We start from the raw sequence: 57,671 nt of genomic DNA on the forward strand, positions 1-57,671 counted from the left end.
CTGGCCGCGCCGTCGCCTACCTCTGTTTCCAGCCCTTCAGGAAAACGCGGCAGAAATTCGTCGACGTAGGCTCTGCGCACCGCTTGGGCGATTTGTTCTTCCGAGGCATCCGGGGAAGAAAGCGTAATGTTCTCTCTCAGCGTACGTTCCGGCAGGTGGGGATTCTGTCCAACCCAGCTTAAGTTCTGGCGCCACTGCTCGGCGCTCAGCGCTTTTAGCTCCGTACCGTTGACGGTGAGCGAGCCGCGATAAGGGAGAAACCCAAGCAACAGGTTAAGCAGGGAGCTTTTTCCCGCTCCGCTGTGGCCGACGATGGCGACTTTATGGCCTGGCGACAGCGAGAAGCTGAGCGGGCCGGCAAGGGGGTGGCCATCGGGAGACAGGATTTCCAGATTTGTGGCTTGAAGTGTGACGTTGTCACTAATATTCAAGGAGGCCTTCTTCTCAGCCGCCGCTGGCGCAGCGTCGGTTTCTGCGTTTAAAAATGTCTCCAGCGTTTCCGCCGCGCCAATCGCCTGAGCCTTGGCGTGATAGTAGGTACCGAGGTCGCGCAGAGGCTGGAAAAACTCCGGCGCCAATATTAAAACCAGAAAGCCGGCGAAAAGCGTAACGGGCGTGCCATAGTGGCCAAAGTTCAGCTCTCCAAGGTAGGAGAAGCCAAAGTAAACGGCGGCGACGGCGATAGAGACTGACGCGAAAAATTCCAACACGGCGGAAGAGAGAAACGCCAGCTTCAATACGTCCATTGTGCGAGAGCGAAAGTCTTCCGAGGCCTGGCGAATCTGTTCGGTTTCCGCCTCGGCGCGGTGAAATAGGCGTAGAGTATCCAATCCTCTCAGCCTGTCCAAAAAGTTGCCGCTCAGGCGCGCCAGAGCGATAAAGTTGCGCCGGTTGGCCTCGGCCGCGCCCATTCCAACCAGCGCCATAAAGATAGGGATCAGCGGTGCGGTGACGAATAAAATCAGTCCCGCAATCCAGTTGATGGGAAAAACGGCGGCCAGAATTAGCAGCGGCACGGTGACGGCCAGCATCATTTGGGGCTGATATCGAGCGTAGAAATCCTGCATATCGTCAATTTGTTCTAAAATCATCGTCGCCCAGCTGCCGGCCGGTTTTCCCTGAATCCAAGCCGGGCCTAGCGCTTCAAGCCGGTTGAGCACCTGTTGGCGGATAGACTGACGGATAGTCGCTCCGTAGATAAATCCGGCCTGCTCCCGTAGCCAGACCAGTACCGCACGCAGTGCTACGGTGGCAATCAGCAAAAGAAAGTAGGTGGTAAGAGAAGAGCGGGAAACCTGTTCGATAATGAGTTCATGCAGCAGCGTCGCTAAAAGCCACGCCTGGCCGATAATCAGCAGGCCGCTAAGAAGCCCCAACAGCGTCGATACGCGTAACCAGCGGCGGGCAAGTAAACCGTTATTCTTTAACCAGCGCGTGAGTTCGCGCTGCCGTGTTTTTTTCATTTCAGACATAAGAATGGACTGGTTAGCCTTACGATATGCGGCTTAGGATACCACACCGCTGTAAAAGAATAAGGCGACCTGAGGTCGCCTTACTATATTGAGGTAGCTATAAATTCAACACAATAGCTATTATTTGTTATTTATACTCGTCGTCCTTCAACTTGTAGCTGCGTTGGCTGCAAATACTCGGCCCATTTATGGGCCTCGCCCTAAAGGGCCAGCGCTTTACGCTGTTCAAAACGTCATGGACGTTTTGTCCTACAACTCGAATTATTTAGAGTATAGCGTCTCCAGATAGCGCTCTGCGTCAAGCGCCGCCATGCAGCCGCTGCCGGCGGAGGTGATCGCCTGGCGGTAAATGTGGTCAGCGACGTCGCCTGCGGCGAAAATCCCCGGGATGCTGGTTTGCGTCGCGTTGCCGTTTGTGCCTGAATGTATAGACAAATAGCCGTCTTTCATCTCAAGCTGGCCGGCGAAAATAGCGGTATTGGGGCGGTGGCCGATGGCGATAAACACGCCCGTCAGCGTAAGCTCTTCCGTCACCTGCGTTTTGGTATCCTTGAGGCGAACGCCGGTAACGCCCATATCGTCGCCCAGCACTTCATCCAGAGTTCTGTCGGTGTGCAGAATGATGCTGCCGCTGCGCACTTTTTCCATCATGCGGTCGATAAGAATCTTTTCGGCGCGGAAGCTGTCGCGACGGTGAATAAGGTGAACTTCCGCTGCGATATTCGACAGATAAAGCGCTTCCTCAACGGCCGTGTTGCCGCCGCCGACAACCGCGACTTTTTGGTTACGGTAGAAGAAGCCGTCGCAGGTGGCGCAGGCCGATACGCCCCGGCCTTTGAAGCTCTCTTCGGAGGGGAGGCCAAGATATTGCGCGGACGCGCCGGTCGCAACGATCAGCGCGTCGCAGGTATATTCTTCACTATCGCCAAACAGGCGGAAGGGGCGGGCCTGAAAGTCAACTTTATGAATATGATCGATAATGACTTCGGTATTAAATTTCAGCGCATGCTCACGCATACGCTCCATCAGGCCGGGACCGGTTAGGCCTTCAGCATCACCGGGCCAGTTTTCGACTTCGGTCGTCGTGGTCAACTGACCACCCTGTTCGATGCCTGTGATCAGCACCGGCTTGAGGTTTGCCCGCGCGGCATAAACGGCCGCGGTATAGCCTGCGGGGCCGGAACCGAGGATCAGAAGTTGACAATGTTTGGCCATAAACGATTTCCTGTTAACGGATGGGGCTGCAAGAGTAAGGTGATTGTAAGAAAAATACACCATGAAAAAAAGCGCGTAACCCGTTTACATCAATCCTTATGATAGTTATTGCCTATTGAATGATGCTTTTTGGATAAAAAACAACGCAATTATGATTTTTTATAGAGATATGTGCTTTTTTTTACTCTTTTACTTTGACAATACAGCGTGTATTTGCGAAAACATTATCTTGTAATTACGCTAGTAATCGCGTGAATAAAGTCTATGAAGGTGGGTAATCAGGCAAGGTTACAGAGACTTACTCTTTATTTACGTGGATTAACGGCTAATTCAACTTGTTCAGCGGTTCGTTTGGTAGGGTTGCCCTGTCAAAAACAAAAACAGAGAGGACGATAAGTCTTTGCGACAGGCAGGCCTTTTGCTATTGAGGCAGGAACAATAGCAGAAGGCGCAGAGCACTATGCGGGCTATTCTTATCAAGCCTGGCTGAACGGTGGCGCCAACTATCTTTATATGGAGAGAGAGTGGTGTATCAGAAACAAGGAAGATATTGAGAGAAAAAAAATGGTAGACAATAAAAAACGCCCTAGTAAAGATTTAGACCGTATTGACCGCAATATTCTGAATGAATTGCAGATGGATGGCCGTATCTCTAACGTTGAGCTTTCAAAGCGCGTAGGCCTTTCGCCGACGCCTTGTTTAGAGCGCGTTCGCCGTTTGGAAAGACAAAAATTTATTCAGGGCTATACGGCGTTGTTAAACCCCCACTATCTGGACGCTTCACTGCTGGTTTTTGTTGAAATTACGCTAAACCGCGGCGCGGCCGACGTTTTTGAACAGTTCAACACTGCCGTTCAAAAGCTTGAGGAAATTCAGGAGTGCCACCTGGTTTCGGGTGACTTTGACTATCTGTTGAAAACGCGCGTATCCGACATGTCGGCATACAGAAAGCTGCTGGGTGAAACCCTGCTGCGTTTACCGGGAGTTAACGACACGCGTACCTATGTCGTAATGGAAGAAGTAAAGCAGAGTAACCACCTCGTTATTAAAACGCGATAAGTTCACGGAGACAGGTGCAAACCCTGTGGATTTCCGTTACACTCCTGTTTATCCATACAGTTTCAGCGCTGGGGAAATCCTGGCGCTGCCGTTTTTGCGTCACTACGATGACCTGGAGAGCCTTTCTTGAGCCAGGAATATATAGAAGATAAAGAGCCTAAGTTGAAGAAGCTGAGCAGCCGCCAGCGGCTGCTTGAAGCCGGCCTGTTGGTCGTGACGGTATTTGCCGTTTATATGATGGCCGCGCTGGTCAGCTTTAATCCTGCCGATCCCAGCTGGTCGCAGACGGCCTGGCATGAGCCCATCCATAACGTAGCCGGGGAGAGCGGCGCGTGGCTGGCGGACGTTTTCCTGTTTATTTTCGGCATTTTGGCCTATGCCATTCCTCCCTTGATGATTTTTTCCTGCTGGATGCTGTATCGCTTTACGCGCGAACAAAAGAGCGTAGATTTTTTTGCCTTTTCGCTACGCCTTGTTGGCTTTTTGGCGCTTATCTTTTCTTCCTGCGGCCTTTTTTCCATCAGCATTGACGACTGGTACTACTTCGCGTCTGGCGGCGTCGTTGGCAACCTGATTGACAGTGCGCTGCTTCCGCATATGAACAGCATGGGGGCGACGCTGACCCTGCTGGGCATTTGGGCGGTTGGCCTGACGCTATTGACCGGCTGGTCGTGGCTGACGATCGCGGAAAAAATCGGCGGAGTGGTCATGGGCATACTGACGTTTGCCTCCAACAAGACGCGAAAATCTTCCGGTGAGCCGTACGTAAATGAAAACGACGTTGACGAACGGCGGGATGAAAGAACCGTTGTGGTCGCGGGCGATGAAGACGACGTTTTACTTCGAGCCCCTACGCTGGACTTAACCGAAGAAGAAAAAGACGATTCCAACGTTAATAATGAAGTTCAGCAGACGTTCACTTTTGCGCAGGCGAAAGAAACAGAGGATGAAATCGGCGAGGGCGTTCAGCTACAGCCTGGTCGCGTTGACATTTCCATGTTTGACAGCTCGCTGGTTTCTCAAAACGTAGAAGAGCAGCCCGGTGGCGAAGAGGCGGCTGCGCCTTCCTTCACCACGCAAATGCAGCACGCTGAGCAAAGCGACACTAGCGAAGCTCCGCAACCGCATTCGTCGGCATTTTCCTTCGGGCAAACGACGTTTACCAGCGTATCGCCCGTATCTATTGATTCCGAACGTGAACCTGCTGCTGAGCCTTCCGATAATCACGAACAATACGGTTCGTGGCCAGAGCCAGCGCCTGAATGGCCGTCGACAGCCGTAAATAATGCCGCTGATAGCTCGAATGAAGCGCCGAAATATAACTCCACTGCGCCGCAGGATGCCGTATCTGAAGCGTTTAATGCGCTTTCCGTCTCTACCGCAGCGGCGGCAGCCAGCACGACTTCCGCCTCGACGGGAATGCCGTTTACGCCAGTGCCCGTAGGCGGAATGCCTCAGGTGAAGCAGGGCATCGGGCCCGAACTGCCCAGACCCAATCCGGTCCGCATTCCGACTCGCAGAGAGCTGGCTTCCTACGGCATCAAGCTGCCGTCTCAGCGTGAGGCCGAGCTGCGTGAACGAGAAAAGCTGAACGATCTGAAAATTCAGGACGTAGAGCAAAGCGTACAGAATAGCGAAGAAGATCTGGACGCCATGCAGGAAGAGGCGCTGAGAAGAGCCTTCGCCGAGGAGCAGCGTGAGCGCTACGGTGACGATTATCAGATGGACGATGCGCACAGCAGCGCCGGCGATTTCTCTGCACAAAATAGCCCGTTGGCCGGTGTATCCGCCCGCGACGAAGACGATGAACCAATGGAAAGCCGTCCGGTTGAGCCGCTGTTTACTTTGCCTTCGCAGGCTAACTCAACGGATTTTGACGATCTGCCGTTTGGCAATCTGAACGACGTGACTTCACCGGCGTTTAGTTCTGCTCCTGTGGCTCCCGTTCAGGAACAGCCCTCGCACCCGGCGGCGCTCTCTGAACCCGTTACGCCGCGTGCAGAGCCTGAGTATGACAGTCATCCGCAGGCTTCGGTTCAAGCGCCGGCGTTCACAACCCAGACGCCAGCCTTTATGCCGGAACCGGAAGAAGAGTCAGAACCCACGGCTCCGTCGATGGAAGGGCTGATTCATCCTTTCCTGATGCGCAACGAGCGCCCGTTGGAAAAGCCAACCACGCCTTTGCCGTCCCTTGACCTGTTGGCCGCGCCGCCGGCCAACCCGACGCCGATAGATATGGAAGCGCTGGAAGAAACGGCGCGGCTGTTGGAGCGTCGCTTGGCCGACTTCCGCGTCAAAGCGCGCGTGGTTGATATCCTGCCTGGACCAGTCATTACGCGCTTTGAACTGGATTTAGCGCCCGGCGTGAAGGCCGCTCGCATTTCCAGCCTGGCGCGAGACTTGGCGCGCTCCCTGTCGGTAGTCGCCGTGCGCGTTGTGGAAGTTATTCCCGGTAAGCCCTACGTGGGGTTAGAGTTGCCGAACGAGCACCGCCAAACCGTCTATATGCGTGAGGTGCTAAACGGCCCGGAGTTCACCAACGCCGCGTCGCCGTTAACGATAGTTTTAGGTAAGGATATTTCCGGGCAACCGGTGGTGGCGGATCTGGCTAAAATGCCCCATTTACTGGTGGCCGGTACGACCGGTTCAGGTAAGTCGGTCGGCGTCAACGCCATGATCTTAAGCATGCTGTTTAAGTCCAAGCCGGAAGAAGTTCGGTTTATCATGATCGACCCTAAAATGCTTGAGCTGTCGGTCTATGAAGGCATTCCACATCTGTTGACCGAAGTTGTCACCGACATGAAGGATGCGGCAAACGCGCTGAACTGGTGCGTCGGAGAGATGGAGCGTCGCTATAAGCTGATGTCTGCGCTCGGGGTAAGAAACCTGGCGGGTTATAACGAGCGCCTGGCTGAGGCGGAAGCGCTGGGCCGCCCGGTTCCCGATCCGTTCTGGAAGCCGACGGACAGCATGGACATGACGCATCCGGTACTGGAAAAACTGCCCTATATCGTCGTGATGGTAGATGAATTTGCCGATTTGATGATGGCGGTGGGTAAGAAAGTCGAAGAGCTGATTGCTCGACTGGCGCAAAAAGCGCGCGCGGCGGGGATCCACTTGGTTCTGGCAACGCAGCGTCCGTCCGTTGACGTCATTACCGGCCTGATTAAGGCCAACATTCCGACTCGAATGGCGTTTACCGTTTCCAGCAAGATTGACTCGCGTACGATCCTCGATCAGGGCGGTGCGGAATCGCTGCTCGGCATGGGCGACATGCTTTATCTGCCGCCGAACTCTTCTATGCCGATGCGCGTGCACGGCGCCTTCGTTCGGGATCAGGAAGTACACGCCGTGGTTCAGGATTGGAAGGCCCGCGGGCGTCCTCAGTATATTGAGAACATCACCGCATCCTCTGACGAAAGCGGCGATGGTTTGGGCTTTGACGGCGAAGAGGAGCTGGATCCGCTGTTCGATCAGGCGGTGGCTTTTGTTATCGAGAAGAAGAAGCCGTCCATTTCCGGCATTCAGCGCCAGTTCCGCATTGGTTATAACCGGGCGGCGAGAATTATCGACCAGATGGAAGCTCAGGGCATCGTTAGCCCGCCGGGGCACAGCGGCAACCGCGAGGTGCTCGCACGCTCTCAGTTTGAGTAAACGACGACGGGCCGCCTATGCGGCCCGAACTCTATAAGTGAAAAGATAGGTAAAAGATTATCGTTCAAGCGCTTTAGCGCGATAGTCTGTCGAAATGCACGATTTAGGTCGCATGTCTTCTAAACGAAACGCTATGCACGCGGTGAATTAAAGAGTTACATGAGAGTGGAGTGATAGTCACGATGAAGAAGTCTCTTATTGTCGCAGGCCTGTTGTTGACCGTGGCTTCATCCGCCGCATTGGCTGATGCTCGCTCCGATCTGCAAGGGCGCTTGAATAAGCTAAACAGCTTTCAGGCGCGCTTTACCCAGACGGTGAAAGACGCCGGCGGCGCTTCAATCCAACAGGGCGAAGGCGATCTGTGGGTCAAGCGGCCGAACCTGTTTCGTTGGCATATGACTTCACCGGATGAAAGCATTCTGGTGTCCGACGGTAAAACGCTGTGGTTTTACAACCCCTTCGTTGAGCAGGTTACCGCCACCTGGCTCAATAGCGTGACGGGCGATACGCCCTTCATGCTGATTACGCGCAACAGTAAGACCGACTGGGATAAATACGACGTCGCTCAAAAGGGCGACGAGTTTGAGCTGACGCCGAAGGCGAAGAAGGGCAACCTGAAAGCGTTTTCCATCAACGTTACCAGCGACGGCGCGATTAAGAGCTTCAGCGCCGTTGAGCAAGACGGGCAGCGCAGCACCTATCAGTTGAAGGGGCAGCAGGTCGGTTCCGTTGACGCATCCAAGTTTACTTTTACTCCGCCTAAGGGCGTCACTCTGGACGACCAGCGTCGGTGAGGTCAGCGTGAGCAACCTGTCTCTCGATTTTTCACAAAACGAATTTCAGCCGCTGGCCGCGCGCATGCGGCCTCGCTCGCTTGAAGAGTACGTCGGCCAGCGCCATCTGCTGTCGTCCGGCAAGCCTTTGCCGCGCGCGATTGCCGCCGGTCAGCTTCACTCCATGATCTTATGGGGGCCGCCGGGCACGGGGAAAACGACGCTGGCGGAAATTATTGGTCGCTACGCTAGCGCTGACATCGAACGCATTTCGGCGGTGACTTCCGGTATTAAAGAGATCCGGGAAGCGATAGAAAGAGCGCGTATTAATCGTGACGCCGGCAGAAGAACTATCCTGTTCGTTGACGAAGTCCACCGTTTTAACAAAAGCCAACAGGACGCGTTTTTACCCCATATTGAGGACGGAACGATCTTCTTTATCGGTGCGACCACCGAAAACCCGTCGTTTGAGCTTAATTCGGCACTGCTGTCCCGCGCGCGGGTCTATTTGCTTAAGTCGCTGGACGCTGAAGATATCGAGCAGGTGCTGCTGCAGGCCATGAACGATGAAGAGCGCGGCTACGGTAAGCAGAACGTTCAGCTGCCTGATGAAACGCGCCGCCTGCTGGCCGAACTGGTGAATGGCGATGCGCGTCGCGCGTTGAACATTTTGGAAATGATGGCCGATATGGCGGAAATATCGTCGGACGGCCAGCGCGTTTTGACGACGGAGCTGTTAAAAGAAGTCTCCGGCGAGCGCAGCGCCCGTTTTGACAATCAGGGCGATCGCTATTACGACCTTATTTCCGCGCTGCATAAGTCGGTGCGGGGCTCTGCGCCCGACGCGGCGCTTTACTGGTATGCCCGCATTCTTACCGCCGGCGGCGATCCGCTCTACGTTGCTCGCAGGCTGCTGGCGATCGCTTCTGAAGACGTGGGCAATGCGGATCCCCGCGGCATGCAGGTGGCAATCTCTGCCTGGGACTGCTTTACGCGCGTTGGTGCCGCTGAGGGCGAACGAGCGATTGCACAGGCGATAGTATATCTGGCCTGCGCGCCTAAGAGTAACGCGGTGTACACGGCCTTTAAGGCGGCAGTGAAAGACGCACGAGAAAGGCCGGACTACGACGTCCCCGTTCATTTACGCAACGCGCCGACTAAACTTATGAAAGAAATAGGCTTTGGCGCCGAGTATCGCTACGCTCATGATGAACCTAACGCCTACGCGGCCGGAGAGAGCTACTTCCCGCCGGAAATGGATGGGCACCGCTACTATTTTCCAGAGCCGCGAGGTTTGGAAACCAAGATTGCTGAAAAGCTGAACTGGTTGGCTGAGCAGGATCAAAATAGCGCAACAAAACGCTACCGTTAGCCGATAGGTTGCGGTAAGGTACAAGCTGTAAAAGGTTTATCAGCGCCCCTCAGAGGCGCTGATATCGTTATTAATATTCAAAAACTGATAGGCACGGGATTAGCATGCTGGATCCGAATTTATTACGTAATGAGCTGGATGCAACCGCAGAAAAACTGGCTCGCAGAGGTTATAAGCTGGACGTGGATACGTTACGCCGACAGGAAGAGCGTCGTAAAGTACTGCAGGTCGAAACAGAAACGCTGCAAGCTGAACGTAATTCCCGATCCAAATCCATTGGCGAAGCAAAAGCGCGCGGTGAGGATATTGAGCCTCTGCGTCGTGAAGTGAACCTGTTGGGGGAAAAGCTGAACGCAGCAAAGGCCGAACTGGACAAGCTGCAGGCTGAAATTCATGATTCGGTGTCTGTCATTCCCAATATCCCCGATGAGTCAGTACCTTTCGGTAAAGACGACGGCGACAACCTCGAGGTTAGCCGCTGGGGCGAGCCGCGTAAGTTTGATTTCCCCGTTCGCGATCACGTTGACTTAGGTGAGATGAGCGGCGGTTTGGACTTTGCCGCTGCGGTGAAGCTGACCGGCGCCCGTTTTGTGGTCATGAAAGGGCAGATTGCCCGCATGCATCGCGCACTGGCCCATTTTATGCTCGATCTGCACACCACGCAGCATGGCTACACCGAAGCCTATGTTCCTTATCTGGTTAATCAGGCGACGCTGTTTGGCACAGGGCAACTGCCGAAGTTTGGTGAAGACCTGTTCCACACCAAGCCGCTGGCTGAAGAAGCTGAAACCAGCAACTACGGTCTGATCCCTACAGCGGAAGTGCCGGTCACTAACCTGGTGCGCGACGAAATTCTGGACGAAGACAGCCTGCCGCTGAAAATGACCGCCCACACGCCGTGCTTCCGCTCTGAAGCCGGTTCTTACGGGCGCGACACTCGCGGCCTTATCCGCATGCACCAGTTCGATAAGGTCGAGCTGGTTCAGATCGTTCGCCCTGAAGATTCAATGAACGCGCTTGAAGAGCTGACGGGGCACGCGGAGAAAGTGCTGCAGCTGCTTGGCCTGCCTTATAGAAAAGTGCTTCTGTGTACCGGTGATATGGGCTTTGGTTCACGCAAGACTTACGATCTGGAAGTTTGGGTTCCTGCGCAGAATACTTACCGTGAAATCTCCTCTTGTTCAAACATGTGGGATTTTCAGGCTCGCCGCATGCAGGCCCGCTTCCGCGCCAAGGGCGATAAGAAAACTCAGTTAGTGCACACGCTGAACGGTTCCGGCTTAGCCGTAGGCCGTACGCTGGTTGCCGTGCTTGAGAACTATCAGCAGGCCGATGGCCGTATTGAAGTTCCTGCCGTTCTGCGCCCTTATATGGGCGGTTTGGAATATATTGGTTAACTGATATTCCATTTCGGGTAAATAGACAGCGCCCGGTAAGCGAAAATTCCGCTTATCGGGCGTTTTTTATTGTTTATACCAATGGAATGCGACAACATTTTTCACTGTTATTACTCCTTTTAAAAATCTTTCCTTAATTTATTAAAATGAAACGTAACAAATTGGCCTTTGTTTGCGATTCCTTATCTCCACTGCGTTAAGAATGTATGCGTTCGTTTTCTTAAAATAACGAATCGGGTTTATATTATTTGGTAATGATTATTGTTAACAATAATAAAGTGGTGAAAATGAAACAATTTATTGATTTAAATATAAAAAATAGAGGTTTATTTTATTTAAGCAGGCCATATTTCTTAACCTTTCTTTAAATAGCATTTTTTTGACTAAACGCAAGTTCCTTTTTAACCCTAAAGTAGTATAAAAAGTCAGGCAGGGATAAAAAGTATGATGGATATATTACTCCTTCCAAAAATAAATATTTCCTTAGCTGTTAGCCTTTATCGGTTGGATATTCCACAACGTTGAATATTCCTTTCTTATTACCGATCGTTTCGGAAAGCAGTAGTTTAACCCGGTGACGTTTTATCGCGGTATTCACATTTTCGGCGCTATTTCCCGTAAGCAAAGAAAAACACTGTGAAAAAACGGCCTGATATCTAGTTCAACAATAAGAAAGCAGGTGAGTTATGAGCCTTGACGAAAAGAAAAACGACGGCGTACTGCAGGTCAGTCGGCGCCAGTTGGTGCAAACCGGCGCTATCGGCGGTTTGGCGCTGGCAGCCGGCGGCGTTTCGTTGCCGTTTGGAACGGCAAAAGCGGAAGGCGGTCCCGTTCAAAGCGGAGCTGCCGATGAAAAAGTGGTCTGGAGCGCCTGTACCGTCAACTGCGGCAGCCGCTGTCCGCTACGCATGCACGTGGTGAACGGCGAAATCAAGTATGTCGAGACGGACAATACCGGCAATGACGACTATGCCGACAATCAGGTGCGCGCCTGCCTACGCGGGCGTTCGATGCGTCGTCGCGTATACAATCCGGATCGATTGAAGTATCCGATGAAGCGCGTAGGCAAAAGAGGTGAAGGCAAATTCAAGCGTATTACGTGGGAAGAAGCCTATGATGAAATCGCCAATAGCCTTAAGCGCATTATTAAAGACTATGGCAATGAGGCCGTTTACCTGCAGTATGCGACCGGAACGTTAGGCGGGACGGTGACTCGCTCCTGGCCGCCGGGAACCTCCCTGATTGCTCGCCTGATGAACTGCTGCGGCGGCTACTTAAACCACTACAATACCTACAGCACGGCGCAAATTACCACCGGGCTAAGCTATACCTACGGTAGCGGAGCGGGCAACAGCTTTTCCGATATTGAAAACACCAAGCTGGTGGTGATGTTCGGCAATAACCCGGCTGAAACCCGCATGAGCGGCGGCGGCATGACGTACCTGTTGGAGCAGGCGCGAGAACGCTCCAACGCCAGAATGATTGTTATCGACCCGCGCTATTGCGATACCGCCGCAGGTCGGGAAGACGTGTGGATCCCGATTACGCCGGGCACTGACGCTGCGCTGGTCGCCGGCATTGCCTATGTGCTGATTACGGAAAATCTGGTCGACCAGGCCTTTCTGGACAAGTACTGCGTGGGTTATGACGAGAAAACGCTGCCGGCTTCCGCGCCGCGCAACGGACACTATAAGGCCTATATTCTGGGCGAAGGCGCCGACGGCATCGCTAAAACGCCACAGTGGGCGGAAAAAATCACCGCCGTTCCCGCCGATAGCATTATCAAGCTGGCGCGCGAAATCGGCAGCGCCAAGCCTGCGTTTATCTGTCAGGGATGGGGGCCGCAGCGCCACGCTAACGGGGAAATGACGGCGCGGGCGATCGCGACGCTGGCCTGTCTGACCGGCAACGTCGGCATCAATGGCGGCAACAGTGGCGCTCAGGGCGGCACCTACGCCATTCCGTTCGTTCGTTTCCCTACGCTGGAAAACCCGATTAAGGACAGCATCTCTTTCTTCTTATGGACTGACGCCATTCTGCGCGGCCCGGAAATGACCGCTACCCATGACGGCGTGCGCAACACCGAAAGGTTGAAACAGCCGATTAAGTTCATCTGGAACTACGCCGGCAACAGCATCATCAACCAGCATTCAGATATCAATAAAACGCTTAAGATCCTGGAAGATGACACCAAGTGCGAAATGATTGTGGTCATTGACAACCACATGACCGCCAGCGCCCGCTGTGCCGATATTCTACTGCCGGACTTGACTACCTCGGAGCAGATGGATTTCTGTATGGACGCCACTTCCGGCAACATGGGATATGTGATTTTTGCCGACCAGGCGATTAAACCGCAGTTTGAGTGCCGCTCCATCTATGAGATGACCTCTGAAATTGCTAAACGAATGGGCGTCGAGCAGAAGTTTACCGAAGGGCGTACTCAGGAAGAGTGGCTGCGTCACCTTTATCAGTTAACGCGGGATAAAGATCCTCAGCTTCCGACCTTTGAAGAGTTTCGTCAAATGGGGATCGTCAAGCGTAAAGATCCAGCCGGGCATTTTGTTGCCTATAAGGCGTTTCGTGACGATCCGCAGGCTAATCCGCTTCCCACGCCGTCGGGTAAAATTGAGATTTACTCCGAACGGCTGGCCGATATTGCCAAGAGCTGGCAACTGCCGGAAGGGGACGTCGTCGATCCGCTGCCGATTCAGGTCTCCACTTTCGAAGGCTTTGATTCTCCTCTGCGTAAGAAATATCCGCTGCAGCTAATTGGCTTCCACTACAAGGCGCGCTGTCATTCTACCTACGGTAATGTTGACGTCCTTAAGGCTGCGGCCCGTCAGGAAGTGTGGGTGAATCCGATGGATGCCCAGCAGCGCGGTATTAAAAACGGTGACGTTATTCGCATTTTTAACGATCGCGGTGAAGTTCATATTGAGGCCAAAGTGACCCCTCGCATGATGCCTGGCGTTGTGGCGCTGGGGGAAGGCGCGTGGTTCTCGCCGGATGAAAAGGGCGTCGACCACGGGGGTTGTATCAACGTGCTGACTACGCAGCGCCCATCGCCTCTGGCGAAAGGCAACCCGCAGCACACCAATCTGGTTGAAGTTGCAAAGGTTTAAGGAGCTGCTAATGACAACGCAATACGGTTTTTTTATTGATTCCAGTCGTTGCACGGGCTGCAAAACCTGCGAATTGGCCTGTAAAGACTATAAAGACCTGACGCCGGAGGTCAGTTTCCGTCGCGTCTATGAGTACTCCGGCGGCGATTGGCAAAAGGACGGCGACGGATGGCGGCATAACGTGTTTGCCTACTATTTGTCTATTGCCTGTAACCACTGCAGCGACCCTGCCTGCGTGAAGGTCTGCCCAAGCGGTGCGATGCACAAGCGTGAGGACGGTTTTGTCGTGGTGAACGAAGAGGTGTGCATTGGCTGTCGTTACTGCCATATGGCATGCCCTTACGGCGCTCCCCAGTTCAATGCGGTGAAGGGCCACATGACCAAGTGCGACGGCTGCCACGAGCGCGTAGCGGTCGGCAAGAAGCCGATGTGCGTGGAGTCCTGCCCGCTGCGAGCGTTGGACTTTGGGCCAATTGATGAACTGCGTAAAAAGTACGGCACGCTTGCCGAAGTCGCTCCGCTGCCTGAAGCAAAATACACCCAGCCGAATATCGTGCTGAAGCCTAACGCCTGCGCTCGCCCGGTGGGCGATAAAGCGGGTCATTTATCCAATCCGAAGGAGGTGTAAGATGGGACTGGGATGGCATGAATGGCCTCTGATGCTGTTTACCGTACTGGGCCAGTGCGCCGTGGGCGGCTTTATTGTAATGGGGCTTGCGCTTCTGTGCAGCAAAACGGATGAAGCGCAGCGTAAATCAATTCATAAAGGCATGTTCTTTCTCTGGGTGTTGCTGGGGATAGGTTTCCTGCTTTCCATGATGCACCTGGGCACTATCGCTCGCGCGCTTAATTCGTTAAACCGCGTTGGCGAATCGGCGTTGAGTAATGAAATTGCCTGCGGCATTGCGTTTTTCGCCCTCGGCGGTATTTACTGGCTTTTGGCGATGCTGGACAAAATGCCGACCGCGTTGGGCAAGCCATGGCTTATCGTAGCCATGATTGCTGGCGTAGCCTTTATCTATGCCATGAGCAGGGTGTATCAGATTGATACTGTACCTACCTGGCATAGTGGTTACACTACGCTGAGCTTCTTTATGACCGCCATTATCGGCGGCCCGCTGTTGGGCCGCCTGCTTAGAGGCGACCAGTGCTCGTGCAGCGGCAGACCGCTTGCCGCAGTCAGCGTCATCGCGCTTATCGTCAGTGCGGCTTTTGGCATGATGCAGGGCGCGGAGTTGGGCAGCATGTACAGTACCGTAACGTCGGTGACGGCAATGGTGCCGAACTTTGGTTCAATGATGGCGCTGCGCGTGATTTTGGTGGCTATCGGACTTGCGCTGTGGATTTATCCGATGGTTCGCGGTCAACGTCCGGGGATTGCCCATATGCTACCGGGATTTATTCTGGTGGTGCTCGGTGAAATTATTGGGCGCGCCGTATTCTACAACCTGCATATGACCGTCGGCGTCACCTTCGGCGGTTAACGTGATAGAGCGGCGACTTTCAGACGTCGCCGCTTCTTTTCTGATACATTTATTGCCTTGTTTTATAAAAGCCAGAACCAATAAGGGCTATTTTATGAGTTCATCCGTTAAGCCTACCGAAAACAGTCTGAGTGCGATTTCTTTAACCGGAAGGATGCTTGGTGCCTTGTTGTACTACAGTCCTGAGCGGGAAGAGGTTGCGCCTCTGCTGGATCTGCTTTCCCAGAACGGCTGGCCCAGCGAGTGGCCCTGTGGGGCTGGCGCTGATCTGGAGCCGGCTGCGGCTGAGATATCGCAGGGGCTGGCGGCAGAGCGGCGTGCGCTCTTGCCTGAAGCCTATCAGACCCTGTTTATCGGCCCTAATGAGCTACCCACGCCCCCTTGGGGCTCGGTTTATCTCGATAGAGAAATGGTGGTGTTTGGGGAGTCAACGCTGGCGCTGCGGGCCTGGCAGGCCTCTTTGGGTATCAGCGTGGAGCAGAAGATGCGCGAACCGGAAGATCACATCGGTCTGCTATTGATGATGGCCGCGTGGCTGGCTGAGAATCGCCCCGAGCAGCTAAGCGTTTTGTTAGGAGAACATCTGTTGCCCTGGAGCGACCGCTTTTTTACCTTACTGGAAGAGCGGAGTGTGCATCCCTTTTATCGCGGCGTTGCGCAGTTGGCGAGGGCGACGCTAAAAGACTGGCGGGAAAGCGTTCAGCCGGTCGTCGTAAAAAAGACGCTGTTTTTCTGATAAGCAGGCAGAATATAACCTGAGACGGCGCGGGCAGTGCGATAGCGGAAGTGGGCCTGCGCTACTTATTTTTGTTTTATCTCCAGCGATTCCCATTGACTTTTTTTTCCGCAGTGGGATGATCTGCGTCACACATTTCTTCCTTTCTCCTATTGGCATAAACATGTCCGCGTTTAGTCGTCCCGTGCTGCTTCTGTTAGCCGGGCTGTTGCTGTTTACAACGTCGATGGCCGTTTTGAATACGCTGGTTCCCCTTTGGCTAAATCACGCCTCGCTTTCAACCTGGCAGGTTGGCGTAGTGAGCTCGGCCTATTTTACCGGTAACCTGATAGGCGCGCTTATTGCAGGAGCGTTGATTAACGCGTTTGGTTTTGTCAAAACCTATCATGGCGCCTGCGCGTTGTTTATTGCCGCTACGCTTCTTTTGGGGATTTCCGTCGGCTTTATCTCTTGGAGCGCCTGGCGCTTTCTGGCCGGCATAGCCTGCGCGATGATTTGGGTTGTGGTTGAAAGCGCGCTGTTATACAACGGCGCGCTGCGCTGCCGGGGCCAGCTTTTGGCCGCCTATATGCTGGTGTATTATACCGGAACGCTGATTGGACAAATGCTATTGGGGGCGTTGCCTACTGCGCTTCACGGCGTGCTTCCCTGGGCGACGGGCGTGCTTATTGCCTCGCTGCTGCCGCTGCTTTTTATGCGCATGCCGAAGCCGGTCAGCGAAGAAGGCAAGCGTTATCACGTTTGGTCAATGGCTAAGCGTAAGGATGCCCGCCTTGGCGTCGTCGGCTGCATGCTTTCGGGCGTCGTGCTGGGCTCTCTGTACGGGCTGCTGCCGCTTTATCTATCTCATGCCGGCTATGACAATGCGCGCGTGGGCTACTGGATGGCGCTGATCGTCTGTGCCGGCATGATGGGGCAACTGCCGATCGGCAAGCTGGCTGACCGCTTTGGGCAGCTGTTTATTTTGCGAATTCAGGTTTTTGTTATTATCGTCAGCTCGCTCAGCGTATTGAGCGGCGACTCTTTGGCGCTGTCTCTGTTTATGCTGGGACTGTCCGGCTTTACGCTTTACCCTATTGCGATGGCGTGGGGCTGCGAGCGGGCCAGCTCTGACGAGCTTATCACTATGAATCAGACGCTGCTGCTTAGCTATACCGTCGGCAGCCTGCTGGGGCCTGCGTTAACGGCCATGCTGATGCAGCAGTATTCCGATAAGCTGCTGTTTATCGTGATTGCCGTTTCCGCCGCCGTATTTATGACCATGCTGTTTCGCAAGGCCGGGCGCTATCATCGTCCACTGACGATGCAGTAGCGTTGTTTATCCCGCGCTCAGGCGCGGGTTCTACCGTCTTTCCCTTCATTAATGTTATGGGCTTGAAGGCTCATCCTTAATATCCAGCTCGATAACCTGATTCTTCTTTATGGTCGATAGGCTGAAATCGGGCACAATACCGCTATTTGACGCCAGCAGCCTTAGGCGAACGGATTGGGTTACCCAGCGATCGCTTGAATAAATTGCCTCTATCTCTATCTGCCCCGTCATTTTGCTACCCTTAATCAGGGACGTGAAGTGAGTACACTCTTGATCCTTACAGGGGCTGGTGAGAGGAATAGGGTGTACGTCCAGCGGTTCTCCCAGCAGGGCAATCACCTGCCGATCGGATTTTACCCGTTCGGCGACGGAATGATAAAACTGATAGTTTTTAGAAACGGTAGGGGAGAAAACGATAAACCTAACGGTAAACGTAATAATGAGCGCGAGAACGACTACCGCAGCGATGGCTATCCATAGCCATTTACTGCGCAGAAGCGTCGGTTTTTTCCCTTCGGCGCTCGAACGGGCGCCGGGCCGAAAGTCCTTTTCCACGATGTGTCCTTGTATCGCTAAGTCTGGGGTTAATAAATAACCTTGTGACCGTACTCTTCCAAAATGGCTTTGACCCTGTCCATGGTCTCTTTTTTAGGCGGCTTGACGCCGTCGAGCTTGTACTCTTCGCCCATGGCCGTCCACTTGTGCTTGCCAAGCTCGTGATAGGGCAGCAGCTCGATTTTTTCAATGTTGGTCATGTTCTGCGTGAATTCGCCGAGCATGCGGGCGGATTTTTCATCGTCGGACCAGCCGGGCACAACCACGTAGCGGATCCAGGTTTTTTGGTTACGCTTGGCAAGATGGCGGGCGAACTCCAGCGTACGGTGGTTGGATACGCCGACCAGATTCTGGTGGACGCTGTCGTCAAGCTGCTTGAGGTCGAGCATGACCAGATCGGTAACGTCCAGCAGCTCGTCGATAACCGCGTCGTAGCGGCGCACGAAGCCGTTGGTGTCCAAACAGGTGTGGATGCCTTCTTTTTGGCAGGCGCGAAACCAGTCTCGGACAAACTCGGCCTGTAAAATCGCTTCGCCGCCGGACGCGGTGACGCCGCCGCCGGAGGCGTTCATAAAGTGGCGATAGGTCACTATCTCTTTCATTAAGTCTTCTACCGCGACCTCCGTTCCACCGTGGGTATCCCAGGTATCCCGGTTGTGACAGTAAAGGCAGCGCATCAGGCAGCCCTGAAAGAAGACGATAAAGCGGATCCCCGGCCCGTCGACGGTGCCGCAGGATTCAAAAGAGTGGATACGGCCTTTGATTGACATTACTCGATAACTCCAAATGGACCCGTACGGCCCTGTCGTTTATTGCTTTGCCCGAAACCCTTTTAGTTTACTCTTTTCAGAGCAAGATTTCCGGCGAAGCACTAATAGAACAAAATAAAAAGGCCCCACCACAGGTGGAGCCTTTAATTCTATGCTATTTCAACCAGAGTTGAAATTACATCGTTTGGGTAAACGTACGGGTGATAACGTCCTGCTGCTGCTCTTTGGTTAAAGAGTTGAAGCGAACGGCATAGCCGGATACGCGAATGGTCAGCTGAGGATATTTCTCAGGATGTTCCATTGCGTCGACCAGCATTTCACGGTTCATTACGTTGACGTTCAGGTGCTGACCGCCTTCGATAGAGGCTTCGTGGTGGAAGTAACCGTCCATCAGGCCAGCCAGGTTGGCTTTACGCACGTCGTCGTCTTTACCCAGCGCGTTCGGTACGATTGAGAAGGTATAAGAAATACCGTCTTTCGCGTAGGCGAACGGCAGTTTAGCAACGGAGGTCAGAGAGGCTACTGCACCTTTCTGGTCACGGCCGTGCATCGGGTTAGCGCCCGGTCCGAACGGTGCGCCTGCGCGACGGCCATCTGGGGTATTACCGGTCTTCTTACCGTAAACCACGTTAGAGGTGATGGTCAGAACAGACTGGGTTGGGATCGCGTGGCGATAGGTGCGCAGCTTCTGGATTTTCTTCATGAAGCGCTCAACCAGGTCGCAGGCGAGGTCGTCAACGCGCGGATCGTTGTTACCGAACTGCGGGTATTCACCTTCGATTTCGAAGTCAACGGCCAGGCCGTCTTCATCGCGAACCGGCTTAACTTTAGCGTACTTGATAGCAGACAGTGAGTCAGCCGCAACGGACAGACCGGCGATGCCGCAGGCCATGGTGCGGATAACGTCTCTGTCGTGCAGCGCCATCAGTGAAGCTTCATAGCTGTACTTGTCGTGCATGTAGTGGATGATGTTCAGGGCGGTGACGTACTGCTTGGCCAGCCAGTCCATGAAGTGATCCATACGATCCATGACTTTGTCGAAGTCCAGAACGGCGTCGGTCATCGGTGCTTCTTTCGGTCCGACCTGAATCTTCATCTTCTCGTCCATACCGCCGTTGATTGCGTACAGCATGGTCTTCGCCAGGTTAGCGCGAGCGCCGAAGAACTGCATTTGCTTACCGACGACCATCGGGCTTACGCAGCAGGCAATCGCATAGTCGTCGTTGTTGAAGTCAGGGCGCATCAGGTCATCGTTCTCATACTGAACGGATGAGGTATCGATAGAAACCTTGGCGGCATACTTTTTGAACGCCAGCGGCAGCTTTTCAGACCACAGGATGGTCATGTTCGGTTCCGGAGACGGGCCCATGGTGTACAGGGTGTTCAGGAAGCGGAAGCTGGATTTGGTGACCAGAGTACGGCCGTCTAAGCCCATACCGGCCAGAGATTCGGTTGCCCAAATCGGGTCGCCGGAGAACAGCTCATCATATTCAGGAGTACGCAGGAAGCGAACCATACGCAGCTTCATGACCAGGTGGTCGATAAGCTCCTGAGCCTGAGTTTCGGTCAGGATGCCTTTCTTCATGTCGCGTTCGATGTAGATATCCAGGAAAGAGGATACGCGGCCGAAGGACATGGCGGCGCCGTTTTGAGACTTAACGGCGGCCAGGTAGGCGAAGTAGGTCCACTGAACGGCTTCTTGAGCGTTAGTCGCAGGGCGAGAAATATCGCAGCCGTACTTGGCGGCCATTTCTTTCATCTGGGCCAGAGCGCGGTGCTGTTCAGCGATTTCTTCGCGCAGCTGGATGGTCATTTCCAAGTCTTCGCCGTTTTCCAACTTGTCTTGCAGAGAGTTGAACTGGGCGAACTTGTCTTTCATCAGGTAGTCGATGCCGTATACGGCAACGCGGCGATAGTCGCCGATGATGCGGCCGCGGCCGTATGCGTCAGGCAGACCGGTCAGTACACCTGACTTACGGCAGTTCAGGATGTCTTTGGTATAAACGTCAAACACGCCCTGGTTGTGGGTTTTACGATATTCGGTGAAGATTTTCTTCAGCTGAGGATCCAGTTCACGACCGTAAACTTTACAGGAACCTTCAACCATCTTGATGCCGCCGAACGGGATGATGGCGCGCTTTAACGGCGCATCGGTTTGCAGGCCAACGATGGTTTCCAGCTCTTTCTCGATATAGCCAGCGTCGTGAGAGGTGATGGTTGAAGCAACATCGGTATCAAAATCCAGAGGCGCGTGAGTGCGGTTCTCGATTTTAATGCCTTCCATCACTTTGGCCCAAAGCTTGTCGGTCGCTTCGGTAGCACCAGCCAGGAACGATTCGTCGCCTTCATACGGAGTGTAGTTTTTCTGAATGAAGTCGCGGAGGTTGACGTTGTGCTGCCAGTCGCCGCCTGTAAAACCTTCCCAGGCCTTGACAAACTTTTCGTTAAGCTCGGTCATTTTTCACCTACCTTTATATACTAAGGAAATGGAGATAACTCATGTGGTAAGAAGCGTCTTAATGCTTCTCGCCGCGCAAATGCATAGCCCAAAAGGGCAAACCGACCATTAAACCGCCGATGATGTTGCCTATCGTAACGGGGATCAGGTTACTTACAATAAAATTACCAACAGTCAGGCTGGAAAACTGTTCCGGCGAGCTGCCTATGGCCTGCCAGAACTCCGGCGAGGCAAAATCTTTAATCACGATACCCATTGGGATCATGAACATGTTGGCGATGCTGTGCTCAAAACCGCTGGCGACGAACATCGCGACGGGAAGAATCATGACGAACATTTTGTCCATCAGGCTGCGGCCAGCATAGCTCATCCAGACGGCAAGGCAAACCATCAGGTTGGCCAGCGTGCCAAGGGCGACGGCTTCCAAGAAAGTATGATGCATTTTGTGGTCGGCCGTTTGTAAAACGTTTAGGCCCCACTGGCCGTTCGCCGTCATCATTTGGCCCGACATAAAAATAATAGCAACAAACAGCAGGGCACCGACCATATTGCCGAAGTAGACGTTAACCCAGTTACGAAACATTTGACCCCAGGTAATGTGGTTAGTTGCCTTGGCCACGCAGGTCATAATGGTTGAGGTAAAAAGATCGGTACCGCAGGCGACGACCAGCATCAGGCCCAATGAGAAGCAGACGCCGCCAAGAAACTTGGCCATGCCGAAGGGCACGTTTGCCGTTCCGGTAGTGGCTGTAATATAAAAGACAAATGCGATGGAGATAAACGCGCCGGCCAAAATAGCCGAGCCGAAGGTTATTGCGGGGTGCTTGGTCGCTTTATAGATGCCGGCATTTTCTGCGACCTGCGCCATAGCAGCAGGTGATAACGCTGCAATAGGATTATCTGTTTTCACTGAATAGATCTCGTGCGCCTAAATAAAGACTAAATTGCCCGGTGATACTAACAAAGCAGTATACCGTAAAAATTGATGCCGATCATTGTGCGTCAAATGAATATTGGCCGGAAACGGCCTCTAAAAGAGCTTTTTTAAATTATTTAATTGATTTTTATGAATAAAAAATTTTTTAAATTTTATTGCATAATTTTAATCGGGGAGGATTCTAACCGATGAAATGTTAATAACTAATATTATATTTATTTTAAGGTTAAATAATAAAATTTATTTTTACTTTTTATTAACACAATGCGATTGAATTTTACTTTATATATTATTGAACCGAAGCGCATATTTACGCTTCGGCTCGGCACTTTCTGATTTTACACGGTGCGTTTTGCCTGCTGAAGCTTATTGTAAGCTTCTAAAAGCGCGACGTGAGCGGGAAGTTGCGATAAATTTTGATCTACATCAAATAATCCATAGAAGCGTTGTTTCCCCTTAATGACGTCCCAGACGGCCTTGACCGTTTCCTCTCCGTACATGCGGATGAATGCAGGATTGTACTGTTCGGGATCGCGCTCTTCTTCATCCAACAGCATCAAGAGAAGGGTGGACAGGCAGCGGTAGTAGCTGCTTTGCTCCGGCGTAAACAGCGACGCGTTGAAGTCCTGCGCCCATTCAACCCAGCTTAGCGCCTGCTCCAGGTCGCCGCCGGCCAGCGCCAGCATGGCCTTGAGTTCGCCAATTCGCAGGCTGCTCCAGCCGTTGCCGGAACCGCTCGCCATTCCCAGAAGCTCGCGAACGCGAACGGCATCGTCTAGTCCTTCATCGTCCAGAGTCGCGATAAGCGCGAGGTATTCCTGCGGCGTCCACTGGCTGGAAGGCAGTGAAAGCAGGGTTTCTCTCAGGTGAACGGCCATGTTGTTATTGGCCAAAAACAGATCTTCAGCCGGATAAATATCCGACATGCCGGGCGCAAGAATGCGGCAGGCGTCAACGCCGAGATGGTTATAGTCGGCAATATAAACCTCGACGTTCTCACGATGGAAAATGTCCATCATGGCCTTAAACTCTTCTTCGGTCGTACCGCTGAAGCTCCAGTCTACGAACGCATAGTCAGCGTCTTTCTTGAACAGATCCCAGGAAATAAGGCCGCTTGAGTCGATGAAATGGGTTTCCAGATTAGCGTGGTCGGCCACTTCTTCATTATCAAACGTGGGAGCGTTAAAGACGTCGAGATCTTTCAGGCTGCGGCCCTGTAAAAGTTCCGTTACGGTTCGTTCAAGCGCAACGCCAAAGTCCGGGTGGGCGCCGAAGGAGGCGAAACAGCTGCCGTTACTGGGATTAAAGAGCACGACGCAAATAACCGGATACTTGCCGCCGAGGGACGCATCGTAAGCGAAAATGGGGAAGCCTTCCGCTTCAAGCGCATCGATGGCTTCTTTAACCGCCGGATAGCGGGCGATGACGGCGGTAGGGATATCCGGCAGGCTGATAGCTTCAGCAATAATGTGATTTTTTACGTAGCGCTCAAAAATTTCCGACAGCGCCTGAACTCTTGCCTCATTGCGGTTGTTGCCCGCAGACATGCCGTTGGAAACGTAAAGGTTGCCTATGACGTTGACCGGGATATAAACCGTCTCTTCATCCGACTGGCGAACAAAGGGAAGGGCGCAGACGCCGCGTTCCACGTTACTTGACTGTAAGTCCACCAGCCCGCTGGCCGTCAGGCTTTGCTCCGGGTCGTAAAAATCGCGCAGGCGCTCATCAAGCAGGCCTTCTGGCAGTGATTCATCTTCAGGAATAGGGAACCATTTTTCGTTGGGGTAGTGGACAAAGTCGCCCTCGGCAACGTTTTGGCCCAGATAAAAGTCAGCAAAAAAGTAGTTGGTCGACAGGCGCTCGAAGTATTCTCCCAGCGCTGAAGCCAGCGCAGCCTTACGCGATGCGCCCTTGCCGTTGGTAAAGCAAAGGGGGCAGTCCTTATCCCGGATGTGCACCGACCAGACGTTGGGAATAGGGTTTAGCCAGGAAGCTTCCTCAATGTGGAAACCCAACTGGGAAAGCTTGTGCTGAAAGCGTTCGATTGACGTTTCCAGCGCAGCGTCTTTGCCGGGAATGAAGGTTTGCGAAGTTGTCTGCATGGTTGTTGTCTCAATAGTAGGCGTTTTGCTCGCGGGCATAATACGGGGTTTTTGGATGAAGCTCTATTCTCTGAAGTTAAACTCTTAAGCCAAAAGCCATTTAGCGGCCGTATATCACAGAATAATATAGAACATATCGTTAGGATCGAGCGGAGCACCGTCTCGTAGCAGTTTAATAATAATTTCCGCTTATCAATGGAGATGTGTCTATGTCTGTATTTAGGAAATCTACGCTTGCCCTCGCGCTTTGTTGTATCAGTTTGAGCGCAGCAGCAAAACTGCCGACCATTACCGTTTTCGCCACCGGAGGAACCATTGCCGGCGGCGGTGCCTCTGAAACCCAAACCAACTATGTTTCCGGCCAGTTTGGCGTAGAGAGACTGGTTGACGCCGTTCCCCAGCTAAAAGAAATCGCCAATATTAAAGGAGAGCAGATAGTCAATATAGGCTCTCAGGATATGAATGATGAAGTATGGCTGAAGCTATCGAAGTCTATCAACGAACAGTGCTCATCCAGCGACGGCTTTGTCATTACTCACGGCACTGACACCATGGAAGAGACGGCCTATTTTTTAAATCTAACGGTCAAATGCGACAAACCGGTCGTCATGGTGGGCGCGATGCGGCCCGCGACGGCGATGAGCGCCGACGGCCCGTTCAACCTTTATAATGCCGTGGTTGTGGCCACTGACCCGGATTCTAAAGGTCGTGGCGTTCTGGTCTCCATGAACGACACGGTGTTGGACGCGCGCGACGTGACGAAGACCAATACCACCGGCGTACAGACATTTATGGGAATAAACTACGGCGCGCTGGGCTATATTCACAACGGTCAAGTTGACTATCAGCGCATGCCCACGCGGGTGCACGCGCCCAAAGCGCCGTTCGACGTCAGCAAGCTAACGGAGCTGCCCAAGGTCGACATCGTCTACAGCTACGCTAACGCTTCGGCCGCGCCGGTGAAGGCGCTGGTCAGCGAGGGCGCCAAAGGGATTGTCAGCGCAGGCGTGGGCAACGGGAATATGTACAAGAACATATTTGACGCCATCGTGCAGGCGAAAGAGCAGGGCGTGGTGATCGTTCGTTCATCCCGCGTTCCCAGCGGGGCGACGACTCGTGATGCTGAAGTTGACGACAATAAGTACGGCTTTGTGGCCTCCGGTACGCTCAATCCTCAAAAGGCGCGCGTGCTTCTGCAGCTGGCGCTGACTAAAACGACAGATCCCGTTGAAATTCAGGAGATGTTCAACAAGTACTAACGGTGAAACCTAAATAAGCGGCGGGGTTGGTCTATTAGCTCCGCCGTTTTTTATTTGTCGTGATATCTATTTTCAACTCGATATACGGTGCAATTTGCCGGAAATGTCGGCTCACCGTAGTGAAATGATGGGCTCAATTCCCTGATTTCCGAATACCCGACTAAAAAAGAAAAGTTGTCAAAAAAGAAGGCAACAAAATTTCCTTCTGTTAGGGATAGATAAGCATTGCAGCAAGATTGAGTGAGTGATAAAACCGGTAGTCTCGTTTGAATTTTTGGTTCTTTGAATACGCTTATCAGGACGGTGAAAATAAATGGCACAAGTTTTCAATTTTAGTGCGGGGCCGGCGATGTTACCGGTTGAGGTGTTACGTCAGGCGCAGCAGGAGTTATGCGATTGGCAGGGGCTCGGCACGTCGGTCATGGAAATTAGTCACCGCAGCAAAGAGTTTATGCAGGTTGCCGAAACTGCAGAGCAGGATCTGCGCGATCTGATGAAAATCCCGGAAAACTACAAGGTTCTGTTTTGTCACGGCGGCGCTCGCGCGCAGTTTGCCGCTATTCCGCTAAATCTTTTAGGGGACAAAACTCAGGCCGACTATGTTGACGGCGGCTACTGGGCGCACAGCGCCGTGCTGGAAGCGGAAAAATACTGTACGCCGAACGTGATAGACGTAAAAACTCAGGTTAACGGCCTGACGGCGGTAAAGCCTATGAAAGAATGGGCGCTCAACGACGCATCGGCCTTCGTTCACTTTTGCCCGAATGAAACGATTGACGGCGTGGCTATTGATGAACAGCCCGATTTTGGTAACAAAGTCGTTGTTGCGGACATGTCATCCAATATCCTGTCTCGCCCGATCGACGTCAGCCGCTACGGCGCTATTTATGCCGGTGCGCAAAAGAACATCGGTCCAGCCGGGATCACGGTCGTTATCGTACGCGAAGACCTGCTGGGCAAAGCGCGCAAAGAGACGCCTTCTATTCTTGACTATGCCGTGCTGGATAAGAACGATTCCATGTTCAATACGCCGCCGACGTTCGCCTGGTATCTGTCCGGGCTGGTGTTTAAGTGGCTGAAGGCCCAGGGCGGAGTGACGGAAATGGCTCGCCGCAACGAAGAGAAGGCGCAGCACTTGTATAGCGCGATTGATAACAGCGACTTTTATCGCAACGGCGTTGCGCCAGCCAACCGCTCAAAAATGAACGTTCCATTCCAACTGGCCGACGGCGAGCTGGACAAGCTGTTTCTGGAAGAGGCGAAAGCGGCCGGTCTGCACGCTCTGAAAGGACACCGCGTACTCGGCGGGATGCGCGCGTCTATTTATAACGCTATGCCTCTGGCCGGCGTACAGGCGTTAACCGAGTTTATGAGCGACTTTGAACGCCGCCACGGCTGATTATTCCTTATTGTAATCCGCGTCAGGCACCCACTCGGCGGAAGCTTTCACCGAGTGGCGTGCGTTAACCTCTCTCCTATTTAAAGTGACGACTGCGCGCCAGGGAGTGTCATTGTGAAAACCATCGGTCTTATCGGCGGCATGAGCTGGGAATCAACAATTCCCTATTACCGCCACATTAACGAAACGATAAAACGCCGCCTTGGGGGGCTTCATTCCGCAAAGGTTGTACTGTATAGCGTCGATTTTGATGAAATCGAGCGGCTTCAGCATCGGGGCGATTGGCATGCCGCCGGGGAAGTGCTGGTTGACGCCGCCCGTCGTTTAAATGCCGCTGGCGCAGATTTTTTGATTATATGTACCAACACCATGCATAAAGTCTATCAGCAGGTCGCCGATGCGGTACCGATCCCCGTATGCCATATTGCCGATGCGACTGCGCAGGTGATTAAGCGCGATGCTCTGAAAAAAGTCGGCCTGCTGGGGACGAAATTCACTATGGAGCAGGCATTTTATAAGGGGCGCCTGGCCGAGCAGTATGGCATTGAGGCTATCGTTCCCGATGAGGGCGACAGAGAAATTGTCCATCGGATTATTTATCAAGAGCTTTGCCTCGGCAAAATAGAGGACGCTTCCCGCCGTGAGTTTCAGCGCATTATGCAAACGCTGACGGAGCGAGGCGCCGAGGGGATGATACTCGGATGTACTGAAATCGGCTTACTGGTTGGCCCAAAAGACGTATCGGTGCCCGTATACGATACGGCGGAAATCCACGCCGTCAGGGCCGCGGAGCTTGCGCTGGAATCTTAGGCGCGCCTGAACCAGCGTTTTTACTCATTGACACTTAATAAAAAGAGAAAATCTATTCATGTTGGAGTCTTTAACCCTACAGCCCGTCGCGCGTTTCGACGGTGAGATTAACCTGCCGGGCTCAAAAAGCGTGTCCAACCGCGCGCTGCTGCTTGCCGCGATGGCGCGAGGAACGACGCGTTTAACCAATTTGCTGGACAGCGATGACGTGCGCCACATGCTGAATGCGTTGAAGACGCTGGGCGTTCATTTTCAGCTTTCCGACTGCCGAACGATCTGCGACGTGGTTGGCATCGACGGGCCTCTCAAGCCCACCTCTCCCGTTGAGATATTTCTTGGCAATGCGGGTACGGCGATGCGTCCGCTTGCGGCGGCGTTAAGCTTGGGGGCCAGCGACGCGATCCTCACCGGCGAGCCGAGAATGAAAGAGCGTCCGATTGGCCATCTGGTAGACGCCCTGCGTCAGGGGGGAGCCCAAATCGACTATCTGGAACAGACAGACTATCCGCCTCTGCGCCTGCGGGGCGGCTTCGTTGGCGGCGAAATCGCGGTTGACGGTTCGGTATCCAGCCAGTTTTTGACCGCGTTGCTGATGACGGCGCCGTTGGCGCAAAGCGATACCGTGATTACGATTATCGGCGAACTGGTATCTAAACCCTACATCGACATCACGCTACACATGATGCGCGACTTCGGCGTTGAGGTCGTCAATGAAGACTACCGTCGCTTCCTGATTAAAGGCCGGCAGGGCTATCGTTCCCCCGAGCAATATTTGGTGGAAGGCGACGCTTCTTCCGCGTCCTACTTCTTGGCCGCAGCGGCCATTAAGGGAGGCCGCGTTCGAGTCACCGGTATCGGTAAAAAGAGCGTACAGGGCGACGTTCGCTTTGCCGACGTGTTGGAAGCGATGGGCGCAGAAATAGTCTGGGGCGATGATTATATCGAATGCCGTCGCGGCGCTCTTAAGGGGATCGATATGGACATGAACCACATTCCCGATGCGGCGATGACAATCGCCACTACCGCGCTGTTTGCCGAAGGGGAAACCTGCATCCGCAATATTTATAACTGGCGGGTTAAGGAAACCGATCGGCTAAGCGCTATGGCGACCGAACTACGAAAAGTAGGCGCTCAGGTAGAAGAGGGCGAAGACTATATTCGCGTTACGCCAGCCGAAAAGCTAAAGCATGCGGAAATTGCAACCTACAACGATCACCGCATCGCCATGTGTTTCTCGCTGGTGGCGCTGTCCGATACGCCGGTAACGATTTTGGATCCGAAGTGTACGGCTAAAACGTTCCCCGACTACTTCACGCAGTTCGCCCGCTTAAGCCATTCCTCATAATACCGTTCCCGTGCGGCTATCTCTTTTTAAGCCGTGCGGGAATACTCCCTCCTTTCTTATTGATCTTTCTCATCTTGTCTTAAAATAGCCGATTGATTGGGTACGCGTTCTATCCGCATTGAGCCCAGATGCGTATAATGGCCGCCGAATTGTTTCAGATACGTGGGTTTTAGCTAAGGAGTACTTTATGGCAGCAGTTGTGCCGGTCATTACGGTTGACGGCCCGAGCGGCGTTGGAAAAGGAACGCTTTGTCAGGCATTGGCTCAAAAGCTGGGATGGCACTTATTGGACTCTGGCGCTATCTATCGCGTTTTGGCGCTGGCCGCATTGCACCATAACGTGGATTTGTCTTGTGAAGAGGCGCTGGTGCCGCTGGCAACGCATCTGGATGTGCGCTTTGTTTATCAGCAAAGCGAGCTTCAGGTGGTTCTGGAAGGCGAAACGGTGACGAATGAAATCCGCAACGAAAGGGTCGGCAGCGCCGCGTCTCAGGTTGCGGCGTTTCCCCGCGTGCGCGAGGCGCTGCTGCGCCGGCAGCGCGCTTTTCGAGAGGCGCCGGGGCTGATTGCCGACGGTCGCGATATGGGAACTATTGTATTTCCTGACGCGCCGGTGAAGTTTTTCCTCGACGCCAGCGCCGAAGAACGCGCCAGAAGGCGCATGCTTCAGTTGCAGGCGAAGGGGGAATGTGTTAAATTCGACCGCCTTTTATCCGAGATACAGGAACGGGACGCCCGGGATCGTAATCGGACCGTGGCGCCGCTGGTGCCCGCGGCGGATGCGCTGATGCTGGATTCAACCCATATGGGTATTGAGGAAGTGATCCAACACGCATTAGCGCACATACAGAATGTGCTAAAATAATACTTGCCTATGGCTTGCTTAACGGTAAGCGGTAGGTTTATGTGTAACTCTCTCGCAAGGAATGCGGCGGAGTATGTATAACAACCCCACCAAACCGGACGTCTGGTGGACGTTAATTAAAAACCCTGAAGATTAACACTATGACTGAATCTTTTGCTCAACTCTTTGAAGAATCCCTTAATGAAATTGAAACCCGTCCGGGTTCCATTGTACGCGGCGTCGTTGTTGCTATCGATAAAGACGTTGTTCTGGTTGACGCAGGTCTGAAATCAGAATCTGCTATTCCTGTAGAACAGTTTAAAAACGCTCAGGGCGAACTGGAAATTCAAGTTGGCGATGAAGTTGACGTAGCGCTGGACGCTATCGAAGACGGCTTCGGCGAGACTCTGCTGTCTCGTGAAAAAGCCAAGCGCCACGAAGCCTGGATCACGCTGGAAAAAGCGTCTGTTGAAGCGGCTACCGTTATGGGCGTTATCAATGGCAAGGTCAAAGGCGGCTTTACCGTTGAGCTTAACGGCATTCGTGCGTTCCTACCGGGTTCACTGGTTGACGTTCGTCCCGTTCGCGACACGCTGCACTTAGAAGGCAAAGAGCTTGAGTTCAAGGTCATCAAACTTGACCAAAAGCGTAACAACGTTGTTGTTTCTCGCCGTGCGGTTATCGAATCTGAAAACAGCGCTGAGCGCGATCAGCTGCTGGAAAACCTGCAGGAAGGCATGGAAGTCAAGGGCATCGTTAAGAACCTGACTGACTACGGCGCATTCGTCGATCTGGGCGGCGTAGACGGCCTGCTGCACATCACCGATATGGCTTGGAAGCGCGTTAAGCACCCGAGCGAAATCGTCAACGTTGGTGACGAAATCAACGTTAAAGTGCTTAAGTTCGACCGCGATCGCACTCGCGTTTCTCTGGGCCTTAAGCAGCTGGGCGAAGATCCGTGGGTCGCAATCGCCAAGCGCTACCCTGAAGGCACCCGCCTGACCGGCCGCGTGACCAACCTGACCGACTATGGCTGCTTCGTTGAAATCGAAGAAGGCGTTGAAGGCCTGGTGCACGTTTCTGAAATGGACTGGACCAATAAGAACATCCATCCGTCTAAAGTGGTTAACGTTGGCGACGTGGTTGAAGTTATGGTTCTGGACATCGATGAGGAGCGTCGTCGTATCTCCCTGGGCCTTAAGCAGTGCAAAATGAACCCGTGGCAGCAGTTCGCTGAAACCCATAACAAGGGCGAGCGCGTTGAAGGCAAGATCAAGTCAATCACTGACTTCGGTATCTTCATCGGTCTGGACGGCGGCATCGACGGTCTGGTTCACCTGTCTGACATCTCTTGGAACGTGGCTGGCGAAGAAGCCGTTCGCGATTACAAGAAGGGCGACGAAATCGCCGCCGTTGTTCTGCAGGTTGACGCAGAGCGCGAGCGCATTTCTTTAGGCATCAAGCAGCTGGCTGAAGATCCGTTTAACAACTATATGGCGAACATCAAAAAAGGCGCCATCGTTAAGGGTAAAGTCACTGCAGTTGACGCAAAAGGTGCTACAGTTGAATTAGCAGACGGCGTTGAAGGCTATCTGCGTGCTTCTGACGCCAGCCGCGATCGCGTTGAAGATGCAACGACGATCCTGAGCGTTGGCGATGAAGTTGAAGCCAAGTTCACCGGCGTTGACCGTAAGAACCGCGTAATCAGCCTGTCCGTTCGTGCTAAAGACGAAGCTGACGAGAAAGAAGCCGTTGCTACTGTTAACAACAACAGCAAGCAGGAAGAAGGTGGATTCTCCAACGCTATGGCTGAAGCATTTAAAGCGGCTAAAGGCGAATAATGGCGAGGGGCGGTTATGCCGCCCCTTCGGTAGTTGAGCTGATTGGAGGAACGATGACCAAGTCAGAACTGATAGAAAGACTCGCTGGTAAGCAGACTCATTTACCAACAAAAGTGGTTGAGGACGCGGTAAAAGAAATGCTGGAACACATGGCGGCTACGCTGTCAGGTGGGGAACGCATTGAAATCCGTGGATTTGGCAGTTTTTCTCTCCACTACCGTGCTCCGCGCATCGGGCGTAATCCGAAAACTGGCGAAAAAGTGGAACTGGAAAGTAAATACGTTCCCCACTTTAAGCCGGGTAAAGAGCTGCGCGATCGCGCGAATATTTACGTTGAATCGTAAATTCTAGCCAGATAAACGTGAAAAAGCCCGAGGCGGGTTAACCGCTTCGGGCTTTTTGTTTTTTAGACGGTGGTTTGTCAATTTTGCGCATTTCCTCGCATAGCCCGTTAGCGCTTTCTTCTTCACGTACACAATTTTTGGTGAGAAGCCGCGGCGTTGCTTTTTGCTGCTGGCGCCGTGGTTTCCCTTCTTTTAAAAAGAACCGATGTAAATAAATCTGGTGGGCTGTGTTCTTGTTATTACGGCTATCATTCGACGCGATTGCTATCGCGGCTATCATCGGTATTCTTCCTTTGCTGTTTCTGGTTGAGCTTCCGTCATCCTCGCTGTGGTATCTAGTTGCCTTCGGGGCTTGTTGCCTTGCCCTGGTGCGCAATGGCTTCTGTCGGTGGGTAAGTGTGGCGCTGGTGTTTTTCCTGTGGGGAACGCTGCTCGCCGGCAGGCTGTGTGACCGCGTTGATTTTTATAGCGGCAAAAGCGCCGTAGTTGAAGGTAAGGTGGTTAGCGCCAACCTGCATTCGGGCAATCCGTATGTGAGCAGGCGTTTTGACGTTACGCACGTAGATGGCCTGGCGCTGTCGACGGAAGGGGGTTTTCCCCTGTCGCTTGCTTTTCCCGCAGGGAAAGAATCCGTAAGCCGTCAGATGCAGTCCGGTCAGCGCTGGCGGCTGTCGGTAAATTTCAGGCCCGTCCACGGTCGATTAAACGAGGGTGGATATGACAAGCAGCGGAGCGCGATGTCAAACGGGCAGCCTCTTATTGGCCGCATAAAGTCGGCTGAATTGCTCGACGGCGAGCCCGGCCTTCGACAGCGGTTGGTTAACCGTTCTCTTGAGATAACCTCCGGCCTGAAATATCAAGGCGTTCTGATGGCGCTGGCCTTTGGCGAGAGGGAAAGGGTATCTCAGGAAGACAACCAGCGCTTCATAAAAACCGGTACTGCCCATCTGATGGCGATATCAGGACTACACATCGTTTTTGCCGGTGGGTTTGGCTTCGCGCTGTCGCGCATGGTTCAGCGCTTTCTTCCTAATCGTCTGGTTGGCCCTCGTTTCCCTCTTCTGGCGGGGTGGCTCGCCGCCGCGCTCTACGTTTGGCTGGCCGGAGCGAACCCTCCGGCGTTGAGAACGCTTTGTGCCATCACAGCTTATCTGGGACTAAGGCTTGCGGGCATTCACTGGTCGTCGTGGCAGGTTTGGATTCGCATCGTTGCTCTTCTGCTGGTTATCGATCCGATGATGGCGCTTTCCGACAGCTTTTGGTTGTCCTGCCTGGCGGTTGCGGGGCTGATTTTCTGGTTTCAATGGCTGCCGCTGCCTGAGTCAGGGAGATGGCTACGCCCCATGATAGGCTGGCTGTCGGCTCAGTTTGCCATGATGGCGCTGCTGTTGCCGCTGCAATTTTTGCTGTTTCACGGCTTGAGCCTAAGCTCACTTTTAGGAAACGCAGTGGCTATTCCCATCGTGTCGTGGGTGGCGGTTCCCTTCATCCTGTGTGGGCTCGTCACGATGGGGCTACCGGACGTTAGCTATGCCTTCTGGTGGGTAGCCGACGGAGCTCTGTCGCTGATGATGACAGCGCTTTCCAATCTGGAGTTCGGCTGGATAAACGTGTCTATTTACGGCGTAGCGTTAAGCTTTGCGGGATGGATTGCGGTCGTCGTTTGGCGATTTGGCCTGTGGCGCAGCTGTCCTTTTTCATGCGGCGCTATTTTGCTGCTTCTCTCTCAACCCTGCTGGCAAAGAGAAGACGAGCGTTGGCGAGTCGATATGCTCGACGTTGGGCACGGGCTGGCCGTTATTATTCGTCAAGGAAATGAGGCGGTGATATATGACACCGGCCAAAGCTGGGGGGATACGTCCGCTGCGGAGCGGGAAATCATTCCCTTCTTACGCTGGCACGGGTTGAATCTGACCGGCATTATTCTCAGCCACCAGCATTCCGACCACATAGGTGGATTAAACGTTCTAAGAAAGGCGTATCCTGACGCTTGGCTAAAGAGTTCAGTGAGCGGATTAGGCCAGCCGTGTCGACGCGCAGAGAGGTGGCAATGGAAAACGCTGACGTTTGATGCTCTATGGCCTGAACGCCTTACCGAAAGCGCTGGCAATCCGGAATCTTGCGTTATTCAAATTAGCGACGGACGATTCCGGCTTTTGTTGACCGGAGATCTTGAGCAAAGGCAAGAGCGGCGCTTGGTCGCTCACTATGGTGACGAGCTTGCCAGCACGCTGCTTCAGGTTCCCCACCATGGCAGTAGGACGTCGTCGACAAAAGCGTTTATTGATGCCGTTAATCCCCAGGCGGCGCTGGCGTCGGCGGCGCGCTTTAATCCGTGGCGCCTACCGGCTGAAAACACGATAATTCGTTACCGGCAGGCAGAAATCGACTGGTATTCTACGTCCGAAGAAGGGCAGGTAAGTGCTTTGTTTTATAATGACAATTATCATGTTTTGACGCTAAGAGCGCAGATAATGCCCCGCTGGTATCACGCGTCATTTGGTTCTTTGCGTCATAATGAGTAAAATAATGCGCTTAATCGCATAACGTTGGTATATGAATGATAAACGACAAAGACATCTCTACATGGCAGACCTTCCGCAGGCTGTGGCCCATGATAAAACCATTCAGGACGGGGCTTATCGTCGCCGCCGTAGCGCTGATTTTCAACGCGGGAACGGATGCCTTGATGCTTTCACTGTTAAAGCCGCTGCTGGATGAAGGCTTCGGCAAGTCAGAAAGCAACGTGCTGGCCTGGATGTCGGTCGTCGTATTAGGGCTGATGGTCGCTCGTGGCATTACCAGCTACGTTTCTACCTACTGCCTGTCGTGGGTTTCCGGCAAGGTCGTTATGACGATGCGCCGTAGGCTGTTTAACCACATGATGGGAATGCCGGTGTCTTTCTTTGACCAGCAGTCCACGGGTACGCTGCTTTCGCGCATTACCTATGATTCCGAGCAGGTCGCCTCTTCATCTTCCGGCGCGCTGATTACCGTCGTGCGTGAAGGCGCTTATATTATTGCGCTGTTTTCGATGATGTTTTACAACAGCTGGCAGCTTTCGCTGATTTTACTCGTGCTGGCGCCGGTGGTATCCGTCGTTATTCGCTTTGTATCCAAGCGGTTTCGCGCCATCAGTAAGAACATGCAAAATACGATGGGGCAGGTGACCGCAAGTGCCGAGCAGATGCTGAAGGGCCATAAAGAGGTTCTGCTGTTCGGCGGTCAGGAAGTTGAGACCAATCGTTTTGATAAGGTCAGCAACCGCATGCGCCAGCAGGGGATGAAGATGGTGGCGGCATCGGCCATTTCCGATCCCATTATCCAGCTGATTGCTTCTACCGCGCTGGCCTTGGTGCTGTTTGCCTCCAGCTTCCCGCAAATTATGGATAACCTTTCGGCAGGAACGATTACCGTGGTTTTTTCTTCCATGGTAGCGTTGATGAAGCCGCTTAAGTCCTTAACTAACGTAAATGCGCAGTTCCAGCGCGGCATGGCGGCCTGCCAGACGCTGTTCGCCATTTTGGATTCAGAAACCGAAAAGGATGAAGGGACGCTGAAAGTTGACCGCGTGAAGGGCGACGTTGAGCTTCGTAACGTCATTTTCACCTATCCGACGAAAGAAGAGCCCGCGCTGAAGGACATCAGTCTGACTATCCCCGCGGGGAAAACCGTCGCGCTGGTCGGGCGCTCGGGCTCCGGCAAGTCGACGATAGCCAATTTATTGACGCGCTTTTATGATATTCAAAGCGGTGAGATTTTTATCGACGGCCACGAGATTAGGGAATATACCCTTAGCTCGCTGCGGGAGCAGGTCGCCGTCGTTTCTCAAAACGTTCACCTGTTTAACGACACCATCGCTAACAACATTGCCTATGCGCGTACCGAGCGGTACAGCCGCGAAGAGATAGAGAAAGCGGCGACGATGGCCTACGCGATGGATTTCATCAAGAAGATGGACCTGGGATTGGATACGGTTATCGGCGAGAACGGCGTTTTGCTTTCCGGAGGCCAGCGTCAGCGCATTGCTATTGCCCGTGCGCTGCTGCGCGATAGCCCGATACTGATTCTGGACGAAGCCACCTCGGCGCTGGATACCGAATCTGAACGTGCGATCCAGGCGGCGTTGGATGAACTGCAAAAAAACCGCACGTCGCTGGTGATTGCTCACCGCCTGTCCACGATTGAAAAGGCGGATGAGATTCTGGTTATTGAGGATGGGCGCATCGTCGAACGCGGCAACCATGCTTCTTTGCTAAGCAACGGCGGCGTCTATGCCCAGCTGCATCGGATGCAGTTTAGCCAATGATTGAGCGCATCTGGTCAGGGCAGTCAAAGCTTTATCTGCTGCTGTTGCCGCTGTCTTGGCTGTACGGGCTGATAAGCGGACTGAGGCAGTTAGCCTATCGCCTTGGCCTGCTTCGCGCGTGGCGTTCCCCGGTTCCCGTTATTGTCGTCGGCAATTTGACCGCCGGCGGCAACGGTAAGACGCCGGTTGTTATCTGGCTGGTGGAACGCCTTCTCCTGCGAGGGTTTCGCGTTGGCGTCGTTTCGCGCGGCTACGGCGGTAAAGCCGATAGCTATCCGGTTGTGCTGGATGAAACTACGACGACGCAAACGGCGGGCGATGAGCCGGTGCTGATTTTTCAGCGTACGGGCGTTCCTGTCGCGGTGTCCCCCGTTCGCGCTCAGGCCGTTCAGGCCTTGCTCGCGCAGTATGAATTAGACGTTATTGTTACCGATGACGGCCTGCAGCATTATGCTTTGCAGCGGGACGTCGAACTGGTCGTTGTTGACGGCGTGCGCCGCTTTGGCAACGGCTGGTGGCTACCGGCCGGGCCGATGCGGGAACGTGCAGGAAGGCTGCGCCGCGTGGACGCCGTCATTACTAACGGCGGTGAGGCGAAAGCGGGGGAGATCCCGATGACGCTGGCGCCCTCTTTAGCCGTAAATCTGGTCAGCGGTGAGAAAAAGCCGGCAACGGAGCTTGGTAGCGTGGTCGCGATGGCTGGAATTGGTCATCCGCCGCGATTCTTTCAAACGTTAAAGAGTCTTGGCGTAGAGCCAAAAGCCGTTCACGGCTTTGCCGACCATCAGCCTTACGCGCTGGACGCGCTGTCAGGGCTTACGACGGGAGAACAGTCGCTGCTAATGACGGAAAAAGACGCGGTAAAGTGCCGGGGATTTGCCAAGGATAACTGGTGGTATTTGCCGGTTGACGCCAATTTCCCTTCTGAAGACGAAGCCCGTCTGTTAGCGACGCTGGCGAATGTTATCTCTCGTCGGCGCGTAGAGGTGTAAAAACCTTGACATACACCCTAAATCATTCGAGTTGCAGGAAGTCTTGGCAAAAAATATGCTATTGTCAGCGGCAGTATAAATCTTGGTAGTGACTAGAGGTTATTCATGGATCATCGTCTGTTGGAAATCATTGCTTGCCCGGTCTGTAACGGCAAGCTGGCCCTTAATAAAGAACAGCAGCAGCTGATTTGTAAAGTGGACGGTCTGGCCTATTCGATCCGCGATGGGATCCCGGTGCTGCTGGAAAGCGAAGCACATAAGCTGACCCTGGATGAGGAAGGATCATGAGTTTTATCGCGATTGTTCCCGCCCGCTATGCGTCAACGCGCCTGCCGGGCAAGCCTCTGGCGGATATCGCCGGTAAGCCGATGGTGGTTCACGTCATGGAGCGCGCGCTGGAGTCCGGCGCGTCCAGAGTCATTGTCGCAACCGATAATGAAGAGGTTAAGCTGGCGGTAGAGGCGGCGGGCGGAGAAGTTTGCTTGACCAGCCCTGACCACAATTCCGGCACGGAACGCTTGGCGGAAGTGATTGAGCGCTACGGTTTTAGCGATGACGAAGTCATCGTCAACGTGCAGGGCGATGAGCCTATGATCCCTCCGGTTATCATCCGACAGGTTGCTGATAATCTGGCCAAGTCCGATGCCGGGATGGCGACGTTGGCCGTGCCTATTGATTCCGTTGAAGAAGCGTTTAATCCTAATGCGGTGAAGGTCGTTATCGACAGTAAAGGCTATGCGATTTATTTCTCCAGGGCGACTATCCCATGGGACAGAAACCGCTTTAGCGCTTCAACCGATGAAATTGGCGACTTCTATCTACGCCATATCGGCATTTATGCCTACCGAGCCGGTTTTGTGCGTCGCTACGTCAACTGGCAGCCTAGCCCCCTTGAACAAATTGAAATGCTGGAGCAGCTTCGCGTGCTTTGGTACGGCGAAAAAATCCACGTAGACAAGGCGAAAGAAGTGCCGACCGTCGGCGTTGATACGCCGGAAGACCTGTTCCGGGTTAGAGAGGCGCTGGGTCATCGTTTCTAATTCAGACCGCGTATTGCGCTCTGCGTGGGCTATGTCCACGCAGAGCTTTATTTATTCTTTGATTTTTAACCACCAGCTGCCCAGCGTTTCATACCAGACCCGCTCGCTGTGTGAGAGGTAGAGCGCCGATGGGAATGCCTTCTCCCATGGGTTTAACGGCCCGAGCGTCGCCATCTGGTTAGCCGGTGCAGGTATGGGATGAAGGCCCGCGTTTTGGAATATCTGCATGGCTCTGGGTAAATGGTTAGCGGACGTGACGAGCAGGAATGGCCTGTCGTTAGTAAGTTCGGCTACCGCCTGAGACTCTTCGATGGTGTCCTTGGCGCGATCCAGAACGATGATGTCCTGTTTAGCGACGCCCAGGCTTTCCGCCACCATCGCAGCCGTAGTCGCGTAGGCTACCGGATTGGTTTCGGCGTTTGCGCCGGTGAAAACCAGCTTACTGCCGGGTATCAGGCGATGAAGGCGAATGCCTTCGGCCACTCTCGGCAGGCTGTTGGGAAACAGGTTTGAGCTGGGGGCCCATTCGGCGTTGTAGGTATAGCCACCGCCGAGCACAACGATGTATTCAACGGGCGTTTCCCGCTGGGCCTCGGGAGAATAGGTAGAATAGTTTGCTTCAAGCGGCATTAAAAGCCGGTCAGCAACCGGCTGTAGGCTAATCAAAAGCAGGGTTAGCCAGCTTGCGGTTAGCAGGGTTTTGGCGCTTTTCTGCCAGCGCGTGAACCAGAGCAGAAGCAGCGCTATGGCCATCAGGCTAAGAAGAAACGGCAGCGGCAACAGCATATTGCCAATGATTTTTTTGAGCGTAAAAAGCATAGTTTTTCCTAATCGGGAAATAGACTTATGCGCCGCAGCGCACTCGCGTTCATTTTATCGTAAGCCGCCCTAAATGGCAGAAGATTGTGTCGACGTCGCCGATTGACGTTCAGCATTGGAGAGAGTCGGTTCGCCGTGAAAGATCGTAATTTTGACGATATTGCCGAGAAGCTCTCGCGCAATATTTATGGCACAACCAAGGGTGAAATCCGCCAGGCCGTACTGTGGCGGGACCTTGACGAACTTATGGCTTCGATGCCGGATCGTCCCCTACGCGTTTTAGACGCCGGCGGCGGCGAGGGCATCATGGCGTGTGAAATGGCGCGGCGCGGCCACGACGTCATATTCTGCGATATTTCCGAAACGATGTTGGAGCGTGCGCGACTATCGGCGGTGGAAAAAGGGGTTGGGGATAAGATAAAATTCATACACTGCGCCGCGCAGGATGCAGCGGATCGTTTAGATGCGCCGGTAGATCTGGTATTATTCCACGCCGTATTGGAATGGATAGACGACCAGCGCGGCGCGCTGCTCTCTGTGACGAAGTGTTTACGGCCCGCAGGGGTCTTATCCCTGATGTTTTACAACTATGACGCACTGTTGTTTCGGAACGTCACGTTAGGCAACTTTGGCTACATTGCCAGCGGAATGCGAAAAAGAAAAAGAAAGTCGCTGTCACCCGACAAGCCGCTTGCGCCGCAGCAGGTTGACGAATGGTTGGAAGATATGGGGATGTCGATTGTTGAAAAAAGCGGCGTTCGGATATTCCATGACTACATGCAGGATAAACAGCAACAGCAGCAGGAGTTTGCTGCACTGTTGGCGCTGGAGTTACGCTATTGCCGGCAGGAGCCGTTTGTGAGTTTGGGACGTTATATCCACGTGATGGCGAGAAAGCCAAACGAATCAAACGTAAGGGATAGAAGACTATGAGTGAATTTTCCCAGACAGTACCTGAACTGGTCGCCTGGGCGCGTAAGAACGATTTTTCTCTGTCGCTGCCGACGGAGCGTTTGGCGTTTTTGTTGGCGATAGCCACGCTAAACCACGACCGGCTGGACGGAGAAATGAACGAGGGCGAGCTGGTTGACGCCTTCCGCCACGTCAGCAAGGGCTTTGACCAGACTAATGAAACGATAGCCGTTCGCGCCAATAATGCGATTAACGATATGGTAAAGCAGCGGCTGCTAAACCGCTTTACCAGCGAGCTTGCCGACGGTTACGCCATCTACCGCCTCACGCCTTTAGGCATGGGCATCACCGACTATTACATTCGCCAGCGCGAATTCTCTACCCTCCGGCTTTCCATGCAGCTTTCCATCGTAGCGCAGGAGCTGAAGCTGGCCGCCGAAGCGGCGGAAGAGGGCGGCGACGATTTCCACTGGCACCGTAACGTATTTGCGCCGCTGAAGTATTCCGTCGCGGAAATTTTCGACAGCATCGACCTTACGCAGCGCATTATGGATGAGCAGCAGCAGAACGTGAAAGAAGACATCGCTGCGCTGCTGAGCAAAGACTGGCGTGCGGCGATTTCCAGCTGTGAGCTTCTGCTGATGGAAACGTCCGGTACGCTGCGAGAACTGCAGGATACGCTGGAGGCGGCGGGAGACAAGCTTCAGGCTAACCTCCTGCGCATTCAGGACGCGACCTTGGGATCGGCCGAGCTTCAGTTTGTCGATAAGCTGGTCTTAGACCTTCAGGCCAAGCTCGACCGTATCATTAGCTGGGGGCAGCAGGCCATCGACCTGTGGATAGGCTACGACCGCCACATCCATAAGTTTATTCGTACCGCTATCGATATGGATAAAAATCGCGTATTCGCCCAGCGTCTACGCCAAACGCTGCAAACCTATTTTGATAATCCTTGGGCGCTCAGCTATGCCAACGCCGAGCGTCTTTACGATATGCGCGACGAAGAGCTGACGCTTAGAAACGACGAAGTCACCGGTGAACTGCCGCCGGAGATGGAATACGAAGAGTTTACCGAAATGCGTGAACAGATTGCCGCGCATATTGAAGCGGCGCTTGAGGTATTCAAGCGCGAAGAGCGGCCTCTCGACCTCGGTATGGTCATGCGCAGCTATCTGACGCAGTTCCCTCGCGCTCGCCATTTTGACGTTGCCAGACTGCTGGTCGATCAGGCCGTCAGGCTTGGCGTCGCGGACGCGGATTTTTCCGGATTGCCTGCCGAGTGGCAGCCCATTAACGATTACGGAGCCAAGGTGCAGGCCCATGTCATCGACAAATATTGAACAAGTAATGCCGGCCAAGCTGGCTCAGGCGATAGCCAACCCCCTGTTCCCCGCGCTGGACAGCCAGCTGCGCGCCGGTCGTCATATCGGCATTGACGAACTCGATAACCATACCTACCTGATGGACTATCAGGACGAGCTGGAGCGCTTTTATCTGCGCTATAACGTCGAACTTATTCGGGCGCCGGAAGGGTTTTTCTACCTGCGGCCTCGCTCTACGACGCTGATCGCCCGTTCCGTGCTGTCCGAGCTGGATATGATGGTAGGAAAAATTCTTTGCTATCTCTATCTCAGCCCGGAAAGGCTGGCGCAGGAAGGCATTTTTAGCGGGCAGGAGCTGTACGAAGAGCTGATTGCGCTGTCCGATGAGAGCAAACTGTTGAAGTACGTTAACCAGCGCTCGACCGGTTCAGACGTCGATCGCCAGAAGCTGCAGGAGAAGGTAAGGACCTCCCTTAACCGCCTGCGCCGCTTAGGGATGGTGACGTTTATCGGCAGCGACAGCACGAAGTTTCGCATTAACGAATCCGTATTCCGCTTTGGCGCAGACGTTCGAAGCTCTGACGACCCGCGTGAAGCGCAGCTGCGCATGATCCGCGACGGCGAAGCAATGCCTTTGGAGAATACCCTTTCGCTTTCCGATGCCGATGAAGAGCAGGGGATGGATAACGCAGCGGATAGCGCGGAGGATGAACTGGAATGATTGAACGAAGCTTAATTGAAAGAGGAAAATTTCGCTCGTTAACGCTGGTTAACTGGAACGGTTTTTTTGCGCGCACGTTTGACCTGGACGAGCTGGTCACCACGCTGTCCGGCGGTAACGGCGCCGGTAAGTCAACCACTATGGCGGCGTTCGTTACCGCGCTAATTCCCGACCTGACGCTGTTGCACTTTCGCAACACGACGGAAGCGGGGGCGACCAGCGGTTCAAGGGATAAGGGGCTGTTCGGTAAGCTTAAGGCCGGCGTCTGCTACTCCACGCTGGACGTGGTGAACTCTCGCCATCAGCGCGTGCTGTGCGGCGTGCGGCTGCAGCAGGTGGCCGGGCGGGATAAAAAGGTCGACATCAAGCCGTTTATGATTTTTGGCCTGCCGGCTTCCATCCAGCCGACTCAGCTCGTGACTGAAAACGTCAGCGAGCGTCAGGCTCGCGTGCTGCCGCTTCACGAGCTGAAAGAGCGCGTTGAGGCGATGGAAGGGGTTCAGTTCAAGCAGTTTAACTCGATCGCCGACTATCATGCGGTGATGTTCGATCTGGGCGTGATCCCTAAGCGCCTGCGGTCTTCGGCCGATCGCAGCAAGTTCTATCGCCTGATTGAAGCTTCGCTGTACGGCGGTATTTCCAGCGCCATTACCCGCTCGCTGCGTGACTACCTGCTGCCGGAAAACGGCGGCGTGCGCAAAGCGTTTCAGGATATGGAATCGGCGCTGCGTGAAAACCGCATGACGCTGGAAGCCATTCGCGTAACGCAGTCCGATCGCGATCTGTTTAAACACCTTATTTCCGAAGCGACCTCCTACGTTGCCGCCGACTATATGCGCCACGCCAATGAGCGGCGCGTCCATCTGGACGACGCGCTGGCGCAGCGCCGTGAGCTGTTTAACGGCCGGGCCCAGCTGATTACCGAACAGTATCGCCACGTCGAGATGTCGCGCGAGCTGGCCGAACAGTCCGGCGCTCAGTCCGATCTGGAAATGGACTATCAGGCCGCCAGCGATCACCTGAATTTAGTGCAGACGGCGATGCGCCAGCAGGAAAAGATCGAGCGCTATCGCGGCGATCTCGATGAGCTGACCTATCGTTTGGAAGAGCAGGGCGAAGTCGTTGCCGAAGCCAACGAACGGCTGACTGACTGTCAGGTGGCGGCGGAAGCTTCTGAGCTGGAAGTTGATGAGCTAAAGAGCCAGCTTGCGGACTACCAGCAGGCGCTGGACGTACAGCAAACTCGCGCAATTCAGTATCAGCAGGCGCTGACCGCGCTGGAGCGTGCGCGCGAGCTGTGTCGCATTCCTGACCTGAGCATCGATAACGCCGACGAGTGGTTGGAAACCTTTTTGGCCCGCGAGCATGAGGCGACGTCCGCGCTGCTTCAGTTAGAGCAAAAGCTTAGCGTTGCCGATGCGGCGCACGGCCAGTTTGAAGAAGCCTACCGTCTGGTGTGTAAAATCGCTGGCGAAGTGGGGCGCGATCGGGCGTGGGATACGGCTAAAAGCCTGCTGCGCGACTGGCCGTCTCAACGGCACCAGGCCGAGCGCGTTAACGCATTGCGCATTCAACTTTCCGAGCTTGAGCAGCGTCTGCGTGAACAGCAGGAAGCCGAGCGCCTGCTGCAAGAGTTTTGCAAGAAAGCAGGGCAGGACTATTCCGTTGAAGAGCTGGAAGAGCTTCGCAACGAACAGGAGCTGCTGTTAGAAAGCCTGTCACAGGGCGCCGCCGATTTTGGCGAGCAGCGCATGTCTTTGCGTCAGGAGCTGGAGCAGGCCAATCAGCGCATCAAGGCGCTGTCAGAAAAGGCGCCGGCGTGGATTGCCGCGCAGGACGCGCTAAGCGCGCTTTCTGACCAGTGCGGCGAGCGGCTTGAAAACAGCTCGCTGGTAACGGAACAGATGCAGTGTCTGCTCGAACGCGAACGTGAAACGACGGTTGAACGCGATAAGGTAGCCTCACAAAAGCTGCTGGTCGAACAGCAAATTGAGCGGCTTAGTCAGCCTAGCGGCGCAGAAGACGGCCGCCTGTTGGCGTTGGCCGAGCGTTTTGGCGGCGTGCTGCTGTCGGAAATTTATGACGACGTCGTTCTTGACGACGCGCCGTATTTCTCTGCGCTTTACGGCCCGGCGCGCCACGCTATCGTGGTGCCGAGCCTTTCTCTTGTTCGGGAGCACCTTGAGGGGTTAGAAGACTGCCCTGAAGATCTCTACCTTATCGAGGGCGATCCGCAGTCATTCGACGACAGCGTATTTGAAGCGGAAGAAGTGCCTAACGCGGTCGTGGTTAAGGCCTCTGACCGGCAGTGGCGCTATTCGCGCTTTCCTGAAGTGCCTCTGTTTGGCCGCGCGGCGCGCGAAAGCCGCCTTGAGATGCTGGGCGCCGAACGCGAGGCGCTGGCGGAGCGCTACGCGACGCTCTCCTTTGATGTACAAAAAACGCAGCGCCTGCACCAAAGCTTTAGCCGCTTCGTCGGCACGCATTTGGCCGTGGCGTTTGACAGCGATCCGGAAGTGGAAATTCGCCGGCTGACGACGCGCCGCGGTGAAATCGAACGCGAGCTCAACGGCCACGAAGGTCAGGAGCGTCAGCAAAAGCAGCTGCTGGACCGCGTTAAGGAGAGCATTGCTCAGCTTAACCGCCTGATGCCGCAGCTTCACCTGATGGCGGACGAAACGCTGATTGACCGCGTAGAGACGGTGCGTGAAGACCTGATGGAAGCGCAGGAATCAGCGCAGTACGTACAGCAGCACGGCGCCGATCTGGCTCGTTTGGAGCCCATCGCCGCCGTTTTGCAAAGCGATCCTACCCAGCACGACAGCCTGCAGCAGAGCTATGAGCAGGCGCAGAGCGTGCAGCAGCAGGCGAAGCAGCAGGCGTTTGCGCTGACGGAGGTTGTACAGCGCCGGGCGCACTTTAGCTACAGCGATTCTGCGGGCATGCTGACGGAAAACTCCGACCTGAACGATAAGCTGCGCCAGCGCCTGGAGCTGGCGGAAGCGGAGCGCACCCGCGCACGCGAACAGCTGAAGCAGTCTCAGGCCCAGTGCGCGCAGTTTAATCAGGTTCTGGCGTCGCTGAAAAGCGCCTATGACGCCAAGCAGGATATGCTTAAGGAGCTTAATCAGGAGCTGAAAGACATCGGCGTTCAGGCGGATCCTAACGCCGAAGCCCGCGCCAAGCAGCGTCGCGACGAGCTTTACGCCGCGCTGAGCCAGAACCGCCACAACTGCAGCCAGTTGGAGAAACAGATTACGTTCTGCGAGGCGGAGATGGACAGCCTGCAGAAGAAGCTGCGCAAGGTTGAACGAGATTACCACCAGTTCCGCGAACTGGTAGTGACCGCCAAGGCCGGCTGGTGTCTGGTGATGCGCCTGGTGAAAGACAATGACGTCGAGCGTCGCCTGCACCGCCGCGAGCTGGCGTATATGGACGCCGACGCCCTGCGTTCCATGTCGGATAAGGCGCTTGGCGCACTGCGTCTGGCCGTGGCGGATAACGAGCACCTGCGCGACGTGCTGCGCGCCTCTGAAGACGCCAAGCGCCCGGAGAAGAAGATCCAGTTCTATATCGCCGTGTACCAGCATTTGCGCGAGCGTATTCGTCAAGACATTATCCGCACTGACGATCCGGTCGAAGCCATCGAGCAGATGGAAATCGAACTGGCGCGCCTGACGGAAGAGCTGACGGCGCGCGAGCAGAAGCTGGCGATAAGCTCCAAGAGCGTGGCGAACATTATTCGTAAGACCATTCAGCGCGAACAGAACCGCATTCGCATGCTGAACCAAGGGCTGCAGGCCGTGGCCTTCGGGCAGGTGAAGAGCGTCCGTTTGAACGTCAACGTGCGCGAAGCCCACGCGACGCTGCTTGAGGTGCTGTCCGAGCAGCAGGAGCAGCATCAGGACCTGTTTAGCAGCAACCGACTGACCTTCTCCGAAGCGTTGGCCAAGCTCTATCAGCGCCTCAATCCCCATATCGATATGGGGCAGCGGGCGCCGCAGACGATTGGCGAGGAGCTTTTGGACTACCGCAACTACCTGGAGCTGGAAGTGGAAGTCTTCCGCGGTTCCGACGGCTGGTTGAGGGCCGAGAGCGGGGCGCTTTCTACCGGTGAAGCCATCGGTACCGGTATGTCGATTCTGGTGATGGTGGTTCAAAGCTGGGAAGAAGAGTCTCGCAGGCTGCGTGGTAAGGACGTTATTCCGTGCCGCCTGCTGTTCCTTGACGAAGCGGCCCGTCTGGATGCGAACTCTATCGCAACGCTGTTTGAGCTGTGCGAGCGGCTTGAAATGCAGCTGGTGATTGCCGCACCGGAAAATATCAGTCCGGAGAAGGGCACCACCTATAAGCTGGTGCGGAAAATATTCCAAAATAACGAGCACGTTCACGTTGTCGGTCTGAAAGGCTTTGGCTCTCTTGATAAGGATAAGGCTGAAAGGCCGCAGGATGAGCCGGAAGAGGACGATGAGGAAAGTAACAGTTCGGAAGAGTTGTTACATTAAACATCGCTGTTGAGATTGTGTATTATAGTCTCATTGCGCTAATCTGTAAGAGCATATGGTCGTCGACGTCGGCGACCATCGTTTTCTTTTCGTATGCCAACAAATACAGGATGTTTTGGTAAGGGTATAAGTAAAAGTAATTTATCAAGCCATGTTTTAGTTTTGGGCATCGATAGCAATGTGTGAGACTGTTTTAGTAGAGGACAAAGGATGTTGTTGGTAAAACGAAAAATTCTCCAAAACCTGGCGGTGAACTGTACGCTGGCAACGCTGGCGGCTTTCCCGATCGTAGGCTGCACGCAAACTGACGTTTTAAACGAACCTCAGGTCGTTGACGCGGGGGCTACTGCCGCGATCGAGGCCAGCGCTGCACGGGCGGCTCCTTCTCAGGAGCTTATCAATCAACGCCGTGAGGAGCTGCAAAAAGCGCTGCCTGCCGGCGTATCGCTAAAATACCTTTCCGAACTTAGCTTGATTTACGCCGCTTCGGACGAAATGAAGCCCCTATGGGAAGATGAAAAGGCGATGAAGGCATTTCAATCTCAACTGGCCGAGGTGGCGCTGTCCGGCGTGAACGGCCAGTTTGGGCAATGGGCGACGCTGCTGTCTAATCCGGAGCTGACCGGCATTGGGCGAGACGCGGTGCTTTCCGATGCGATGCTGGGGTATTTACACTTTGTTAACGGCGTTTATGCTAACGGCAACCGTTGGCTATATCGCGCCGACAGCTACAAAATGGCTGCGCCCGCCAAGGCGGAAATAGAGCAATGGCAACAGGCAGTTGGCGAAGGGCGTTTGGACGCTTTCGTTCAGGGGCTGGCGCCGAAAAACCCGCAGTATGAAAAAATGCGCGCCGCCATGCTTCCGTTGATTAACGATGCACAGCCTTGGCCTCAGCTCGCTACGGCCAAACAGAGCCTGCGTCCGGGCAACAGCAGCAAGGACGTTCCCGAATTAAGAGAAATACTCACCCGCAGCGGGCTGTTGGAAAAAGCCGCTGCTGCCGGTGCGGAAGATCAAAATGCGGCTAAGGCTAAAGCGTCTTTGGTTTATAGCAGCGATTTGGTTGAGGCGGTGAAGAAATTCCAGAAAATGTACGGCCTGGAGGCTGACGGCGTTATTGGCAACAGCACGCGTGAAGCCTTGAACATGGCGCCGCAAACGCGGGCGGCCGTTCTGGCGTTGAACATTCAGCGGCTGCGCTTACTGCCGGCCGCATGGGATCACGGCGTTTTTGTGAACATCCCCGACTATTCGCTGGTTTACTACGTTAACGGTGAACGCATTTTGGAGTCGCGGGTTATCGTCGGTTCAGTGCGCCGTAAGACGCCGCTAATGAGCAGCGCGATGAACAACGTGGTGGTAAACCCGCCGTGGAACGTGCCGGCTAAGCTCATTAAAGAGGACTTGGTGCCGAAGGCCAAGCGTGACGCAGAGTATCTGAAGCGTCAGGGCTATACGGTTTATGCAGGCTACGGCAAGAATGCAGAAGCCGTTGACCCCAGCACAATAGACTGGTCCGAGGGCAGCGGAAATTACCGCCTACAGCAGGCGCCGGGAAGCGGCAACGCGCTGGGTCGTTTTAAGTTCAACATGCCTAATGACGACGCGATTTATCTGCACGATACGCCGAATCACCGCCTGTTTGATAAGAGCATGCGTGCGTTAAGTTCGGGCTGTATTCGCGTGAACAAGGCGGCGGAGCTTGCCAACATGCTGCTTAACGACGCCGGCTGGGATGATAACAAAATCCAAAACACGCTTAAGCGCGGCAGTACGACGTATGCCCAAATCCGCGAAAAAATTCCGGTCCAGCTTTACTATTTGACGTCTTGGGTATCTGCCGACGGTCAGCCGGAGTTCCGTTCTGACATTTATGGCTACGATCGCTTGGCGCAGGCGGGTGTAAAGGAACTGCCTCAGATAGAAAAACTTTTACATTAATGCCGTAATTTCCTCATTTCTGTTGTCATAACAGAAGGCTGTAACGCGCGCTTACATTTTAAGCGCGCGTTAATACAGCGTGATTCTGGACTATTCTCGTTAGCGCGTTATCCTGTTAGAAGCTCAACTTTTTGTTTCTTATGAAAAATCAAATGCTTTGCCGAGCGTGTGGTAAAAGCAGGAAGAGCATAAAGTTAATTACCGTTTTACTAATTATAGAAAGGCATTATGGATAAAATTGATCTCCACCGTCGTAAGTGGTTAGTGATTGGCGGAGCCGCTTTAGGCATAGCGCTTTTACCCGAATCGGTACTGGCCGCACCGGCAAAGACGAAAAGTACTCAGCTGCGAACTCGAACGCTGCTGATAAAAAATATCAACACCAATGAAACGATAACATCGACCTATTTCAACGGTAAAAGCTATGATAAAAAAGAGCTTTCCCGCCTGAATCATATTTTCCGCGATCGCCGTACCGAGCAGGTGACGACGATAGACCCCAAGCTTTACGACAAGCTGTATTACCTACAAAAGCAGTTCGGCAATCGCCAGATTGAGCTGATATGCGGGTACAGGAGCGTCGCCAGCAATAGCGAGATGCGCGCGCATAAGCGCGGCGTGGCGAAGAACAGTTACCATACGCTGGGGCAGGCGGCGGATATCCGCATTCCCGGCGTGGCGCTAAAGACGCTCAGAGATGCGGCGTTGAAGATGAAGTCCGGCGGCGTTGGGTATTATCCTTCCAGCAACTTTGTGCACGTGGATACCGGGCCGGTAAGAAACTGGTAACGGTAACGTCATCAGCTATGGGCGCCGAAGGCGCCTTTTTTACGCGCGGTGAAGTTGCTCTCACCGGCGGCGTGTGGAATGATAGCGTTATTTTCGCGTCGCCATAGGGCAGAGGAGAACGCTTTGAAATACCAAATTATTCCGGTTACGCCGTTTCAGCAAAACTGTACGCTGCTGTGGTGTGAAGAGACAAACGAGGCTGCTATTGTCGATCCCGGCGGTGAAGCCGAGCTGTTAAGCCAGCACATCGATGCTCTGGGCGTAACGTTAAAACAGGTACTGTTGACGCACGGCCATTCAGATCACGTAGGCGGAGCGGAAAAAATCGCCAAGCGCTACGGCGTGCCTATCGTTGGTCCACATAAAGATGATGCCTTCTGGCTGGAAATCCTGCCCGATCAAACCACCCGGTTTGGCATGGAGCACTGCGATCCCTTTATTCCCGATCGCTGGCTGAACGACGGAGATACGGTTACCGTCGGCAACCGTACTCTTAACGTTATGCATACGCCGGGCCATACTCCGGGGCACGTGGTGTTTTTCTCGAAAGCGGACAGGCTGGCGCTGGTAGGCGATGTGCTGTTTTATGGCAGCATTGGCCGCACCGACTTTCCGCGTGGGGACTATCAGACGCTGGTCACTTCTATTAACGAAAAGCTGTGGCCGATGGGCGACGACGTGCGGTTTATTCCTGGGCATGGCCCGATGTCGAGCATTGGGTATGAAAGGGTGAGCAATCCTTTTGTTGGGGAAAATGCTAGAGGCTAATGCTTGATAGCTGATGACAAAAATGAAGAAGGGCGCCAAACGGCGCCCTTTGCATATCCGTAATAAAATCACAACACCGCAACGATGGCCTCACACAGCGGCGCCATGTTGTCCAGCGTCATACCGGCGACGTTGATCCGGCCTGAGTTTACGGCGTAGATCGCATATTCGTTTCTTAAGCGAAGCACCTGCTCTTGCGTCAGGCCGCTGAAAGAGAACATGCCGTTTTGCCGAATGATGAAGCTGAAGTCCTGCTCCGCGCCTTTTTCCTGCAACGTGTTGACGAACAGCTGGCGCATGCGGTGGATGCGCTGGCGCATGTCGGTCAGCTCCTGATGCCATGAATCGCGAAGCTCCGGCGTGCTGAGCACCGTTGTAACAATCGACGCTCCGTGGGCCGGCGGGTTGGAGTAGTTGGCGCGAACGGTTGATTTCACTTGGCTAAAGGCGCGTTCAGCCGTTTCGCTGTCGGCGGCGACCAGAGTAAAGGCGCCGACGCGTTCGTTGTACAGGCCGAAGTTCTTGGAATAGGAGCTGGCGACGATAAGTTCAGCGTGGTTGGCGGCAAAGATGCGCAGCCCCTGAGCGTCCTCTTCCAGGCCGTGTGCAAAGCCCTGATAGGCGAAGTCGAACAGCGGCAGCCAGCCGCGCTCGGCGGAAAGATTGGCAAGCTGCTGCCACTGCTCCGGCGTAGGATCGATGCCGGTTGGGTTATGGCAGCACCCGTGAAACAGAACGACGTCCCCCGCCTGCGCGCCACTCAGGCTTGCCAGCAGGCCGTCAAAGTCCAGCGCGTGTTCCTGTGCGTTGTAATACTGATATTCCGCGGTTTCCAGCCCAGCAGCCTGAAAAATACTTTTGTGGTTAGGCCAGGTCGGGTTGCTGATCCACACGCGCTTGGCGGAGGTGTTGGCCGCCAGAAAGTCGGCAGCGATGCGCAGCGCGCCGGTGCCGCCAGGGGCCTGGGCCGTACGAGCGCGTTTATCTGCGATGATAGGGCTGCCAGCGCCGAACAGCAGTTCCTGCGTACAGGCAGCGAAAGGCGGCAGGCCGACGATAGGAAAATAGTTCTTGGTTTTTTCCGTTTCCAGCAGTAGCTGTTCCGCTTTTTTCACACAGTTAAGCACCGGCGTCTGGCCGGTTTCATCTTTATAGACGCCGATGCCCAGATTGATTTTATTTGGCCGGGTTTCGGCATTATAGAGCTCTCCCAGGCCGAGGATTGGATCGGCAGGCGCGGCTTTTACAGTCTCAAACATAGTCGATGGTTTCCATAAAGTAAGGAACAAACGGGTTTAGCCAGATTACAGTGAATTCGTGCCGTTTGACAAATGGTTAAGAAGGAAAAGTAAATAAAACGATAGTGGGGGAAATTGTATTGATAAAACTAATGGGGGGAGGGGAAAACGACGGCTCATAGGCGTAGCCCTACAGCTTGTCGCTGTTCTGAGTAGTAGTAATGTTGTAATCTGACATCACTCAGATCTTAATCGACATCCCGTCGATGAATCTTGCCAGCGACATATAAAAAGACAAGGCGGAGTGGAGCGGCAACCAGTACGGGGTGAACGTATCGGGCGGGATAATGAGCGATGGTGACGGCGGCTACACCCCTTACGCGCCGAGCATGCCGACGACGCCGGTAGGGCAGGTGTCGGACAAGGACAGCAGTACGACCCACAGTGCGATTGCACAGGGTGACATCATCATTCGCGACGGCGAGAACCAAAAGCAGGATATCGCCAACCTGAGCCGAGATACCGACAACGCGCACCGCGCGCTGGACGACACCTTTGATAAAGACAAAATCAAAGACCAGCTGAGCATTCAGAAAGAAGCGGTAGCCTTAGGCACGCAGGCGATGGACGCCTACAAGCAGAGCAAGCTTAACGAAGCGAAGGAGAGCATCCGCGCCGAGATGGCAGCGAAAGGCGAGCTTAACGGGCTGTCTGAAGCGCAAATCAACGCGAAAATTGCGGAGTCTGAGCAGTATAAGAGCGTAGACAAAGAGTACGGCGTCGGCAGCAACTTCTGGCAAAACGGCACGGCGGCAGCAGGGCTGCTGGCGGGCGTGCTGGGCGGCAACGTCACGGGCGGGGTAGCGGCTGGCGCCGCGCCGTATATGGCGACGCTGGTGAAAGAGGCGTCACAAGGTAACGACGCTGCGCGGATGGCGCTGCACGCCGTTGTATCGGGCGCGCTGGCGCAGGCGCAGGGCGCTAACCCAGGCGCGGCGGCGGCGGGCGGCTTTGTTGCGGCGGCAAGTTCGGATGCGCTGGCTAACGCGTTCTACGGCAAGAAAGCTGAGGAGCTTTCACCGGATGAGAAAATGGTAATCAGCAATCTGGTGGCGCTGGTGGGTTCGGCTGCGGGCGGTGTCGTTGGCGGGGATGTTAATGGTATTGCCAGTGGGGCGAATGCGGCGCGGGTGGAGGTGGAGAATAACTCGATGCTCGGAGATAAGGGCCGGGAATCGGTGAAAGAAAGTGCGGAATGGTGGAAAGAACAGATCAGGGATAAACTGGGTGAAAACATCGCTTCACAGCTTGCAAATGGTCTGGTTATTTTTGCCAGTGAAAGTGGTGATTTGGCTATGCTAGGTGGCGATACGGCGTTTGATATTATAGCAGCGCTAGCAACTTGTGCGGCAGGAGACAGCTACTGTAGTCAGGCACAAAGTGATATAGCTAAAAAAGATGCAGCGGCAGCGAATGTGCTGAATGGTATCATGAATGGTGATGCGTGGGAGGGGATTAAATCCTCCTTCGTTAAAGCAGCCAATGGCGACCAGAAGGCGTTGGAGAATGTTGCAGGGATATTATCTGGAGCTTTATTACCAGCAAAAATACTTTCATCTGGAGGGAAAAATAGCTTAGTTATTGAACAGACGGCAGGGAAAGGGACAATATTCACTGAAATAAAAACTGGACAAGCAGTTAATCTTGATGAGTTTAATAGACTTAATCAACTGGATATTCATGCAGGAAAAATTAAGCCTGCAGAGGCCTCCGCTGCCGTTGAGATTCAGAACTCTTTAGGAGGAACATTAAAGCGGATTGGAGACGGTGAGGGGTTAGGAGACTTCATTTTCACAAGTGGCCCAAATAAAGGAAAAACAGTTGATTTCATGTTTACGACTGCAAATGGAACTTCTAAGGAAATCACTGGGATAAATCAGTTTTTTAATAATAACTGGGAAAAAAATGTTAAGGTATTAGAAGACCACTTGAAAAAAGCCGATTTTGTACCTTTGGACTTTAGGGTTTTAAATCATATCAATCAACAAAGGTTGATGGATCATATAAAAACATTATCAGCTAGTGAACAGAAAAAAATTATTATTATGAGGTAATTATATGTCAGGGGCCTTAGTTTTTGGTAAAGATATAATGATAACTTTAAATTCAGCAAGTACTGGGTTTATTGCTGAATTTCTTAGGCCCTATTTGAATATTAATCAAGAAATAAGTGAGAAAATATATTTTCATTATGATCTTTATGATGGGTTTATTGACTTTACAGAGTTGACCTCAGAACAATATTTGGAAGCTTATGGGATAATGAAAAAGGCATTCGAAAATGATCTTAAGAATGAGCCAGTTATAGGTGGACGATCGCGCCAATGGGCTGTTGACTTATGGTTTAATGAAATCAAGCCAAAAATGCAGATATCTCCATTGTATATAAAATAACCATTTGTTAAATAATGAAGGATATGATAGTCGATGGCAAATGAAGTTATGTTTCCTCTTAAGGAATGTCCCTCATTTGAGAGAGTGTTGGAGATTATCGTTGATGGGTTTCACTCGTTGTCATTATCAACGCAGCAGTTGACCATTGGCGTATCGGCTAAAAAAGGGTTGGATCTATCTGATAAACTCATATATATCAAAGAACATCAATATGGTTATTTTTGTTGGGTGAGCTTTTCCTATTTTGAACCGCAAGCTCGTGATGAGGATGATATGGATTCTCCGGTTATAGCTGGGGTTAGTACTCGTGGTGCTAATGAGTTAAAGTTTTCAATTATCATTGCTTATGTACTTGCTAAGTCACTTGAAGCCAAGGTGATCTATGACGATGCGTATTTAGTGCAGAAGAAAGAAATTTACCCCCCGGATGAGTTAGTAATTTTTGTTGAGAAATATATAAAAGAACTTTTTTCATTATCTTGTTAACATGTGATATGCGTCGATGAGGAGCCTATAAATTTTATTGTATAATCAAATGATTCCGATGCGATGGTAAAAAGAGATAATTATGATTTTCGGGGACCCCAATCATTTTTCTATACTGATTGAATATTTACCTCAATGGAGCGCAGTTGGGAGTTTTAAAAATGGATTATTTCATTTTTGTATAGATGGGAATTTGTACCCAGATAGCGCTCGAGTGGCCACTTTAGGTGGGGATATATTCTGTTTATCTGAAGGGAATGCGTTAATTTCACCTATTTCTGATGAGCGTATTTTTAAGATGGATAAGAAGGAAGCATTCTTCCTTATGTTAGAAACAATGTTGCCTGAATTTGTAAATCCAGATATTGATCTTTCAGACGATTTTGTTGAGTCTTATCAATATCAAGCATCTACGTATAATTTGGAAGATGGTGGTTGTTATGTTTTTGCTGTTTCCTTCAAAGATATGATTAGGATTTTAGGTGCAAAACTTAGTGTTTTGAAAGGCGATGACAAAACAGGATATCGTCGGGTTAATATAGCCGAACCGTATATTAGTGATGTAGTTTTAGAAAAGAATGTTGTGAGTGATATTGTTAAATCTACAATAAATTTCTATTCTAATCTTTAATAAGTGGCTGAAATTATACACCATCTGGTGATTCAGGGGGGTGTTTAAACAGCAACTCCGGAGGGATAAAATGACAGACAATTTTGCATTAAATGAATTCAACAGAATGGAGCAAGAGGTCATTATTCCTTACTTAAAGAATGCATTTTGTTTGGTAAGTTCGGCATGTTGCCTATATCACATGATAGAACAGGGTGAGGATATTTACACCTATCTTATTAATGGGGAAAAAGTTATTACGCTTGAGGTGTCTCGAATTGATAACTCAGTTATAGCGGATGACCCAATAACTATTGAGGCATATGCGAAAATGATGAAAGGCAGGCAATATCATCGTTATCTGAAAGAACTTTTAGAATTATCTCGAAGGGATAATTTTCAGGTTTAGCGAGCCTGTTTATGATTTTGTGTAAACAGGTTTAGTTCTTATTTTCTGAGAGTCATCCCCAAAACCTAAACAAAGCCCATTGCTACAAAAAGAGGTGTAAGTTATCTTCACTCCACGCTGGAGAAATCAGGCGTCGGGATTGGCATCCTGAAACCATACTGACGGCATATTATTATTTACGTCACTCTGGAGGCTGCCACATGGCTACAACCCCTACCCAAATTCACCCGCTACTCAATATCCCCTTTAGCCCCAACACGGACTTCACCAGGCTGGCCGACTACTGCGAGCAGTTCACCGAAGCCCTAATCGAAAGCGACGACCCGGCGCTGCGGCTGGCGCTCTGCGGGCGATTGATTTCCAGCCTCTCGCTGTTGCGGGCGACGATAAACGATCCCATTCCTGAACATCTGGTCGAACGCTTTATTGTCGATGAACCGCCCGTTAATCCGCCTCGCTTTGAGCCAGATTCAGAACAGCTGTGCGGCTACTGTTTAGCGCTGGCGCAGTTGTTAACCGGTAGGGCGCTGCCGTTGGGAGCTGAGCAACCCCTAAGCGATCTGCTGTTCGGGCTGGTGGGCTATTTTGCCGCCGAGCTTAAATCTCCGCGCTGGCTGCGGGTGCGCACGGCCGACGGCCTGCTGTTTACCAGCGAGGGCTTATGATGAAACAGCAGGATTGGCATGCCGCTGACGTTATCGCCGGGCTGAAAAAGAGAGGCACCTCACTTGCCGCCGTCTCACGTGACGCAGGGCTGGCTTCCTCCACATTGGCTAATACTCTAATGCGCCGCTGGCCCAAGGGAGAACGGCTGATAGCGCAGGCGCTGGGCGTCGCGCCTGAGGAGATTCGGCCTTCGCGCTATCTGAAAGGCCGAAATATGCGGTGTGTGAGCGTGAGTAGGGCTGCATAGTACAAGCAAGGCGCTCCGAAGAGCGCCTTTTAGGCCTATTAGATTAAGCGAAACTAGAACTGATAAACGATACCGACGGCAACCACATCGTCAGTCGGGATGCCCGCCGCTTTAGTAAAGTTATTGTCGTCTAACATGTTGATTTTATAATCAACCTTAGCCGAGACGTTTTTGTTGAAGTAGTAGTTCGCGCCTACGTCGATGTAGTTCACCAACTCTTCATCGCTGTAGGTTTGAGTCCCTGTAGTAAAGTTCAAATCCTTACCCTTGGAGTACAGCCACGCCAGCGAGGGCTGAAGCCCGAAGTCGAACTGATACTGAGCCACCAGTTCGGTATTCTGCGTTTTGTTGGCGACGTAGTCGGAGTCGCTGCCATATCGCGTCATGTTGTAGGTTTGGCCGTAGATGGCGGCCAAATAGAGGTTGTTGGCGTCATACTTGATGCCGAAGGTCGCTGCGTCTGCGCGATCGCCTTCGCCGTCAGAGGTTTGCGTGTCGGTGCGGTCCGATGACGCGTAAGCGGCGCCCAGAGACAGGCCCATGCCCAAATCGTAGGTGGTTGACATCCCCCAGCCGTCGCCGTTGCGGTCAGAGCCGTTGCGATCGCCGGAGTCATTGCGGCCCTGGTACTGAACGCCGAAGTTCAGGCCGTCAACCAGGCCAAAGAAGTCCCTGTTGCGGTAGGTCGCCAGGTTTCCCGCGCGCTGGGTCATAAAGACGTCGGTTTGCTGGAAGGAATCCCCGCCGAACTCAGGCAGCACGTCGGTCCAGCCGCCGATGTCGTACAGAATGCCGTCGTTACGGCCATAGTCCAGCGAGCCGGCATCGCCGACCTTGATGCCGGCGTAGGCGTAGCGGGTCTTCTGGCCGTTGTCGCCTTCTGAATCGCTGGCGTTCATCTCCGCCTGATAAAAGCCATAGCCGGTAATCTGCTCATTGACCTGCGTTTCACCTCGCAGGCCGAAACGCACGTAGGTATTATCGCCGTCACTGTCCTTAGCGTCAGAGAAGTAGTGGGAACCCTGGATTTTGCCGGTGATATCAATCTTGTTGCCGTCTTTGTTGTAAACTTCAGCCGCGTTTACGGAACCAACGACCAGCAAGGCCGGTATGACTATCGCTAGTATTCTACGTTTCATAACAATTTCTCCACTGAACGCCTTCTATCGCATTTATT

At 53.3% G+C, this 57,671-nt stretch carries 46 protein-coding genes (1 of these 46 only partly in view); 36 read left to right on the plus strand and 10 right to left on the minus strand.

Translation table 11 applies throughout. The annotated features are described in order from the left end of the window. Positions 1 to 1,463: the 5' portion of a heme ABC transporter permease/ATP-binding protein CydD gene (gene cydD, locus G544_RS0110160; protein ID WP_027274495.1), read on the minus strand. Its footprint begins 313 nt before the window's first position; 1,463 of the gene's 1,776 nt are visible here — the first part of the coding sequence; it begins with the start codon at positions 1,461 to 1,463; its stop codon lies beyond the left edge, outside the window. A gap of 270 nt (positions 1,464 to 1,733) precedes the next feature. Further along, entirely contained in the window at positions 1,734 to 2,687 is a 954-nt protein-coding gene (gene trxB, locus G544_RS0110165; RefSeq protein WP_027274496.1) for a thioredoxin-disulfide reductase, read from the minus strand. Between the two features lie 564 nt (positions 2,688 to 3,251). Between trxB and lrp the strand changes: the two genes are divergently transcribed. From lrp to G544_RS0110215, 10 genes are all read left to right on the plus strand, one after another. Then, positions 3,252 to 3,746, plus strand: coding sequence for a leucine-responsive transcriptional regulator Lrp (gene lrp / locus G544_RS0110170; protein WP_027274497.1), 495 nt, complete (start codon positions 3,252 to 3,254; stop codon positions 3,744 to 3,746). 126 nt (positions 3,747 to 3,872) lie between these two features. Continuing rightward, positions 3,873 to 7,400, plus strand: coding sequence for a DNA translocase FtsK 4TM domain-containing protein (locus G544_RS0110175; protein WP_027274498.1), 3,528 nt, complete (start codon positions 3,873 to 3,875; stop codon positions 7,398 to 7,400). A 182-nt stretch (positions 7,401 to 7,582) separates the two neighbouring features. Beyond that, entirely contained in the window at positions 7,583 to 8,194 is a 612-nt protein-coding gene (gene lolA, locus G544_RS0110180; RefSeq protein ID WP_027274499.1) for an outer membrane lipoprotein periplasmic chaperone LolA, read from the plus strand. A gap of 7 nt (positions 8,195 to 8,201) precedes the next feature. Continuing rightward, entirely contained in the window at positions 8,202 to 9,545 is a 1,344-nt protein-coding gene (locus tag G544_RS0110185) for a replication-associated recombination protein A (RefSeq protein ID WP_027274500.1), read from the plus strand. Positions 9,546 to 9,649: 104 nt separating this feature from the next. After that, positions 9,650 to 10,942 carry a serine--tRNA ligase gene (gene serS / locus G544_RS0110190; protein ID WP_027274501.1) on the plus strand — a complete coding sequence of 431 codons (1,293 nt, stop codon included), beginning with the start codon at positions 9,650 to 9,652 and terminating at the stop codon, positions 10,940 to 10,942. A 686-nt stretch (positions 10,943 to 11,628) separates the two neighbouring features. Beyond that, positions 11,629 to 14,067, plus strand: coding sequence for a DmsA/YnfE/YnfF family dimethyl sulfoxide reductase (locus G544_RS0110195; protein ID WP_036023788.1), 2,439 nt, complete (start codon positions 11,629 to 11,631; stop codon positions 14,065 to 14,067). 10 nt (positions 14,068 to 14,077) lie between these two features. Further along, positions 14,078 to 14,695, plus strand: coding sequence for a DMSO/selenate family reductase complex B subunit (locus G544_RS0110200; protein WP_027274503.1), 618 nt, complete (start codon positions 14,078 to 14,080; stop codon positions 14,693 to 14,695). Between the two features lies 1 nt (position 14,696). Further along, entirely contained in the window at positions 14,697 to 15,551 is an 855-nt protein-coding gene (locus G544_RS0110205; RefSeq protein WP_027274504.1) for a DmsC/YnfH family molybdoenzyme membrane anchor subunit, read from the plus strand. 94 nt (positions 15,552 to 15,645) lie between these two features. Beyond that, positions 15,646 to 16,287, plus strand: coding sequence for a Tat proofreading chaperone DmsD (gene dmsD / locus G544_RS0110210; protein WP_036023827.1), 642 nt, complete (start codon positions 15,646 to 15,648; stop codon positions 16,285 to 16,287). A 163-nt stretch (positions 16,288 to 16,450) separates the two neighbouring features. Next, a complete protein-coding gene (locus G544_RS0110215) occupies positions 16,451 to 17,599 on the plus strand; it encodes an MFS transporter (RefSeq protein WP_027274506.1) in 1,149 nt (382 codons plus the stop codon). 54 nt (positions 17,600 to 17,653) lie between these two features. Here G544_RS0110215 and G544_RS0110220 read toward each other — a convergent pair whose 3' ends face one another. The 5 genes from G544_RS0110220 to ycaO all read right to left on the minus strand — a co-directional run bounded on the left by G544_RS0110220 (position 17,654) and on the right by ycaO (position 24,421). Then, a complete protein-coding gene (locus G544_RS0110220) occupies positions 17,654 to 18,154 on the minus strand; it encodes a cytochrome c oxidase assembly factor Coa1 family protein (protein WP_027274507.1) in 501 nt (166 codons plus the stop codon). A gap of 29 nt (positions 18,155 to 18,183) precedes the next feature. Further along, positions 18,184 to 18,924, minus strand: a complete 741-nt coding sequence (gene pflA, locus G544_RS0110225) for a pyruvate formate lyase 1-activating protein (RefSeq protein ID WP_036023790.1) — start codon at positions 18,922 to 18,924, stop codon at positions 18,184 to 18,186. A gap of 175 nt (positions 18,925 to 19,099) precedes the next feature. Beyond that, entirely contained in the window at positions 19,100 to 21,382 is a 2,283-nt protein-coding gene (pflB, locus tag G544_RS0110230; protein ID WP_027274509.1) for a formate C-acetyltransferase, read from the minus strand. 58 nt (positions 21,383 to 21,440) lie between these two features. Beyond that, complete coding sequence (gene focA, locus G544_RS0110235; RefSeq protein ID WP_027274510.1) at positions 21,441 to 22,292, minus strand: formate transporter FocA; 852 nt, start codon at positions 22,290 to 22,292, stop codon at positions 21,441 to 21,443. A gap of 365 nt (positions 22,293 to 22,657) precedes the next feature. Continuing rightward, on the minus strand, positions 22,658 to 24,421 hold the full coding sequence (gene ycaO / locus G544_RS0110240) for a 30S ribosomal protein S12 methylthiotransferase accessory factor YcaO (RefSeq protein WP_027274511.1): 1,764 nt from the start codon (positions 24,419 to 24,421) through the stop codon (positions 22,658 to 22,660). A 209-nt stretch (positions 24,422 to 24,630) separates the two neighbouring features. Between ycaO and ansB the strand changes: the two genes are divergently transcribed. From ansB to kdsB, 12 genes are all read left to right on the plus strand, one after another. Next, positions 24,631 to 25,680 (plus strand): L-asparaginase 2, encoded by a 1,050-nt coding sequence (ansB, locus tag G544_RS0110245; protein WP_027274512.1) that lies wholly within the window; start codon positions 24,631 to 24,633, stop codon positions 25,678 to 25,680. 313 nt (positions 25,681 to 25,993) lie between these two features. Further along, the gene (serC, locus tag G544_RS0110250) at positions 25,994 to 27,079 is read left to right on the plus strand and encodes a 3-phosphoserine/phosphohydroxythreonine transaminase (RefSeq protein ID WP_027274513.1); all 1,086 of its coding nucleotides are present in this window, start codon (positions 25,994 to 25,996) and stop codon (positions 27,077 to 27,079) included. A gap of 114 nt (positions 27,080 to 27,193) precedes the next feature. Then, the gene (locus G544_RS0110255; RefSeq protein WP_027274514.1) at positions 27,194 to 27,889 is read left to right on the plus strand and encodes an aspartate/glutamate racemase family protein; all 696 of its coding nucleotides are present in this window, start codon (positions 27,194 to 27,196) and stop codon (positions 27,887 to 27,889) included. Positions 27,890 to 27,947: 58 nt separating this feature from the next. Further along, positions 27,948 to 29,234 (plus strand): 3-phosphoshikimate 1-carboxyvinyltransferase, encoded by a 1,287-nt coding sequence (gene aroA, locus G544_RS0110260; protein WP_027274515.1) that lies wholly within the window; start codon positions 27,948 to 27,950, stop codon positions 29,232 to 29,234. Positions 29,235 to 29,421: 187 nt separating this feature from the next. After that, on the plus strand, positions 29,422 to 30,099 hold the full coding sequence (cmk, locus tag G544_RS0110265; RefSeq protein WP_027274516.1) for a (d)CMP kinase: 678 nt from the start codon (positions 29,422 to 29,424) through the stop codon (positions 30,097 to 30,099). A 140-nt stretch (positions 30,100 to 30,239) separates the two neighbouring features. Then, the gene (gene rpsA, locus G544_RS0110270) at positions 30,240 to 31,919 is read left to right on the plus strand and encodes a 30S ribosomal protein S1 (RefSeq protein WP_027274517.1); all 1,680 of its coding nucleotides are present in this window, start codon (positions 30,240 to 30,242) and stop codon (positions 31,917 to 31,919) included. 53 nt (positions 31,920 to 31,972) lie between these two features. Beyond that, positions 31,973 to 32,263, plus strand: coding sequence for an integration host factor subunit beta (gene ihfB / locus G544_RS0110275; RefSeq protein ID WP_027274518.1), 291 nt, complete (start codon positions 31,973 to 31,975; stop codon positions 32,261 to 32,263). Positions 32,264 to 32,490: 227 nt separating this feature from the next. Continuing rightward, positions 32,491 to 34,788, plus strand: a complete 2,298-nt coding sequence (locus G544_RS0110280) for a DNA internalization-related competence protein ComEC/Rec2 (protein ID WP_161624119.1) — start codon at positions 32,491 to 32,493, stop codon at positions 34,786 to 34,788. A 35-nt stretch (positions 34,789 to 34,823) separates the two neighbouring features. Further along, entirely contained in the window at positions 34,824 to 36,572 is a 1,749-nt protein-coding gene (gene msbA / locus G544_RS0110285; protein WP_027274520.1) for a lipid A ABC transporter ATP-binding protein/permease MsbA, read from the plus strand. After that, positions 36,569 to 37,564: a tetraacyldisaccharide 4'-kinase gene (lpxK, locus tag G544_RS0110290; RefSeq protein ID WP_027274521.1), complete on the plus strand. Its 996-nt coding sequence runs from the start codon at positions 36,569 to 36,571 to the stop codon at positions 37,562 to 37,564. Before msbA ends, lpxK begins: the two co-directional genes overlap by 4 nt. 105 nt (positions 37,565 to 37,669) lie before the next feature. Beyond that, on the plus strand, positions 37,670 to 37,852 hold the full coding sequence (locus tag G544_RS0110295) for a Trm112 family protein (RefSeq protein ID WP_027274522.1): 183 nt from the start codon (positions 37,670 to 37,672) through the stop codon (positions 37,850 to 37,852). Continuing rightward, positions 37,849 to 38,604: a 3-deoxy-manno-octulosonate cytidylyltransferase gene (kdsB, locus tag G544_RS0110300; RefSeq protein WP_027274523.1), complete on the plus strand. Its 756-nt coding sequence runs from the start codon at positions 37,849 to 37,851 to the stop codon at positions 38,602 to 38,604. The genes G544_RS0110295 and kdsB overlap by 4 nt, the downstream gene beginning before the upstream one ends. A 51-nt stretch (positions 38,605 to 38,655) precedes the next feature. Here kdsB and elyC read toward each other — a convergent pair whose 3' ends face one another. Continuing rightward, positions 38,656 to 39,423 (minus strand): envelope biogenesis factor ElyC, encoded by a 768-nt coding sequence (gene elyC / locus G544_RS0110305; RefSeq protein ID WP_027274524.1) that lies wholly within the window; start codon positions 39,421 to 39,423, stop codon positions 38,656 to 38,658. Positions 39,424 to 39,558: 135 nt separating this feature from the next. Between elyC and cmoM the strand changes: the two genes are divergently transcribed. The 7 genes from cmoM (at position 39,559) to G544_RS0110345 (ending at position 50,384) form a co-directional block, all read left to right on the plus strand. Beyond that, complete coding sequence (cmoM, locus tag G544_RS0110310; protein WP_027274525.1) at positions 39,559 to 40,356, plus strand: tRNA uridine 5-oxyacetic acid(34) methyltransferase CmoM; 798 nt, start codon at positions 39,559 to 39,561, stop codon at positions 40,354 to 40,356. Further along, positions 40,353 to 41,675, plus strand: a complete 1,323-nt coding sequence (mukF, locus tag G544_RS0110315; RefSeq protein ID WP_027274526.1) for a chromosome partition protein MukF — start codon at positions 40,353 to 40,355, stop codon at positions 41,673 to 41,675. Before cmoM ends, mukF begins: the two co-directional genes overlap by 4 nt. Next, complete coding sequence (mukE, locus tag G544_RS0110320; protein ID WP_027274527.1) at positions 41,656 to 42,378, plus strand: chromosome partition protein MukE; 723 nt, start codon at positions 41,656 to 41,658, stop codon at positions 42,376 to 42,378. The genes mukF and mukE overlap by 20 nt, the downstream gene beginning before the upstream one ends. Further along, positions 42,375 to 46,883: a chromosome partition protein MukB gene (gene mukB, locus G544_RS20345; protein WP_051155684.1), complete on the plus strand. Its 4,509-nt coding sequence runs from the start codon at positions 42,375 to 42,377 to the stop codon at positions 46,881 to 46,883. The genes mukE and mukB overlap by 4 nt, the downstream gene beginning before the upstream one ends. A gap of 210 nt (positions 46,884 to 47,093) precedes the next feature. Further along, positions 47,094 to 48,827 carry a L,D-transpeptidase gene (gene ldtD, locus G544_RS0110330; protein ID WP_027274528.1) on the plus strand — a complete coding sequence of 578 codons (1,734 nt, stop codon included), beginning with the start codon at positions 47,094 to 47,096 and terminating at the stop codon, positions 48,825 to 48,827. Between the two features lie 228 nt (positions 48,828 to 49,055). Continuing rightward, positions 49,056 to 49,616 carry a peptidoglycan L,D-endopeptidase MepK gene (gene mepK, locus G544_RS0110335; RefSeq protein ID WP_027274529.1) on the plus strand — a complete coding sequence of 187 codons (561 nt, stop codon included), beginning with the start codon at positions 49,056 to 49,058 and terminating at the stop codon, positions 49,614 to 49,616. Between the two features lie 123 nt (positions 49,617 to 49,739). Then, positions 49,740 to 50,384 carry an MBL fold metallo-hydrolase gene (locus tag G544_RS0110345; RefSeq protein WP_027274530.1) on the plus strand — a complete coding sequence of 215 codons (645 nt, stop codon included), beginning with the start codon at positions 49,740 to 49,742 and terminating at the stop codon, positions 50,382 to 50,384. A 68-nt stretch (positions 50,385 to 50,452) separates the two neighbouring features. Here G544_RS0110345 and G544_RS0110350 read toward each other — a convergent pair whose 3' ends face one another. Next, a complete protein-coding gene (locus G544_RS0110350; RefSeq protein ID WP_027274531.1) occupies positions 50,453 to 51,643 on the minus strand; it encodes an amino acid aminotransferase in 1,191 nt (396 codons plus the stop codon). 326 nt (positions 51,644 to 51,969) lie between these two features. On the opposite strand from G544_RS0110350, the gene G544_RS0110355 reads away from it, so the two are divergent. The 7 genes from G544_RS0110355 to G544_RS0110385 all read left to right on the plus strand — a co-directional run bounded on the left by G544_RS0110355 (position 51,970) and on the right by G544_RS0110385 (position 56,494). Then, on the plus strand, positions 51,970 to 53,736 hold the full coding sequence (locus tag G544_RS0110355) for a VENN motif pre-toxin domain-containing protein (protein WP_134389018.1): 1,767 nt from the start codon (positions 51,970 to 51,972) through the stop codon (positions 53,734 to 53,736). 4 nt (positions 53,737 to 53,740) lie between these two features. Next, a complete protein-coding gene (locus G544_RS0110360; protein WP_027274533.1) occupies positions 53,741 to 54,076 on the plus strand; it encodes a hypothetical protein in 336 nt (111 codons plus the stop codon). 33 nt (positions 54,077 to 54,109) lie between these two features. Then, positions 54,110 to 54,562, plus strand: coding sequence for a hypothetical protein (locus tag G544_RS0110365; RefSeq protein ID WP_027274534.1), 453 nt, complete (start codon positions 54,110 to 54,112; stop codon positions 54,560 to 54,562). An 82-nt stretch (positions 54,563 to 54,644) separates the two neighbouring features. Continuing rightward, complete coding sequence (locus tag G544_RS0110370) at positions 54,645 to 55,193, plus strand: immunity 42 family protein (protein ID WP_027274535.1); 549 nt, start codon at positions 54,645 to 54,647, stop codon at positions 55,191 to 55,193. A gap of 70 nt (positions 55,194 to 55,263) precedes the next feature. Beyond that, on the plus strand, positions 55,264 to 55,581 hold the full coding sequence (locus G544_RS0110375) for a hypothetical protein (protein ID WP_027274536.1): 318 nt from the start codon (positions 55,264 to 55,266) through the stop codon (positions 55,579 to 55,581). Between the two features lie 200 nt (positions 55,582 to 55,781). Beyond that, positions 55,782 to 56,246, plus strand: a complete 465-nt coding sequence (locus tag G544_RS0110380) for a hypothetical protein (RefSeq protein WP_027274537.1) — start codon at positions 55,782 to 55,784, stop codon at positions 56,244 to 56,246. Next, the gene (locus tag G544_RS0110385) at positions 56,246 to 56,494 is read left to right on the plus strand and encodes a helix-turn-helix domain-containing protein (protein WP_027274538.1); all 249 of its coding nucleotides are present in this window, start codon (positions 56,246 to 56,248) and stop codon (positions 56,492 to 56,494) included. Before G544_RS0110380 ends, G544_RS0110385 begins: the two co-directional genes overlap by 1 nt. A 53-nt stretch (positions 56,495 to 56,547) precedes the next feature. Here the strand turns inward: G544_RS0110385 and ompC are convergent, their stop codons facing one another. After that, positions 56,548 to 57,633 (minus strand): porin OmpC, encoded by a 1,086-nt coding sequence (gene ompC / locus G544_RS0110390; RefSeq protein ID WP_027274539.1) that lies wholly within the window; start codon positions 57,631 to 57,633, stop codon positions 56,548 to 56,550. Positions 57,634 to 57,671: the final 38 nt, after the last annotated feature.

Source organism: Leminorella grimontii ATCC 33999 = DSM 5078, from assembly GCF_000439085.1.
In the GTDB taxonomy this organism is placed as follows: Bacteria; Pseudomonadota; Gammaproteobacteria; order Enterobacterales; family Enterobacteriaceae; genus Leminorella; species Leminorella grimontii.

What these genes read in the sequence shown, in the direction of transcription:
- trxB (WP_027274496.1), bottom strand. Translation starts at nt 2,687, where the DNA reads ATGGCCAAACATTGTCAACTTCTGATCCTCGGTTCCGGCCCCGCAGGC.
- lrp (WP_027274497.1), top strand. Translation starts at nt 3,252, where the DNA reads ATGGTAGACAATAAAAAACGCCCTAGTAAAGATTTAGACCGTATTGAC.
- lolA (WP_027274499.1), top strand. Translation starts at nt 7,583, where the DNA reads ATGAAGAAGTCTCTTATTGTCGCAGGCCTGTTGTTGACCGTGGCTTCA.
- serS (WP_027274501.1), top strand. Translation starts at nt 9,650, where the DNA reads ATGCTGGATCCGAATTTATTACGTAATGAGCTGGATGCAACCGCAGAA.
- G544_RS0110195 (WP_036023788.1), top strand. Translation starts at nt 11,629, where the DNA reads ATGAGCCTTGACGAAAAGAAAAACGACGGCGTACTGCAGGTCAGTCGG.
- G544_RS0110200 (WP_027274503.1), top strand. Translation starts at nt 14,078, where the DNA reads ATGACAACGCAATACGGTTTTTTTATTGATTCCAGTCGTTGCACGGGC.
- G544_RS0110205 (WP_027274504.1), top strand. Translation starts at nt 14,697, where the DNA reads ATGGGACTGGGATGGCATGAATGGCCTCTGATGCTGTTTACCGTACTG.
- dmsD (WP_036023827.1), top strand. Translation starts at nt 15,646, where the DNA reads ATGAGTTCATCCGTTAAGCCTACCGAAAACAGTCTGAGTGCGATTTCT.
- G544_RS0110215 (WP_027274506.1), top strand. Translation starts at nt 16,451, where the DNA reads ATGTCCGCGTTTAGTCGTCCCGTGCTGCTTCTGTTAGCCGGGCTGTTG.
- pflA (WP_036023790.1), bottom strand. Translation starts at nt 18,924, where the DNA reads ATGTCAATCAAAGGCCGTATCCACTCTTTTGAATCCTGCGGCACCGTC.
- pflB (WP_027274509.1), bottom strand. Translation starts at nt 21,382, where the DNA reads ATGACCGAGCTTAACGAAAAGTTTGTCAAGGCCTGGGAAGGTTTTACA.
- ycaO (WP_027274511.1), bottom strand. Translation starts at nt 24,421, where the DNA reads ATGCAGACAACTTCGCAAACCTTCATTCCCGGCAAAGACGCTGCGCTG.
- ansB (WP_027274512.1), top strand. Translation starts at nt 24,631, where the DNA reads ATGTCTGTATTTAGGAAATCTACGCTTGCCCTCGCGCTTTGTTGTATC.
- serC (WP_027274513.1), top strand. Translation starts at nt 25,994, where the DNA reads ATGGCACAAGTTTTCAATTTTAGTGCGGGGCCGGCGATGTTACCGGTT.
- aroA (WP_027274515.1), top strand. Translation starts at nt 27,948, where the DNA reads ATGTTGGAGTCTTTAACCCTACAGCCCGTCGCGCGTTTCGACGGTGAG.
- cmk (WP_027274516.1), top strand. Translation starts at nt 29,422, where the DNA reads ATGGCAGCAGTTGTGCCGGTCATTACGGTTGACGGCCCGAGCGGCGTT.
- rpsA (WP_027274517.1), top strand. Translation starts at nt 30,240, where the DNA reads ATGACTGAATCTTTTGCTCAACTCTTTGAAGAATCCCTTAATGAAATT.
- ihfB (WP_027274518.1), top strand. Translation starts at nt 31,973, where the DNA reads ATGACCAAGTCAGAACTGATAGAAAGACTCGCTGGTAAGCAGACTCAT.
- msbA (WP_027274520.1), top strand. Translation starts at nt 34,824, where the DNA reads ATGATAAACGACAAAGACATCTCTACATGGCAGACCTTCCGCAGGCTG.
- lpxK (WP_027274521.1), top strand. Translation starts at nt 36,569, where the DNA reads ATGATTGAGCGCATCTGGTCAGGGCAGTCAAAGCTTTATCTGCTGCTG.
- G544_RS0110295 (WP_027274522.1), top strand. Translation starts at nt 37,670, where the DNA reads ATGGATCATCGTCTGTTGGAAATCATTGCTTGCCCGGTCTGTAACGGC.
- kdsB (WP_027274523.1), top strand. Translation starts at nt 37,849, where the DNA reads ATGAGTTTTATCGCGATTGTTCCCGCCCGCTATGCGTCAACGCGCCTG.
- elyC (WP_027274524.1), bottom strand. Translation starts at nt 39,423, where the DNA reads ATGCTTTTTACGCTCAAAAAAATCATTGGCAATATGCTGTTGCCGCTG.
- mukF (WP_027274526.1), top strand. Translation starts at nt 40,353, where the DNA reads ATGAGTGAATTTTCCCAGACAGTACCTGAACTGGTCGCCTGGGCGCGT.
- mukE (WP_027274527.1), top strand. Translation starts at nt 41,656, where the DNA reads ATGTCATCGACAAATATTGAACAAGTAATGCCGGCCAAGCTGGCTCAG.
- mukB (WP_051155684.1), top strand. Translation starts at nt 42,375, where the DNA reads ATGATTGAACGAAGCTTAATTGAAAGAGGAAAATTTCGCTCGTTAACG.
- ldtD (WP_027274528.1), top strand. Translation starts at nt 47,094, where the DNA reads ATGTTGTTGGTAAAACGAAAAATTCTCCAAAACCTGGCGGTGAACTGT.
- mepK (WP_027274529.1), top strand. Translation starts at nt 49,056, where the DNA reads ATGGATAAAATTGATCTCCACCGTCGTAAGTGGTTAGTGATTGGCGGA.
- G544_RS0110350 (WP_027274531.1), bottom strand. Translation starts at nt 51,643, where the DNA reads ATGTTTGAGACTGTAAAAGCCGCGCCTGCCGATCCAATCCTCGGCCTG.
- G544_RS0110355 (WP_134389018.1), top strand. Translation starts at nt 51,970, where the DNA reads ATGAGCGATGGTGACGGCGGCTACACCCCTTACGCGCCGAGCATGCCG.
- G544_RS0110360 (WP_027274533.1), top strand. Translation starts at nt 53,741, where the DNA reads ATGTCAGGGGCCTTAGTTTTTGGTAAAGATATAATGATAACTTTAAAT.
- G544_RS0110365 (WP_027274534.1), top strand. Translation starts at nt 54,110, where the DNA reads ATGGCAAATGAAGTTATGTTTCCTCTTAAGGAATGTCCCTCATTTGAG.
- G544_RS0110370 (WP_027274535.1), top strand. Translation starts at nt 54,645, where the DNA reads ATGATTTTCGGGGACCCCAATCATTTTTCTATACTGATTGAATATTTA.
- G544_RS0110375 (WP_027274536.1), top strand. Translation starts at nt 55,264, where the DNA reads ATGACAGACAATTTTGCATTAAATGAATTCAACAGAATGGAGCAAGAG.
- G544_RS0110380 (WP_027274537.1), top strand. Translation starts at nt 55,782, where the DNA reads ATGGCTACAACCCCTACCCAAATTCACCCGCTACTCAATATCCCCTTT.
- G544_RS0110385 (WP_027274538.1), top strand. Translation starts at nt 56,246, where the DNA reads ATGAAACAGCAGGATTGGCATGCCGCTGACGTTATCGCCGGGCTGAAA.
- ompC (WP_027274539.1), bottom strand. Translation starts at nt 57,633, where the DNA reads ATGAAACGTAGAATACTAGCGATAGTCATACCGGCCTTGCTGGTCGTT.